Genomic DNA, 56,844 nt, shown 5'->3' on the forward strand with positions numbered 1-56,844 from the left:
GAGTGAGGTGCGCAAGCGATGCCGTGGTGGTCATGGCGCCCCGGTCACGCCGGTGGCGGCGAGCCGGAGTCCCGAGGTGGAACGTCGACGGACAGCGCTGTCCGGCCCGGGGTGGTCACCCCGCCGGCCCAGCGAGAGCCCGAAAGATCCATCCCCGCGGTCGAGCTGCCGCCCGAGGTCGCGCCGGTCACGCTGCGCCGGGTCGGCGACGCGCTCGACATGCTGGACATCCGCTACCTCGCCGACGGCGACGGCAGCCTGCTCGCCATGTGGGAGCGGCACGCCGTGCTGTTCACGCTGGAGGGGCCGGAGGACGAGATCCTGGTGATGCGCGCCCGCCCCCACTCCACCGTCCCGCCGGACTGGGCCGATCGGGCGTACCGCGTGGTCAACGAGTGGAACCACACCCGGCGCTTCTGCAAGGCCTACGTCGGCGACCCCACCGAGCGCGGCCAGCTCCCCATCTACGCCGAGCTGCAGGTCCCGCTCGGCTCCGGCGCCCACGACGCCCTGCTCGTCGAGATGCTCGACTGCGGTGCGGCCGTGGCCACCTCATTCGTCGACTGGCTCCACGACGAAGGTGCTCTGCTGTGATGGTCGTCGCTCCGCTCCTCCGGGCTCGCCGCCACTCCCGGCGATGACAGACGACATCCAGACGAAGAGCGTGTCTGGATGTCGCCCGCCATCTCTGGTCGCCTGCGTCTCACGACGTGGCCGAGCCCGTGGCGGGTTACGAGAAACTTCCGAGGGCCCCGGCGGCCGGGTTTCCCGCGATGCTCGCTACCGGCGGGGGAGAAGTGAGATTCGGCCGTGGTACTCGCCGCCGATGCGGGTGGTGTCGGAGCCGACGAGCAGGCCGGCGCTGGTCGAGACGAAGGAGCGGACGCCGACGCCGCGGTCCCGGCCCGGGTTGAACGGCAGCGCGCGCCCGGTGCGGGTGTCCAGCGCCGCGATGCCCTCGCGCTTGACCGCGCCGGGGCCGGCCGACTCGTGGCCGTCCGGGTTGTTCATCCAGCGCTGGTGCCCGCCGACGTAGACCGCGCTGCCGGTGACCGCGACCGCGTAGAGCGAGTCGCCGCCGGTGTGGTTGCGCCAGGTGGGCAGGTGCCGCCCGGTCCCGCCGGTCTCCCAGCGGCTCGCGGTGTCGCACAGCTTCTGACGGTGGTTCTCCCGGCCGGTGGTGACGACCACGAAGTAGCTCCCGTCCGGCGAGAATTTCACCTGACGCATGTAGGTCTGGAAGCCGTCCCGGCAGGCCGGCTTGAACGAGTCCGTGTACCAGTCGCTGACCACCGCGGACGACCCGGCGATGTCCAGCATCACCAGCTGCGCGCGGTCCTTGACGCCGGCCCGCAGGATCACGCCGACCGCGACCATCTTCCGGCCGTCCGGCGAGATGTCGAAGTGCTCCACCCGCGTGCGCTCCTTGCCGGGCGCGGAGAGCTTCGCGTCGAAGCCCGCGTCGACCGTGCCGGTGGCCGGGTTCATCCGGGCCAGCGCGGTGCGCGGCACGCCGTTGATCGCGGAGAACGTGCCGCCCGCGTAGAGCCGCCCACCGGCCAGCCCGAGCGTGCGTACGTCGCCCCAGTTGATGGCCGCCCTGAAGCCCGCCACGTTGCGCCCGGTGGCCAGCGAGACCTTGCCCAGACCGCGGGTGGCCGTGCCGTTGACGGTCTTGAACGCGCCGCCCAGGTAGATGCTGCCGTCCGCGCCGGCCGCGACCGCGTAGACCGGGCCGTCGACCTCCGGCGCGAAGTCGCGCACCACGCCGTCGCGCAGGCCGAACGCGAAGATGTGCCGCCGCGGATAGGTCCGGCGCCCGGCGCTGTCCGTGACCGAGGTGAAGTTGCCGCTCACCACCGCGGTGTCGCCCACCACCACGGCGGACCAGACCGTGCCGTCCTTGATGTGCGGTGTGTAGTCGACCGGGTCGGCGGAGACCACGGCAGGCTGGGCCATGTCCGCGCTCGCCGGCATCATGCCGGCGGCCACGGTGAGCGCGCCCAGGGCGATCGCGGCGAGCAGACGGCGTCGCATGTGGGAGTACCTCTCGAGGGTGGAGTGAGTCACCCGATCAACGAGAGGGCCTGAGCCCGGAAGTGCGTTTTGCCGCCAAACCAACCGATCGGCCGAATTGCCCTAGTCCATCGAGTTGACCATGAAGTACGCGGCCCGCTCCAGGTACTCCCAGAGCTGCTCCTCCCGCTCCTTCGGCAACCCGACCGACTCCACCGCCGCCCGCATGTGCGTCAGCCACGCATCCCGCGCCGCCGCGTCCACCACGAACGGTGCGTGCCGCATGCGCAGCCGGGGATGCCCGCGCTCCTCCGAATACGTCGTCGGACCGCCCCAGTACTGCATCAGGAACAGCCGCATGCGATCGGAGGCCGGACCGAGGTCACCCTCCGGATACATCGGCCGGAGCAGCGGATCCGTCGCCACGCCCTCGTAGAACTTGTCCACCAGCTTCCGGAAGGTCGGCTCGCCACCGACCGCCTCGAAGAAGCTTGTTTCTTCACCCGTAGCCACCGCTCAATCCTGCCACTGCGCCCGCTCCCGCCCCCACACCGCAACCGCTCTCCTGTCAGAACGGTCACCAACTTCAAGATCTAATTCATGTCCCGCTTCCGGCGTGGTCGCGGTCCGCATGCTCCCGCGGGCACCGGTCGTCGCTGGCGCTCCTCCCTGCCGGTCCCGCCGTGGTCCGGAAACCCGCCCGGCGGTCCCGGAGCTTGCGGTACTCCTGGCACGGCAGCGGCCAGTCTTGCGGCCCGCTATTTACCGATATTTCGGGCGCAGGGCGCCCGTTGGTGACACGCCGGGCCGGCTCTCGGGGGAGTCGCCGGGCCGGCTCTTGGCGGAGTCGCCGGGCCGGTTCGGGACGTGTTGGGGCGGCTCTCGGGGAAGTAGCCGGGCCGGTTCGGGACGTGTTGGGGCGGCTCTGGGTGGCCTCAGTCCCGCCCTCTGTGTCGCCGGGGCTGGTTTTCGGCGTCATCGCACTGTCTCGCTGCGGCCATCCGGGCACTCCGTGCCCGAAATTTCACGAAATAGCGTCCCGGCGGCCTCCTCGCCCTGAGACAGAAAGCTCAGTAAATGCCGAAATTTCGGGCGCGGAGTGCTCGGATGCCCAGATCGAAGCCGCCCACGCGGCCGGCGCGGAGTGGACGGGAGTGGCTGGTCGCCGTGACCCGCGTGGGTTTGCCGGTGCACGGCGAGACCGGCTCCTCGCGTCGTGCGGAGCGCCAGCGGAGCCCGGCGCGAGGTTTGCCCGCGGGAGCAACGCTGCCGGACCACGCCGGAAGCGGGCAAAGGAATTTGAGGGTTTGATCTGGATTTTGAGGGCTTGCCTTGGCCGTAGGCGGCAGGCCGCAGGCCGCCGGGTGAGGGTGGGCCGTGGTGCTGTCAGACGTGGCCGGGCTGGTGCTGGGGGGCCGGGTCGGGGGTCTTCTCGGAGGCGGCGGCGATGGCGGCCTCGAAGCGGCCGGGGTGGGGCCAGCCGAGGCTGACGACGACCATGACCAGCGCGCCGGTGAGGCTCCAGGACGTGATGACGCCCGGGAGGGGGAAACGCTCGGCGAGCAGGCCGGTGAGGCCGACGCCGGCGCCCTGCATGAGCGTCACGCCGGTCTGCATCACGCCGTAGGCGCGGGCGCGGTAACCGTCCGGGACGACGACGGAGAACAGCCCCTGGGCGACCGGGAGGACGCCGCCGACCGCGAAGCCGCAGGCGGCGACCATCAGCAGGATGACCGGGACCGAGGGCTCCAGCACGGCGGGGACCAGCGTCAGCGGGGCCGCGATCGCGAACGGGCGGATCAGCGCGCGACGGCGGGACGGGCGGATCAGCCGGCCGACGATGAGGCTGCCGGTGATGAAGCCGATCGGCGGGGCCGCCATGATCACGCCCTGGATCAGGCCGCGTTCGTCGCCGGCGGCCAGGTCGTCGGCCCAGGCGGCGGCGAGGCCCTCGGGCATCGCCACGAAGAACATCGCGCAGAAGACCAGGATCGCGATCGAGCGGAGCTCCACGCGGCCGAAGACCAGCGCGAAGCCCTGGCCCATGCCGTGCGGGCCGCGGCGCTGGGCCGCGCCGGCGCCGGACCAGCCGCGCAGGCCGATCAGCACGATCGCGGACGCGCCGGTGTAGAACGCCGCGGTCATCAGCAGCACCAGCTGCACGTTGATCGCGGCCAGGCCGGCGCCGGCCACGTAACCCACTATCTGGGTGACCTGGTTCAGCCCACCGAGCAGGGACAGGCCGACGACCAGCCGGTCCTTGGGCAGGATGCGGGGCAGCAGCGCGGACCGGGCGGCCTGCTCCGGCGCGGCCGCGAGCGTGCTGAGGAACAGCACCGCGGCCAGCACCGCGCCGGGCCAGTGGAAGAGCGCGGCGACCAGGAACAGTGACGCCCGGAACGCGAGCGTGACGCCGATGACCGTCCGATACGGATAACGGTCGGCGAGCTGGCTCAGCAGCGGGCCGCCGATCAGCCAGGGCAGGAAGCTGACCGCGAACGCGAGCGCGGACAGCGCCACCGACCCGGTCCGCTCGAACACGACGAGCGTGATGACGGCCTTGGCGACCGGGTCGGCGAGGTTGGACAGCGTGACCGCGCCGTAGACGACACGGAACTCGGGGTGCGAGAAGACCTCACGGTATGTTGCGGGGCGATCCTGCTCAGCCGTGCTCACCGGACGACCCCCATGACCGGTCCCTCACGGATGTTGCTCCCCCACGACGCTGCGCCGCCGATGATCCGGTCAACGCCATTCCCGAGAATTCGGATGAATGAATTCTGCCCGATCGTCTGAGATGTGGCTAGGGTGATCGGCGGATGTCTTTCTCCCGTTCGTCTATGTCGCCCCGCCCCGGCTCGCGTCCGGGCCGCCCGGCGCGCCCGGCCGGGGGAACAGCCGGCCCGCCGCGATCCGGTCCGCGATGCCCGAGGTCTCCAGCGACTCGGTCAGCCGGCGCCGCAGCTCCCGCGAGACCGTGAGCTGGGCGTCCGAGGTGGTCTTCGCGACCGTGCGGATGACCGCGCCGTCCACGGTGACCTGCTCCACGCCGATCACGTCCGGCGGCTCCAGCAGGCCGGTGGCCAGCTCCGGGTCCGCGGCGACGGCCTGGGCCGCCTCGCGCAGCACGGCCGTGGCCTCCTCACTGTTCACGAACCCGATCGGCATGTCGATCACGACCATCGCCCAGCCCTGGGACTTGTTGCCGACGCGGATGACCTCGCCGTTGCGGATGTACCAGAGCACGCCCCGGCCGTCACGCACGGTGGTGACGCGCAGGCCCACCGACTCGACCACGCCGATCGCCTCGCCGAGGTCGACCGTGTCGCCCACGCCGTACTGATCCTCGATCAGCATGAACAGGCCGGCCAGGATGTCCTTGACCAGGCTCTGCGCGCCGAAACCGAGCGCGACGCCGACGATGCCGGCGCTGGCCAGCAGCGGCCCCAGGTTGAAGCCCAGCTCCGCCAGCACCATCAGCGTGGCGATGCCCATCACGATCGCGGTCACGAAGCTGCGCAACACCGAGCCGATCGCCTCGGCCCGCTGGCGCCGCCGCTCCGGGAACACCGCGGTCGCGTCCAGCAGCGCGGTCGGCACTCTTTCGTGCAGCGGCTTCAGGATCGCGGGCATCGCCGTGTTCGACGTGGTGCTGACCAGCTTGGTGATCGTGCGCACGATCAGGAAGCGGATCAGCACGGCGATCGCGATGATCGCCAGGATCCGCAGCGGCTTGATCACCACCCAGAAGCCGCCCTCGGCTATCCAGGGGTTCACGCCCAGGTCGAGCAGCTGCCGGCACAGCGTGTCACTGTCGCAGCTGGCCTGGGTCGGCGAGATCAGGTCGGAGGGAGAGGGGCTGGGTGTCGGTGCGACTATCACGGCGGTACTCGGACTCCACAGGGTGCGGGAACGGTGTCAGAACGTTCGTATCGCATCGACCTGTGCGCACCCCCGCCGGGGTCACGGCCTGCGGTATCGAACCGCGCATCTTCGCACGGGACACCAAACCTTCACACGGGGGCCCTGATTAGGGCGTGCAATTCCGTCACCTATCAGGGACTATTGGCGCACGGACGTTGGTGATCCGCCAGCGTGGGGCCGGGCGGTGACGCGCGGCCCGACCCCGGCCGGACCCGACGAGGAGTGCCGACAGAGCTGGTTTCAAGTGCTGGTCCGATCGGAAGGGTGACCACGATGCCTGACATACGACCCACGGTGGGCTCCGGAGCGTTGGTGCTCAACGTGACCTACGAGCCGCTGTGCGTCGTCTCAGTGCGTCGAGCCGCGATCCTGGTGCTGACGGACAAGGCCGCCCTGGTCACCGACGGGGACGGCATGCTCCACTCCGCACGGAACGAGATCCCGGTGCCGTCCGTGATCCGTCTCACCCGCTACGTCCGTGTGCCGTACCGCACGCACATCGGCCTCTCCCGCCGCGCGATCTTCGCGCGGGACGGCTGGCGCTGCGCCTACTGCCGCGGCCCCGCGCAGACCATCGACCACGTGTTCCCCCGCAGCCGCGGCGGCATGCACGCCTGGGAGAACGTGGTCGCCGCGTGCGCCAAGTGCAACCACACGAAGAGCGACAAGACGCCGGCCGAGCTCGGCTGGCGTCTGCACGGCGGCGCGCCCACCGCGCCCAAGGGCCAGGCCTGGCGCGTGCTCGGCCACCGGCTGCCGGACCCGCGCTGGGCCGACTGGCTGGACATCCCGATGCCGGACGCGGACGTCGCCGCCTAGGTTTCAGCTTTTCGCGCCGCTCAGCGTGGCGAAGACCACCACGTTGTCCCGGTAGCCGACGTCGCCACCCGCCCACCGCCCGCCGCACGTGATGAGGCGCAGGTGGGGGCGGGTGAAGTCGGCGTAGACGCGGTCGGCCGGGAGGCCCGTCCTGTCGAACAGTTCCACGGAGCTGACCTCGAACACGGCGGTCTCCCGGTCCTCGCGCGCGATCTCTATCGTGTCGCCCCTGCGCAGGTCGTGCAGGCGGTAGAACACGGACGGGCCGGTGTAGTTGTCCACGTGGCCGACGATCACGGCGGAGCCGAACTCGCCGGGGGTGGGGCCGTCCTCGTACCAGCCGGTCACGTCGTGCTCGCTCGCCGGCGGCACGTCGATCGAGCCGTCCGCGGCCAGGCCCACCTGCCGTACCGGCGCCTCCACCCGGATCGCCGGGATCGTCACCCGGGTCGGCCGGCTCGGTTCCAGCACCGGGAACGCGCGCGGCGGGGCCTCGCCGGGGCGGTCGAACAGGCTCGCCAGGCTCGGCAGGCGGACGTCGGTGAGCTGTCCCAGGCCGGCGCTCGCGGCGAACAGGCCGATGACCAGCAGCGCGGCGGCCAGGAGGCCGATCGAGTTGCCGCCGGGGCGTTGACGATCAACAGCGTTGCGGGGGTACGGCGTACCGTGCGCGGATTTTGGGTTTTGTGGTGGTTCGGGGGCTTGGGGGGTTTCCGGTGCGCGGTGTCGGCCGGGCGGGCCGGACGGGGTGAAACGCACGCCCGCGTGCCGGGCCAGCGGTGAGTATCTGACCGTGTGCCGGGCCGGGGTCGAGTGCTCGCCCGTGTGCCGGGCCGACGGCGAGTAGCGGTGCGCGGCCACGGATCAGCTCAGCCGGCGTCGGCGCAGCCACAGGACGGCCAGCGCCCCGCCCGCCGCCAGCGCGGTGACGCCGCCGCCGAGCAGGACCAGCGCACCCGCGTCCGGATCGCGGCCGGCCATGCCGCCGAAGCCGGTCGCCGGGCCCTGGGAGGGGCGGGAGTCCGCCACGACGTTCAGCGTGCCGACCGCGCGGCCGCCGTCGGGGCAGGTCAGCTCGACCTGGTAGTCGTCCGCGTCCACGTCCGCGCCGATCTCGGCGGAGCCGGTGAGGAAGCCGTACTCGGGCTTCACGCGCAGCTCGCCGAACGCGTCCGAGCGGACGACGGCCTCGGCGCCGTTCTCCACACAGCTGGCACGGACGCTCACGGTGCCGCCGGCGGCGATCGTGCTCGGGTTGACCTCGACGAACACGTCGGCCTTGGCCGCTTTCACCCGGGCGACGCCGATCGCGGCGGTGCCGGCGGAGGTGGCGTCGGCCTCGGCGAGATCGGCTGAGGCGGCGTTCGTCGCGGCGGTGACGGTCGTGACGGGGGTGGTTTCTGCGGTGGCGGCGCCGGGCATGATCACCAGCGCGGCGGCGCTCAGCGCGAGCACCGCGGCGAATCTGCGCATGGTCCTCCCATCGGCCGTGGGGGAATGCCTGCCGTTGATTTTCGCACGCCACGGCCGAAATTTCGCGAGACGGACTCATTACGCCGGAGTGCGCCCCGATGATCCTCGGGGACCCCGGTTCCGCTACCGTGAAAGAAGCATCAGCACCTATCAGACCGCCCAGACACCGAGTGTCTTGCCACGTTGGGGGCGTTCACCGTGGAACCACTAGAAGTCGCGCTCGTCTTCGTCGTCCTGCCGCTCGCGGTCATCGGAGTACTGGCAGCACTGACGCTGCCCGGAAACCGCCGCAAGGAGAAGCGCTACCGGCCAGGCCGCCCGTTCGAATTCACGCCGGTCTGGTTCCTGTCGTCGCCCGGTCAGCTGGCCGGCCGGCTTGCGATCTCCGCCTCTGACACCACAGGCTCCGCGGGCGAGGCGCCCGCGAACCCGCACGGCCCCACGGGAGGCGCAAGTGACCGCTGGTGAGCAGCCTCTGACGCACCTCGACCACGCCGGCGGCGAGACGCCCGAGGTGCACGCCGCCCAAGGTCAGGGTGACGTGCTCGACGGCCCGTTCTCCACCCGTCAGCTCCTGCACATCGACGAGGCGTTGCGCATCGCCGACCGCGAGACCGGCCTGACGTTCAGCGTCTACGCCGGCGACCTGGCCGAGCCCCAGCGCGCCGCCGCCGAGAAGCTGCACGGCCAGCTCGCGGACCCGGACAAGTCCGTGCTCATCGCGTTCTCGCCGAACCAGCGCGTGCTCGAGGTCGTCACCGGCGCCGACGCCCGCCGCCGCATCCCGGACCGCGACGTCAAACTCGCCTGCCTGTCCATGGCCGCGGCCTTCGCCGGCGGCGACCTGGCCGGCGGCGTGATCCACGGCCTGGACCAGCTGGCAACGCACGCCGGCCGCGCCTGACCCCTTCTCCGCAGTTCTCTTCCTGAAGGCCGGCCCCGCCGCGGGGCCGGCCTTCAGCGTCAGTTGCCCTTTTCGCCTTTCTTCCCGCACACAGCGACTTTTCCTTAGCCCTCTCCCACATCCCGGCGGCTTCAGATGCGGACGGCACCCGACTCCTGAGCATTCGGCGTCAGGGTGAGTCGATGGCCGGCCCGAGGTGGCTATGTGCCGAAATTTCGGGCGCGGAGCGCCCGGTGACTGCTTTCGGCTTGGCCCTGCCGCGGAAGCCCGGCAGTACCTCGGTGGGTGACGCTCGCGTCTCGATGTCCAGGTGCGCCGGGGCCTTCTGGCGGTCAGGCCGCCGTCGTGCCCTTCAGCAACGGGGCGAGATGTCCTGATCATGGTGGCTGGCTCGGTGGGCGCAGGCAGGCATCGCGATAGGTGGCCACGAGCGGCGGCCGGGGGCGGCGGCCGGGACGGTGGCCGGGCGGTGGCCAGGGACGGCGGCCGGGACGGTGGCCAGGGGCGGCGGCTGGGGGCGGCGGCCAGGGCGGTGGTCCGGACGGGTGGCCAGAGGCTGAGGCCAGAGATGGTGGCCAGGAATGGTGACGAGGCGCGGCGGCCCGGCGCTCCTCGCCCGAAATTTCGGGATAAAGGGTGCGGGTGGCGATGACGGCTCGCGGATGGGCGGGCGCGCAAGGCTGAGTGGATCAATGAGTGCTGCGAAGAAGGCGTCAACCGGCGAGTTTGGCGCCTTCTTCGCAGCACTCATTGATCCACTCGCCGACTCGCCCTGGTTGAGAGCTGCCTCGGGGTGATCTTGTTTCGCGCGTCGGCTGTGTAGGCGGTCGTGGTGACGCGCCGGCATCATGTCGAACCGGGTGCGTGGCACCGCGAGGGCGGCTGCGCGGTGGTGCTGTGCGGGGCCGCGTGGTGGAGCTGCGCCGGCTGCGAGGTGGTGCTGCGCGGTCTGCGAGGTGGTGCTGGGGGCTGCTGGAGCTGCGCGGGCTGCGTGGTGGAGCTGCACGGGCTGCGTGGTGGGGCGCCGGTGGGGTCTCGTCTCGCGGGGCTGCGTGGGTGGTCGTGTCACGGGGGTCGGTGTGTCCGCGAGCCCGTCCCCGTGCTGCGTGGTTTGTCCTTGGGGCGCGGAACCGGCTCCGACGGCGGACGGCAAGCGGAGCGCCAGCGGAGTCTTGGTGTCCGGCGAGGTTTGCCCGCGGGAGCATGCGGGCCGGACCCCGGCGGAAGCGGGAAGATCAAGAATTTGATCTTGATCTTTGGTGTTCGCCTATCGGATTTCAGGCGTTTATGCCGGGTTTTTCCGGAAATTTCGCTGTGCTGACACAAAATTGCTGATGAAACAGTCCAACGTTGTTGGCTTAATACCAAAACTGGTAAGAGCTAACGCAAAAATTAGTACAAACAGCGTACAAACGAGGTTTGTATAGGCATTGTGTGCTTTATGTGCTGATACAGCAGGGAGGCACAAAAAAAGCGCCCCACCGGCTGGGCAAGCCGGTGGGGCGCGAAGGAGAGGCGGGACGAAAGGTCAGCCGCGGTCCTTGAGACGGGCGGCGATGGCGCGGACTACGCCGTCGCGGCCCTCGGCGACCAGGCGGCGGAGGCCGACGGGCTGGCCGGTGCCGGTGAGCCAGGACTCGGTGGCGGTGACGGTGGCGTCGGTGACCTGGTAGGAGGGGTAGGCGAAGAGCGCGAAGTCCTGGGCGGACTCGCTGTCCCGGCCGGCCCACACGGTGGCGGCCTCGGCGAAGAAGCGCTCCGCGTAGGGCGCGGTGAGCGCGACCTGGGCGGGGTGCTGGAAGCCCTGGAGGAGTGCGCGGTTGCGCCAGTTCGGCAGGGCGGTGGGGGCGGTGAGCTCGGACCAGACGCGGGCCTTGGACTCGGGCGTGGGGAGGAGCGCGCGGGCCAGCGCGGCCTCGCGCTCGCCACCGGCGGTACGGTCGCCGGCCAGCTCGGCGTCGATCTCGGCCTCGGTGGCCGCGCCCTTGGCGACGAGCGTCTGGAGCAGGCTCCAGCGGAGCTCGGTGTCGACGGTGAGGCCGGCCGGCACGTCGGAGCCGGTGAGCCAGCCGCGCAGCGTGGCCAGGTCCTCGTCGGAGCGGGACGCGGAGGCGTAGGCGCGGGCCCAGGCGAGCTGGAAACCGCTGCCGGGCTCGGTGACCGCGAGCGCGTCCGCGGCGGTACGCGACAGCAGCGCCCAGCCGGTCGGCGCCCACTCCGGGTCGGCGTAGGTGGCGATCGCGGTCGCGGCCTGCCGGAGCGTGGCCGTGATCAGGTTGATGTCCTGCTCGTTGGGCAGGCCGGAGGCGACCAGCGCGATGTAGTCGCGCGTGGCCAGCTCGGCGTCGCGGACCATGTCCCACGCGGCGGCCCAGACCAGCGCGCGGGCCAGCGACGAGTCCAGGCTGCTGATGTGCGTGACGACCGTGGCCATCGAGCGCTCGTCGAGGCGCAGTTTGGCGTAGCTGTGGTCGTCGTCGTTGAGCAGCAGCACGTCGGCGGCGGGGACGCCGGCCAGCTCGGCCAGCTCGGTGCGCTCGCCGGCGATGTCGACCTCGATGATCTGCCGGCGGCTGAGCTTGCCGTCGCGGATGTCGTAGAGGCCGACGCCGATGTGGTGCGTGCGCAGCGTCGGGTAGTCGGCCGGGGCCTCCTGCAGTACGGCGACCGAGGTGTAGGTGCCGTCCGCGGCGATGGTCACCTCCGGGCGGAGCGTGTTGACCTGCGCGGTCTCCAGCCACTGGGCGGCGAACTTGCGCAGCTCGCGGCCGGACGACGCCTCCAGCTCGGAGAGCAGGTCGTCGAAGGTGGCGTTGCCCCACGCGTGCGCCTGGAAGTAGGAGCGGAGGCCGGCCAGGAACGGGTCGAGCCCGACATACGCCACGAGCTGCTTGATGACGCTGGCGCCCTTGGCGTACGTGATGCCGTCGAAGTTGACCTCGACGGCCTCCAGGTCCGGCATCTCGCAGTAGACCGGGTGCGTGGAGGAGAGCTGGTCCTGCCGGTAGCCCCAGTTCTTGCGCACGGACAGGAACGTGGTCCAGGCGTCGGCGAAGCGGGTGGCCTCGGCGTTGCACCAGTGGCTGGCCCACTCGGCGAACGACTCGTTCAGCCAGAGGTCGTTCCACCAGCGCATGGTGACCAGGTCGCCGAACCACATGTGGGCCAGCTCGTGGAGGATCGTGTTGGCGCGCTGCTCGTACTCGAAGTCGGTGACCTGGGAGCGGAAGATGTAGTGGTCCTCGGCGTGGACGACACAGCCGAAGTTCTCCATCGCGCCGGCGTTGAACTCGGGCACCCACACCTGGTCGTACTTGGGCAGCGGGTAGCGGATGCCGAACTGCTCGTGGAAGAAGTCGAAGCCCTGCACGGTGACCTTGTGCAGGTCGTCGACGTCGAAGTACGGCGCCATGCTGGCCCGGCAGAAGTAGCCCATGCCGATGCCGTCGTGGGTGAACTGCACCTCGTGGAACGGGCCCGCGCAGAGCGCCGTGATGTACGTGCTCATGCGCGCCGACCGCTGGAAGTGGATCGTCTTCAGGTCGTCGCCGGCCGGCTCGTCGCGGTCGACCGGCATGTTCGACACCACGCGCCAGTGGGCCGGGACGGTGGCGTGCCAGGTGTAGACGCTCTTCAGGTCGGGCTGGTCGAAGCAGGCGTAGACCCGCTGCGCGTCCGCGGTCTCGAACTGGCTGTAGAGGTAGGTCTCGCCGTCCACCGGGTCGACGCTGCGGTGCAGGCCCTGGCCGCTGTGCGAGAACGGGAACTCGGCGACGACGACCAGCGTGTTCGTCTCGGCCAGGCCGGACAGCGTGAGCCCGCGCTCGGCGGACCACCCGTCCGTGTCGACCGGCGCGCCGTTGAGCGTCACCGCGTGCAGGCGCTCGGCGGCCACCTCGATGAACGTGGTGGCGCCGGGCTCGCGAGAGGTGAACTCGACGGTGGTCGTCGACCGGAACGAGACGTCGCCCGTCAGGTCGAGCCCGATGTCGTACGAGGTCACATCGAGCACGCGGGCACGCTCGGCCGCCTCGACCTGGGTGAGATTGCGCACTCCGGCCACGATCACTCTCCATCCGGTGCCCAGCCCGCACGGCCGGGCGCCGGTGGGGCGGAAAAGTCCGGAGCAAGTGTTTCACGTCGACGTGGATCGCGGGTGGGCTGGTCCGGCGCGCCCGGGGGGTTACGTCCGGGTTGTGGCCGTGGTCCGAATTTCGCGGCGTTTCCGCGGTGTCAGCAACCCGTTAACTCTTCTTTCGGCAACCGTTCCGCAACCGGTTATGACCGAGTATGAGTGGGTCGGCGTGACCGGTCACCGACAGTGTCGTTGCGGTAGAGGGCGGCATTGCGTTATGGCTGGTAGGAGCGTCCGATCCCCGTCAAAGGAGTGACAATGGATCAGCAGACTATGACCCTCAGTAACGATGTTGAGGAGAGCGGCTACTGGGCCGTGAACGAGGACAGCTGGGCGACCGTGTGCCCCGGCCTCTCCGAGGAGGATGCCGCGATGCTGGCGCCGGTGGTCGTCGTCGGCGCGGTCCCGATCACGACGGGCAGCTGATCTCGGGAGGTTACCCGTACCACCGCCTGGAACCACTCTGGGGTGCGCAAACAAGACCTGGACAACGTCGGTACCGTGGGTGCACATGACGATCGTGCACCCGATCAACCGGGCCTGGATCACGACCGGCGGTACCGGCGCGCAGAACTATGACGAGTTCGCGGACGACGCCGAGATCACCGCAATCATCGCCGACAACCCACGCAGCGCTCTCGCCGTCGAGATGCCGCACCTCGCTCCCGATACCCTCGGCCGCTCCTTCGCGGACTCACTGGCCGCCGCTGCCGAGCGGCTGGCGGACGCGAAGACGGCCGGCAGCTACACCCCCGCGGAGCAGGTGATCGTCCTCTACCGCATCGCGGACCCGGACGGTGACAACGCCGCGTACGGGATGTACTGCATGGTCGACACGGACCAGATCTCCACCAGCCCGGAAGAGCCGGGCCTGGTGATCCGCAACGAGGACGTCTTCATCGAGAAGGTCCGCGAGCGGGTGGCGCTGGCCTCCACGCTCGGGAACCTGCTCTCCCCGGTGCTGCTGCTGCAGACCGGCACCGGCGACGCGCTGCACGACGCGCTGGAGCGCGCGGTCGCGGACGCGGGTGAGCCGGCCGCCACGGACGTGGACGGCGCCGGGCGCACCCACGCGATCTGGACGGTCCGGGGCGGCGAGGAGCTGTGCCGGATCGCCGGCGGCGGCGAACTGGTCGTCGCGGACGGAAACCACCGCAGCCTCGCGGCGCAGACCGGCGGCTACCCGCGCTTCCTCGCCGTGATCACCACGCCGGAGTCGCTGGTGATCGCGCCGTACAACCGGCTGATCAAGCTGTCGATCGGCGTGACCGAGCTGGGTGACCGGCTGCGCGCGGCCGGCATGCAGCCCGAGCCGGTCGCCGGCGGCCCGTCCGTGCCGCCCGCGGGCGGCACGATCCAGCTCTACCTGGGCGGCGAGACCTACAGCGTCAAGCTCCCGGTGGAGAACTCGGCGGACCTGGTCGACACCATGGACCACGCGCTCGTCGAGCGGGTGCTGGTCGGCGACGTGCTCGGCCTGGACGCCGGGGACAAGCGCATCGTCTACGTCGGCGGCGACTACCCGGCCGAGTGGCTGCGCGACCAGGTCGACGCCGGACACGCGGACCTGGCCGTGCTGATCGCGCCGGTCACCGTGGACGAGTTCGTCGCGGTCAACCTGGCGCGCCAGAAGATGCCCCGGAAGAGCACCTGGTTCACCCCGAAGGCGCGCGGCGGGCTCGTCGTCGCGGAGATCTAGCACCCCGAGGTCGTGGCGGCGCGCTCAAACTTGGCAGCCGCCGCCACGGCCGCACCGGCGGGCTGACAGACTGCGCGTTATGCGCGTTTATCTGGGAGCCGACCACGCCGGCTACGAGCTGAAGGTGCACCTCGTCAACTACCTGTCGAAGCAGGGGTACGAGGTGACGGACGTCGGTCCGCACGTCTTCGATCCGGAGGACGACTACCCGGCGTACTGCCTGCACACGGCCTCTCGCGTGGTGGCGGACCCGGGCAGCCTCGGCGTCGTCATCGGCGGATCCGGCAACGGCGAGCAGATCGCCGCGAACAAGGTCCGGGGCACCCGCGTGGGCCTGGCCTGGAACGTCGAGACCGCCCGCCTGACCCGCGAGCACAACGACGCCAACCTGGTCGGCGTCGGCGCCCGTCAGCACACGCTGGACGAGGCCACCGCGATCGTCGAGGCGTTCCTCACCACGCCGTTCTCCGGCAACGAGCGGCACGCGCGACGCATCGCGCAGGTCGCGGCGTACGAGGAGTCCGGCGCGCTTCCAGACCTGCCCTAACGGCCCATCGGCCCGCCACGCGCGGGCAGCTCCTCGCGCGGGACCCAGTTGCGGCGCACGATCACCAGCCGCTCCTGGGCCTCCGCCAGGTCCGCGTCGGTCGGGCGCGACGCGTCCCTGGCCCGCATCGCGGCACGCACGCTGACCTGTGAGGATCCGGAGCCGACCAGGCCGCGCAGGCCGCGCTCCGCCTCGCGCTCCTCAGGCGAGACCTTTTCGCGGGTACGGGGTGCGGGCTCGGCCGGCGGCCGGGCGGCCTCCTCGGGGTCGTGCACGGGCGCGGTCTCGGCGATCGGGGGCTGCGGTCTCGGCGCGGCCGGCCGGGGCGCGGGTGAGACCGGCACCGGCGGCATCGGCGACGGGCCCGGAGCGGGCACCGGGATGGCGGACGGTTTGGCCAGGTCGGCCGGGGTCGGCTTTCCCATGGCGGGCCGGGGGAGATCCGCGGGCGTGGGCTTGGCGGCCGGACGAGGACCGGCGGGCGGGGGGCCGGGCCGGGGGACCGGGCCGGGCGCGGGAACCGTCGAAGAAGCGGGCGCGGGAACCGTGGAGGGACCGGACGCCGGAACCGCTGAGGGACCGGGCGCGGGGGCCGCCGGCGGCGGTCCGGGCACGGCGGTGGGCGCACGGCGGGCCGAGGGCGGCGGCGACGGCACCGGCTTGGCCACGGGCGCCTCCGAAACCTCGGAAGCGCGGGAAGCCTCGGAAGCCGTCGAAGCCTCCTCCCGTACCCCCGGAACCGCCTGTGGCTCTTCGGAGATCGCCGTGAGGGCACCCTCCCCGGGCGTGTGATCGCCCTCGGCAGACCCCTGTGCGGTCTCCGTCTCCTCCGGCCCCGTCCCCTCCGGTACGGCCGAGTCGGCGGAGCGGTGGCGGCGAAGTCGGCGGCGGCGACGCTCGGGCTGTCCCATCCGCCGACCGTACCCCGGCCCGAGGATCGCTCAGAAGACCTCGACCGCGCCCGGCGCCCGGTGCCAGCCGAACGCCGCGTGCGCGGCCGCCAGCGCCCCCGGCACCAGCTCCCGCACCAGCCCGGCCCCGGCCAGCGCGCCCAGCGCCGTCCCGCCGAGGTAGACCGCGCCCAGCTCCCGCACGTCCAGCGCCAGCGCGGCTGGCTCTGCCGCAGGCGTGCAGGATGCGCCGTCCGGGCCGCCGCGCAGCCGCCAGCGGCCCTGGTTCGCCGGGAGCAGCGCGTCCGTGACCTCCAGCACCACGTCGACCGGCGTCGCGTAGCGGCGTGCGGCCAGCGCGGCCGGCACGTCCACGACCCGGACCCAGAGCGCGTGGTCCCAGCGCGCGTGCAGCCAGCCCGGATCGTCCGCCCAGTGCAGCAGCGGCTCGTCGGTGGGCAGGAAGTCGTGCCGCACCTTCGCGATCAGGTCGACGCCGAACAGGAAGCGCCACAGGTCGAGCCGCGCGCCGGGCGATTCGGCCACCAGCTCCTTCACCGTCAGGACGGACGAGATGCGCTCGTTGTCCGGGTTGCTGCCGGGCCGGACACGCCAGACCGCGTAGCCGTCCGGACGGCCGTGCGCGTCCTCGTGCACCACGGCCCGCAGCGGCGTGCCACCGTGCCGGGACCGCTCGGTGTCGGCCAGCACGTAGTCCCACCACGTGCCGGGGCGGCTCGACCAGCCGGGACGGTCCGGGCGCGCGGCCTCGTAGACCTCGGCCAGCTCGGTGCGCAGCTCCGCCGGGGTGCCCGCACGCAGCCGGCCGGAGACGTCGGCGGGCAGCCGGACCTCGCGCGCGGTCGCGTTCACCACCAGCCGTGGCGCGGCCAGGCCGTAGCCGTACCGCGGATAGATGCGCCCCTCGCTGGCCCACAGCACCGCGATCGGCTCCGGCGCCTCCGTCAGGTGCCGGCCCATCATCCGGGTGAGCGCGCCGCGCCGCCGATGGGTCGGCGCGACCGCCACCTGCGTCACGTGCGCGGCCGGCACGATCGCGCCCGGCACGGTCAGGTCCCGCCGGAACGAGCCCAGATGGCCGACCACGAGATCGCCGTCCGTGACCAGAACCGACCGTTCCGGCTCGGTGATCGCCCGTTCCGCGGCGTCGTGCGCGGAGTCCGGGCCGTCGTGGAAGGCGGCGAGCGTCAGCGAGAGGATCGCGTCGAGGTCGGCCTCGGTGCCGGGACGGACGGCGAGATCGGGAAGGATGGGCGACATGTCTTGTGTGTAACGGACATGCCTCGATGAGGGCCAGCTATTTGCGGGCTCGCTACGCTCGATGGTGCAAGGCCCGACAGGGGGAGGAGCTATGGCAGATCAGACGCAGTCATGGGCGGAGCGGACCGTCCCGGTCCCGCCGGAGATGTACCCGCCGGCGTCGGACCCGTTCGTGGACGCGCCGGATCACCACGGGGACCCCACGCAGCTGAACTTCCAGCGTGGGCGCGCCTCCGTGGCGGCTCGGCAGACGCGGCAGCACGACGACCACACCCAGCACGAGTTGTCGCCGCACGAGCCGACCGGCACGGGCTGGCCCGACGCGCCGCCTCCGCCGCCCTCGGTGCCGTTCCGCGAGCAGCTGCGGCGTGGCCGTGAGTGGGCCGGTCTCGGCGTGGTGTTCTCGTTCGTGTGCTGGGGCATCTGGGCGATCTGGGACGGCGGCCAGTTCGCCGGCTCGGCCCTGATCTACGCGATGACGCTGCTGGTGGCCGTCGGCCTGTTCGCGCTCGCCCGTCTGGTCGGCCGCCTGGTGTGGGAGCGTCAGCTGGGCCGGGTCCGGCGCAGCGCCCGCGGGGCGTACCTGGTGGTGGGTGTGTTCCTGATCGGTGTCGGCTTCTCGTTCCTGCGCCAGACCGAGTGGGTCATGGACGTCTGGGGCTGGATCAAGCAGCTGTTCTACTGAGTCGTGAGGGGGCGCCGGGGGGCGCCCCCTTTGCCGTCTCTACCGCTGTTCCAGCGTGAACGTGCCGACGCCCGCCGCGATGTCCACGTCGTAGCGCTTCTTCGCGCCGTCCCACGCCTTCGGTGTGAACCGCGAGTTCGGCGCGACCCGCCCGCGGCCGTCACCCAGCAGCGTGACGCTGTCCGCGCCCGCACCGAACCGCAGCCGTGACGGGGTGTCCGCCGGCGTCCGCAGCACGAACTGGCTGAGCCCGGAGCTGATCTTCAGCCGCACGGACGCGTCCGGATCCGGCAGCGTCAGCTCCAGCCGCGTCGCGCCGCCCACCACGTCGAAACCGGACATCCTGCCCTTGCTGAAGTCGACCACGTGCTCGGTGGCACCACCGGTCAGCCGCAGGTCCCAGGTCACCTCGGAGCTGAGCCGGATCTCCACCAGGCTCGGCCCGCTGTCCCCGGTCTCGGCCATCTGCAGCTGCACCCGCTCGCCCTGATCGATCACCTCGGGGCGCATGCTCGAATCGTCCGGCGTCGCGATCCGGTAGAGGTCGCCCTGCAGGTCGTCGCTGGTCACGGTCACCGAGGTGACGCCGGAGACCAGGTCGAACGCCAGCTTCTCCCGCCCGTCCAGCGGCGCGGAGATCGCGTGCGGGCCGTTGCCGGCCGCGGTCAGGTTCAGCCCGGTCACGTTCCGCAGCGCGGCCAGCCCGCCGCCGACCACGGCCACCGCGACCACCACGATCCCGAGCGTCACCAGCAGCTTTCCCTTACCGCCACGGCGGCTCTCAGAACCGATGACATCGACCCGAGGGTACGACTCGGAACTCCGATCGCCGTGCCGAGGACCGTCGTCCCGCCGTCGGCGGTCGGCCGCGCGCCGTCCGGGCGGGGCCGGACGGTCGGGGCCGGGGGAGGGCTGCGTCGCCAGGTGCGGCGGCGGCGCGGGAACGGCGGTCCAGGTGTCCTCAGTCCGGGACCGGTCGTGACCCGGGACCTGGTCACGACCGGTGGTCTGGGCGGCTTTCTGTGCGGCGCCGGGCGTGCTGTGGTGCGGGCGGTCGTCGTGGCCGGCGATCTCCTCGCCGACGCGCGCGGCACGCCCGTCCCAGCCGGGCGGGGTCTCCCGCGTGCCGTTGCCGCGCTGTTCCGCGTCCTCCGCGGGCTTTCCGGTGCCGTCGGCGGCCCAGGACGGGCGGCTGTCCCAGGACGCGGTGGCGGGCTGGTCGCTCCACGACGGGCGCGGAATCTCCTGCCAGCCCTTGTCGCCGTCGTCCGCGTGCCGGCTGCGCCCGTCCTCGTTCCCGGCGCCGGGCCGGCGATACATGGCATAGGGATCGTCGGCGTCCCGCGTGCCGGGCTCGTCCCAGCCGGGCGCGGCGGCGGGCTCGACCCGGCGGGATCCGGCGGCGTCGGTGCCGCGCGGGTCGGTGGTGACCGATGCGTCCCAGCGGTCGGTCGGCTCGTCCCAGCGCGCGGTGGCCGGCTCGTCCCGGGGGGTGGTGGCCGGCTCGTTCTCGCGCGTGCCCGCGGCGGCCGGGGTGTCCCACCGCGGTGCGGCCGCGGTGGGGGTGGCCGTGGATCCGGCCGGGCTGTCGTGCACCGGGGGCGCCGCCGGAGTTTCGGCCGCGGCGGACTTCGGGGTCTTCCCGGGCTTCGCGGACTTCGCGGCCTTCGAGGTCGGCACCTTCCGTGCGGAGACCTCGGGGACCGACGACTCCGACGTCTCCGCGCCGGCCGGTTTCGTGGTGGTCCAGGACTTGCCGTCCGCATCGGCCCAGAGGTCGACGACCGGGGGGCGTTCCGCCCAGCCGTTCTGGCTCTGCGCCTCGGTCCAGGGCTGCGGCTCCGCCACCGGGGACGGCGCGGCGTCGGACGTCCAGATCGGGCCGTTGCGCGTGGGCTCGTTCCAGGTGACCGGCTTGCCCGCCTGGCCCGGAGCGGGCAGGTCCGGCACGTCCGGAGCGGTCGTCGGCGCGGCCGGGGCAGCGGAGGCCGCCTGTGCGACCGGGCCCGCCGGGGACGTCGGCGGTGAGAGCGTGAGCTCGGTCCAGTTCTGCGAGGTCTCGCCGGTGTTCTTCGGCGTCTCGACCCAGGCCGGTCCGGAGGGCGCGGAGGGGTCCGACAGCCGCGGCTCGACGTGCGTGAACCACTCCGACGCCGAGCCGGAGTCCGCGGGCTTCCCCGTGTCACCGGCGAGCGCGGCGGTACCCCACATCGGGTCGGTCGTTCCCACGGCCGGGATTCCCGTGCCGGACGTCGTGCCGGACGTCGTGCCGGACGCCGACCCGGCGTCGAACGGCGGCGGCTCCGGCGCGAAGACCGGCTGCGGCGGGACCAGGGCCGGCGTCACCGGGGCGGCCGCGACCGGCGGTTCCGGGGTGCGGGCGTCGGGCCAGGAGACCGGTGCGGGCGCGGGCATGCCGGTGGCCGGCGTGTACGGCGTCGGCGTCGACGGCCAGGAGGCCGGACTGCCCCAGCTACGGGTGCCGCCGCTGCTCTCCGGGTTGTCGACGGCCGGCACGGGACCGGGAGCCGGGGCGTCCAACGTGCCGGGCAGGTCCGGCGCGGGCGCCGTCGGGCTGCCGAAGGCCGAGAAGCCGGAGCCGTCCGATCCACCGAAGGCCGCGAAGCCGCCGGAAGCGCCCGGCGAGGCGACTGCCCCGCCGAACGAGGCAGGACCGGAGCCGTCGGAAATGCCCGGCGAACCGGCGTCCCCGCCGAACGCGGTCGGGCCGGAGCCGCCGGAAGTGCCCGGCGAACCGGCCATCCCGCCGAACGAGACGGCGTCCCCGCCGGACGAGACGGCGTCCCCGCCGAACGAGGCCGCGCCGGAGCTGCCGGAAGCGCCTGCTCCGCCGTTGAGGCCGGCACCATCCGGTCCGCTGAACGCCGCAGGACCGGAGGAACCCGCGGGCCACGCCGTTTCCGCGCTGCTCACGGTCGGCTCGTCCGTGTCCCCGAAGGCCGGCGCGCTCTGCGGCACCGGCGCCGGCCACGACTGCTCCCGCCCGCCAGCAGCAGCACCAACGCCACCAGCAGCACCAACGCCACCAGCGCCGCCCGCATCGGTCGCGCTCGCGCCGTCGCCGCCCGGCACGCCGCCGATCCACGGCTCCTCGTCCGTCTCCGCCCGCCCCTTCTTCCGGGACTGCTTCGGCGGCTTCGGGGTGCCGGGCTTCTTCGACCGCCCGGTCAGCCCGGCGAACAGCGCGCGCAGCCCACGCGGCTCCGCGCTCACGCCGGACGGCGTACCCAGGTCGATCAGCACCGGCTCGTCCTCGCGGGGCGCGCCGGATTCCGCGGGCTTGAGCAGCGTCGACACGCTGCCCGGGGTCTCGATGCCACGCCAGGCGTCCCGGTTGGTCCGCGGCGCCTGCGGGAACCGGTCCTCCAGGTCCGCCTCCGGGTCGAACGCCGGCTCGGGAGCGGGCGGTGGGGGCGTGGCCGACGGTGGCGCGGCGGCCGGGCCAGCGGGGGCCGGGCCCCCGAAGATCGCGGCCCGTTGCTCGCCGGGCCGGTCCGGGACCTCCCACATCGGTGCCGCCGAGTCCGCCGCGAAAGCCTGGCCCGCCTCGAAATCGGTGGCCGTGGCCCGTTCCATGCCGCCCTCCGTCCGTCGCCGGGCCGGGCCCGGCTGAAGGGGTGTGCCGGGCGGCCCGCATCGAGGCCGCGAACGGCCTCAACCCGCAGTACGCAGCAGACGGCGGGACGGATCGACGCAGCGGAGTGATTTGGGAATGCCCGGCGGAACTTAATGAAAGCCTAAGAAACGCCCGCCCGGAATGTCACGTAGGGTGAAGTTCCGGGCGGGTAAAAGCGAGAACTTTACAGGTTTCCGCGGCGTTCCTGCTCGCGCTCGATCGCCTGGAACAGCGCCTTGAAGTTGCCCTTGCCGAAGCCGAGCGATCCGTGCCGCTCGATCAGCTCGAAGAACACGGTCGGCCGGTCGCCGATCGGCGCGGTGAAGATCTGCAGCAGGTAGCCGTCCTCGTCGCGGTCGACCAGGATGCCCCGGGACTGCAGCTCCTCGACCGGCACGCGCACCTCGCCGATGCGCGCCCGCAGCGCCGGGTCCTCGTAGTACGAGTCCGGCGTGGCCAGGAACTCCACGCCCTCGGCGCGCATGACGTCGACCGTGCGCAGGATGTCGTTCGTGGCCAGCGCCAGGTGCTGCGCGCCCGGCCCGCCGTAGAACTCCAGGAACTCGTCGATCTGCGACTTCTTCCGCGCCACGGCCGGCTCGTTCAGCGGGAACTTGACCCGGTGGTTGCCGTTCGCCACCACCTTGCTCATCAGCGCGGAGTAGTCGGTGGCGATGTCGTCGCCGATGAACTCCGCCATGTTCACGAAGCCCATGACCTTGCGGTAGAAGTCCACCCACTCGTCCATCCGGCCCAGCTCCACGTTGCCGACCACGTGGTCCAGCGCCTGGAAGAGCCGCTTCGGTGCGCCGTCGCGCTTCACGAACGAGGAGGTGCGCGCCACGTAGCCGGGCAGGTAGGGCCCGGTGTACCCGGACCGGTCGACCAGCGTGTGCCGGGTGTCGCCGTACGCCGCGATCGCCGCGATTCGCACCGTGCCGAACTCGTCCGTGACGTCCTCCGGCTCGGAGAGCACGGTCGCACCGGCCGCGCGGGCCTGCGCGATGCACCGGTCCACGTCCGGCACCTCGAGCGCGATGTCCGCGACGCCGTCGCCGTGCGCGCGGTGATGGTCGAGCAGTGGGCTGGCCGGGTCCACGCCGCCCTTGATCACGAACCGGCAGGAGCCGCTCTTCAGCACGTACGCCTTGTGGTCGCGGTTGCCGGTCTCCGGCCCGGAGTAGGCGACGAGCTCCATGCCGAACGCGGACTGGTAGAAGTGCGCGGTCTGGGTGGCGTTCCCGGCCACGAACACGACCGCGTCCCACCCGGTCACGGGGAACGGGTCGCGGCTGGCGTCGTACTCCACCAGGCCGACGAGCTGGCGGAGCGTGTCGGCGTCGAGCTGTGCCTGACGTTCCTGATCGGTGAGCGGTGCGCTGGTCACGGCGGGCCTCCAACCGAGGAGAAAAAGGGGTGACCCCATCGCACCGGCATCCGCGGGCCGGCGCAAATGAACGTCGAAAGACCGCACAACCTGCCCACCGAAGCAGAAGATTGCTATACAGAGTGCGTGATCGACGACCTCGATGTCCGGATTCTGGAGCTGCTCGCGGAGGCGCCGCGGATCGGCGTGCTGGAGACGTCCCGGCGGCTCGGCGTGGCCCGCGGCACCGTGCAGGCGCGGCTCGACCGGCTGGAGAAGCAGGGCGTGATCACGTCGTTCGCGCCGTCCGTGGCGCCGTCCGCGCTCGGCTTCGAGGTGACCGCGTTCGTGACGCTGGAGATCCGGCAGGACGAGGGCCACGACGCGGTGGCCGCGCACCTGGCCGGGATCCCGGAGGTGCTGGAGGCGCACACCGTCACCGGCACCGCTGACCTGTTCCTGCGCGTGGTCGCGCGCAGCAACGCGGACCTGCAGCGGGTCATCGACCGGATCGTGGCGGTGCCGGCGATCGAGCGTTCCGCCAGCGTGATCGCGCTGAAGACGCAGATCCCGTACCGTGTGATGCCCTTGATCAGGGCTTCAACAGCACCTTGATGGTGCCGTCGGTCTTCCGCTGGAACGCCTCGTAGGCGGCGGGCGCGTCGTCCAGCGGCATCCGGTGGGTGGCGAAGTCGTCCACCCCGAGCACGTCGTCCGACGAGGTCAGCAGCGGCATGATCTCCGGGACCCAGCGCTTCACGTTGGCCTGGCCCATCCGCAGCTGGATCTGCTTGTCGAACAGGGTGAGCATCGGCATCGGGTCGGCCATCCCGCCGTAGACGCCGACCAGCGAGATCGTGCCGCCGCGCCGGACCACGTCGATCGCGGTGTGCAGCGCCACCAGGCGGTCCACGCCGGCTTTCTCCATCACCTTCGCCGCGATCGCGTCCGGCAGCAGGCCGGCCGCACGCTGCGCGAACTTGCCCAGCGGCGCGCCGTGCGCCTCCATGCCGACCGCGTCGATCACCGAGTCCGGGCCACGGCCGTCCGTCAGGTCGCGGATCACGTCGCCGAGCTTGTCCTCGTGGTCGTCGAAGTCGAGCACCTCGGCGCCGTGCGCGGCCGCGCGGGCCAGCCGCTCCGGGACCATGTCCACCGCGATCACCCGGCCCGCGCCCAGGTGCCGCGCCACGCGCACGCACATGTCGCCGATCGGCCCGAGCCCGAGCACCGCGACCGTGCCGCCGCGCGGGATCGCGGCGTAGCGCACCGCCTGCCACGCGGTCGGGAGCACGTCGGAGAGGTAGACGAACCGGTCGTCGGGCGGGCCGGGCGGCACGATGATCGGGCCGTAGTGGGCGTGCGGCACACGCAGGAACTCGGCCTGCCCGCCCGGGATCTCGCCGTAGAGCTTCGTGTAGCCGAACAGCGCCGCGCCCATGCCGTGCGTACGCACCTGGGTGATCTCGCACTGCGTCTGCAAGCCCTGCCGGCACATGAAGCAGTCGCCGCAGGAGATCTGGAACGGGATGACCACCCGGTCGCCCGGCTTGAGGTTCGTGACCTCGCGGCCGACCTCCTCGACGATGCCCATCGGCTCGTGCCCGAGGATGTCGCCGTCGCCCATGAACGGGCCCATCACCTCGTAGAGATGCAGGTCCGAGCCGCAGATGCCGGTCGAGGTGACCCGGATGACCGCGTCCGTCGGGTAGTAGATCTCCGGGTCCGGGACCGACTCCACGCGCACGTCCCGCCGGCCGTGCCAGGTAACCGCCTTCATGTCCCCAGGCTGACCCGTGGGACCGCACGGCGCCGGACTAATGCGGTTCCCGGCATATGTCAGCGCAAACGGCCCGGGGAGATCCCCCGGGCCGTTCAGAAAAATTACGCCGGCGACTCGGACTTGTCGCCCGCCCACTGCGTGTGGAACGAGCCGTCCTTGTCCACGCGGCGGTACGTGTGCGCACCGAAGTTGTCCCGCAGGCCCTGGATCAGCGCGGCCGGCAGCCGGTCGCGGCGCAGCGCGTCGTAGTAGGCCAGCGAGGACGAGAACGCCGGCGCCGGGATTCCCGCGCGCGCCGAGTCGGCCACGACCCGCCGCCAGGAGTCCACGCCGCTCTGCACGGCCTCCGCGAAATACGGCGCGACCAGCAGCGACGGCAGCTTCGGGTCGGCGTCGTACGCCTCACGGATGCGGTTCAGGAAGCGGGCCCGGATGATGCAGCCACCACGCCAGATCGTCGCCATCGCGCCCGGGTCGATGCCCCAGGAGAACTCCTCGGAACCGGCCTGGATCTGATCGAAGCCCTGCGCGTACGCGACGACCTTCGACGCGTACAGCGCGCGGCGCACGTCCTCGATGAACTGCTCGCGGTCGGTGACCTCCAGCGACGACGTGGCGCTGCCGAACGCGCGCACCGCGGCAGCCCGCTGCTCCGCGTGGCCGGAGATCGACCGGGCGAACGTGGCCTCCGCGATGCCGGTGATCGGCACGCCCAGGTCCAGCGCGGACTGCACGGTCCAGCGGCCGGTGCCCTTCTGCTCCGCCTGGTCCTGCACGACGTCGACGAAGCCCTTGCCGGTCTCCGCGTCCGTGTGCTTGAGAACCTGCGCGGTGATCTCGATCAGGAACGACTCCAGGTCACCCTGGTTCCACTGCTCGAAGATCTCGCCGATCTCGGCCGGAGTCGCGTTCAGACCCTCGCGGAGCAGGTCGTACGCCTCCGCGATCAGCTGCATGTCCGCGTACTCGATACCGTTGTGGACCATCTTCACGAAGTGGCCGGCACCGTCCGGGCCGACGTGCACGCAGCACGCCACACCGTCCACCTTGGCCGAGATCGCCTCGAACATCGGGCCGAGCTTCGTGTACGACTCCGGCGAGCCACCGGGCATGATGCTCGGGCCGAGCAGCGCGCCCTCCTCGCCGCCGGACACACCCGTACCCACGAAGTGCAGGCCCTGGGCGCGCAGCGCCTCCTCACGGCGACGGGTGTCCGCGAAGTGCGCGTTACCGCAGTCGATGACGATGTCACCCTCTTCCAGCAGCGGCACCAGATCGTCGATCACCGCGTCGGTCGGGCCGCCGGCCTTGACCATGATGATCACGGCGCGCGGACGCTCCAGCGACGCGACGAACTCCTCCAGCGACTCGCCGGGGATGAACGTACCCTCGTCGCCGTGGTCCGCGACCAGCGTGCGGGTGCGCTCGGGCGAACGGTTGTGCACGGCGACCGTGAAGCCGTTACGGGCGAGGTTGCGGGCCAGGTTGCGCCCCATGACGGCAAGGCCGGTGACACCGATCTGCGCCTTGCCGGTCTTCTCTTCGCTCATCGGTTCTCGCTTTTCTCGTGTGTGTGCCCCGGTCTTCGGGTCCGACTTTGCCACGAATGCGGCCCGCCGTCCGTGTCTCACATCGCATGTGGGACACCTGCCGTGCGATACGGGGCTCACCGGCCCCACGGTTCAGTTTTGCTACTCCACGTCGCCAGGTGACGCTAAGGTGGCTAGATCGTGACTTCCGCGGAAACCTGCCGCGGCGATCTCGGAGGGGAGCATCACATGGCGAAGAAGTCGAAGAAGGACAAGAAGAAGAAGGACAAGAAGAACAAGAAGAAGAAGTAACTTCTCGCTCGCCGGCCGGACGACGCTCCGGCGACATTGCTCCGGCCGGCCGCGTGGTCTTGGCTAGGGTGGCCGCGTGACCGCACCACCTCGCCCCGGACCCGCGCTGAGAATCGCCACCCCTCAACTCAACCCCGCCCTGCGCTCGTTCCTGAGTAACGAGGCCGGCAGCGGCGCCGCCCTCCTCATCGGCACCGTGCTCGCCATCGCCTGGGCGAACTCCCCCTGGTGGGAGTCGTACTTCGCGCTCTGGCACACCCACGTCTCGCTGCACGTCGGTGGCTGGGCTTTGGAGATGGACCTCCACCACGTCATCAACGACGCGCTGATGGCCGTGTTCTTCCTGGTCCTCGGCTTGGAGATCAGCCGCGAGGCCGTCTCCGGCGAGCTGCGCGACCGCCGCACGATGCTCGTGCCCACGCTCGGCGCCATCGGCGGCATGATCCTGCCGATCGCCATCTTCCTGGCCGTCAACCCGTCCGGCGACGCCGCCCGCGGGTGGGGCGTGGTGATGTCCACGGACACCGCGTTCGTGCTCGGCGTGCTCGCGCTCTTCGGACCGCGCTGCCCCGACCAGCTGCGTGTCTTCCTGCTCACACTCGCGGTGGTCGACGACATCGGCGCGATCGGCGTGCTGGCCGTCTTCTACACCGACTCCGTCGACGTCGGACCGCTGATCTTCGCCGCGGTGCTGCTCGGCGCGGTGCTGCTGCTGCGCTGGCTGGGGGTGTGGCGGCTCGCGCCGTACGTGTTCCTCACCATCGCGATGTGGATAGCGGTCTACGAGTCCGGCGTCCACCCGACGCTCGCCGGCGTCCTGATCGGCCTGTCCATCTCCGCGAAGCCCGCGTCCCCGGAACAGATCCGTCGCGTGCCGCTCTACGGGCGCGCGTTGATGGAGTCGCAAAGTGCGGAACGGGCCCAGCTCGCGGTCCTCCAGGCCGCCGCGACCGTCAGCGCCAGCGAACGCATGGAACGCCGGCTGCACCCCTGGTCCGCGTACCTGGTCATCCCCGCGTTCGGCCTGGCCAACGCGGGCGTGCGGCTCACCGGCGACGTGGTCGCGGACGCACTGGTCTCGCCGCTCACCATCGGCGTGATCATCGCGCTCGTGGCCGGCAACACCCTCGGCATCTTCGGCGCGTCCTGGATCGCGCTGCGTACCGGCCTCGGCGTACTGCCCGGCCGCGTCCGCTACAGCCACCTGCTCGGCGGCTCGATCCTGGCCGGCATGGGCTTCACCATCTCGCTGTTCATCACGGACCTCGCGTTCGAGGACCAGCAGCTCCGCGACCAGGCCAAGATCGGCATCCTGGCCGGCTCGTTCATCGCGGCCGCGATCGGCGCCTGGGTGATCCGCTGGATGGGCGAACGCTCCCCGCTCTGCTCCCCGGCCGGCGACTCGCCGCCCGCGCTGCCGCCGCTGCCGTGGGTCGCGCCCGCATCTCCGGCGCCGCCCGCGTTCGGGATGCCACCGCTGCCGGACCAGATCGCGTCCACGCTGCCGTCCGCCTCCGGCGTGCCGTCCTCGGACAACACGCCGGCCTTGTCTTTTTCGTCCGCCTCGTCCGCTTCGTTCACGTCGGACGAGGTTCGGGAGGTCGATCCGGGCGTTGCCTCGCCGGAGCGGTGTGAGCCGGGCGATCCGGAAGGGACAAAATCGCCTCAAGAGGCGAAAGAGCATTAAGAACTGGATTTCCCGCTTCCAGCGTGGTCCGGTTCCGCGAGCTCCCGCGGGCACCGGTCGTCGCTGGCGCTCCTCCCTGCGGGGTCCGTGGGCGCAAGGTCAAAGGCCCGTCGTCGATGCCGACGGCGGGCCTGACCGCGCCGGGCTTTGCTGCGCCGGGCTGTGATGCTCCGGGTTAACTGCGGCGGGCTTTGCTGCGCCGGGCCTGACCGCACCGGGCCTGACCGCACCGGGCCTGACCGCACCGGGCCTGACCGCACCGGGCCTGACCGCACCGGGCCTGACCGTGTCGGGCCTCACCGCGCCGGGAGCGGGGCCGGGGTCTGGTTCTGCATCTGTTGGAAGATCATCGAGGTGCGGAAGCCGGTGATCTCCCGGCGCTTGCTCAACCGGTCCAGCAGGAACGCGTGCAGGTGATCCAGGTCCGGCACGGCCACGTGCAGCAGGAAGTCGTCGCCGCCGGCCAGCACGAACACGCTCAGCACCTCCGTCATCTCGCTGGCCGCGGCCTTGAACGCCTCGATCACGTCCCGGTTCAACGGCCGTACCTGCACGGACACCATCGCCTGCACGCTGCGCCCGAGCGCGATCGGGTCGATGTCCGCGTGATAGCCGCGGATCACGCCGCGCCGGGTGAGCGCGCGGACCCGCTCCAGACACGTGGACGGCGCGATGCCGAGCTGCCGGGCCAGCTCCCGGTTGGAGAGCCGCGCATCCGACTGGAGGAGACGGATCAACGCCGAATCTAGTTCGTCCATGACCCGACTATGGCAGTAGATCCCGATCAAACGTTCGGTGAGCCCGCGTACCACCGCCCGGAGTGCCTAACTTCTGGCGCATGAGACGGCTCAACATTCGGTACGGCACCGCGCTCCTCCTCGGCGGGGTGCTCGGCCCCGGCGTGCTCGTGCTGCCACAGCTCGGCGCCGCCGTCGCCGGCCCAGCCTCGATCCTGGCCTGGGCCGCACTGCTCCTGCTCAGCGTGCCGGTCGCGGTGACGTTCGCCGCGCTCGGCATGCGCTACCCCGACGGCGGCGGCGTGGCCGCGTTCACCCGCCGTGCGTTCGGCGACCGTACCGCCGCGATCGTCGGCATCTGGTTCTACGCCGTCATCCCGATCGGCACGTTCGCCGGCGCGCTGGTCGGCGCCGAACAGGCCGCCACCGCGCTCGGCCTCGGCCGCCCGGCCGCGCTGGCCGGCGCCATCCTGCTGATGGCCGCCGCTTTCGCCACCAACGCCGCCGGCCTGCGCACGTCCGGCCGCGTCCAGATGTGGCTGCTCACGCTCCTGGTCACCCTGCTGGCCACCGCCGTCCTCACCGCCGCCACCCACGCCACCCCCACCCACTTCACCCCGTTCGCCCCGCACGGCGCCGGCGGCATCGCCGCCGCCATCGGCGTTCTCCTCTTCGCCTTCGTCGGCTGGGAAGCCGCCAGCCACCTCTCCGCCGAGTTCGCCCCGGCCGTGGACGACCTCCCGGCAGCCCTCGATCCCGCTCCGGCGCCCGCCGCTTCCGTTCCGGTGCCCGCCGTTCCTGTCACCGACGTTCCCGTTCCGGCGGGCGGTGCTCCCGCCGTCGGTGATGCTGTGTCGGTGGGTGGTCGCCCCGCCGCCGGTGCTTCCGTTCCGGTGGGTGGTGGTTCTGCCGCTGGTGTTCCCGTTTCGGTGGGTGGTGGTTCTGGCCTCGGTGGTGCCGTGTCGGCTGGTGACCTCGCCGCCGTCGGCGTCGTGGAGCGGAAGGAGCCGGATGCCAGGGTGGGCACTGCCGGCGTCGACGGGCAGCGGGTGTTGCTGCGATCGACGCAGGGCGCGCTGGCGATCGTCGGCGTGCTGTACCTCGCACTGGCCCTGGCGACCGTCGGCGTGCTCGGCCCACGTGCCGCCGACCCCGGAGCGCTCGGCGCGCTGCTGGAGACCGGCATCGGCCCCGCCGCCCGCCCGATCCTGGCCGTCGCCGCCGTGCTGCTCAGCTTCGGCGCGATCAACACCTACCTGGCCGGCGCGTCCCGCCTCGGTGCCGCCCTGGCCCGGGACGGCGTGCTCCCGCACTGGTTCGCCCGCGGCGGTGAGCCCGGCGCCGTCCCTACCCGCAGCCTCGGCCTCCTCGCCACGATGACCGCACTGTCAGCCGTCCCCATCGCCGTACTCGACCTCGATCTCGACTTCCTGCTGCGCATCACCGCCGCCTGCCTCGCCGCCGTAACGGTCCTGGGCGCCGCCTCCGCCGTCCGTCTCCTCCCACCCGGCCGCGAGCGCCGCACCGCCATCGCCGCCACCCTCCTGTCCACCGCCGCCCTGACCTGCTGCGGCACCTACCTCGTAGTCCCCGCCGCGCTGGCCGCCGCCACGCTGCTCACCGTCCGCCCCCGCGCCACCGTTCCCGCCGCCACACCGAAGCTGCCCGCACGCCTCTGACCACCCGGCCCATCGCGGTACCCGCGCCACCCTTCCGCCGCCGGGCCGAATGAGGGCCACCGGAGACGCAAGGATCTCGGAACCAGGTGCGTTCGACCTCGGCCAGGTGCCGGACCAGGCCGAGCAGCGTGAGCGTGGACGGTGGGGACGCGGGCCGGCGCAGTTGCGCGTCGGTCAGGCCGGCACACTTGAGCGCGAGCGTCGACCGGTGGAAGTCGAGCATCGCCCGGACCGTCGTGCGTTCGTCGGCCTGGACCGGCGGTGAGGGACGGGTCACGCGCGGCGCAGGGTGAGGCTGGTGGCGCGGCGGAGTTCGGCCAGTTCGATGCGGCCCTCGTAGGGGGTGTCGTTGATCAGCAGGCTGGGGGTGCCCGCGATGCCGCAGGCGACGCCGGCCGCGTAGTCCTCCTGGACCTTCGGCGCGAACTGCTGGGCGGCCTCGCCGGTGGCCAGCGCCGGGTCCGCGCCGACCGCCTCCGCGTAGTGGCGCAGGAACGCGTCCTCCAGGCGGTCCTGCTTCTTGAACAGCACGTGGTGCATGTCCCAGAAGACGCCGGCGGACGCGGTGGACTCGGCGGCCAGCGCGGCGGTCAGCGCGTACGGGTGGATCTCGAACAGCGGGAAGTTCCGGAAGATCAGGCGGACCTGGCCGTCCGACTCCTCCACCAGCGTGCGCAGCACGGGAGCGGCGCCGGCGCAGTAGGGGCACTGGTAGTCGCCGTACTCCGTCACGGTCACGGGGGCGTCGGCGTTGCCGAACACATGGTCCATGGCCACCATCTTGGTCACTCCACGGCCACCTCGACAACCGAGTCCTCGCTCACCCTGACCGGGTAGACCGGCAGCGACACGTCCGCGACGTCCAGGCAGGTGCCGGTGCGCAGGTCGTAGACCTGTTTGTGCAGCGGTGACGCGACGGTGGGGACGTCGGCGCGGCTGCCGACGATGCCGCGGGACATGACGTACGCGTGCGAGATCGGGTCCCGGTTGCCGACCGCGAAGAGTTCGCCGTCGGACGTGCGGAACAGTGCGATCTGGACGCCGTTGACCAGCGCGGCCACGCCACGGTCGGGTTCGAGGCGGTCCAGCGGGCAGACGGGCTGGAAGGCGACGTCGATGATCATGCGGGGCTCCCTTCGGTGACGGCCGGCATGCCGAGCAGCACCGGCTGACGTCCTTCTGCAGAAGACGACACCGGCACCGGCTGGCCGCGCTCGACCGTGAAGCTGATCGACGGGTCGGGTGCGTCCGGCGCGTTGACGAACGAGACGAAGCGGGACAGCCGGTCCGGATCGTCGAGCGTCGCCGCCCACTCATCCGCATAATTCGTAATATGTCCGGCCATAGCGGCGTCGAGTTCGGCGCACAGGCCCAGGGAGTCGTGGACGATGACGTCGCGCAGGTGGTCCAGGCCGCCGTCCAGCGACTCTATCCAGGCTGCGGTGCGCTGCAGGCGGTCCGCGCTGCGGATGTAGAAGATCAGGAAGCGGTCGATCGTGCGGACCAGCTCCTCCGTGCTCAGGTCCGTGGCGAACAGGTCCGCGTGCCGGGGGCGGAAGCCGCCGTTCCCGCCGACGTACAGGTTCCAGCCGTTGTCGGTCGCGATGATGCCGAAGTCCTTGCTGCGCGCCTCCGCGCACTCGCGGGCACAGCCGGACACCGCGGACTTCAGCTTGTGCGGCGAGCGCAGCCCGCGATAGCGCAGCTCCAGCGCCACGGCCAGCCCGACCGAGTCCTGCACGCCGTACCGGCACCAGGTCGACCCGACACATGATTTGACCGTGCGCAGCGACTTCCCGTAGGCGTGCCCGCTCTCGAACCCGGCGTCCACCAGCCGCTTCCAGATCAGCGGCAGCTGCTCCACGCGCGCGCCGAACAGGTCGATCCGCTGCCCGCCGGTGATCTTCGTGTAGAGGTGGAAGTCGCGCGCCACCTCGCCGATCACGATCAGCTTCTCCGGCGTGATCTCTCCGCCGGGGATGCGCGGCACCACCGAGTAGGTGCCGTTGCGCTGGATGTTCGCCAGGAAGTGGTCGTTGGTGTCCTGCAGTGAGGCCTGCTCACCCTCCAGGACATATCCGGTGTGCAGCGACGCCAGGATCGACGCCACCACCGGCTTGCAGATGTCGCAGCCCTTCCCGCGCCCGGCCTCCGCGATCAGCGCGGAGAAGGACCGGATGTTGCGGACCCGCACGATGTCGAACAGCTCCTGGCGGGAGTGGTCGAAGTGCTCGCACAGCGCCTTCGACTGGGTCACGCCCTCCAGGGTCAAAAGCTGTTTCAGCATGGGTACGCAGGAGCCGCAGCTCGTCCCGGCGCGCGTACAGGCCTTGAGCGCGGGCACGTCCGCGCAGCCCTGCGCGTGGATCGCGTCCACGATCGTGTCCTTGGTGACCGCGTTGCACGAGCACACCTGCGCGGAACCGGGCAGCGCGGCCAGTCCGGCGCCCGCGTCCGCCTCCGCGCCGGCCGGCGCCAGCAGCGTCAGCGGGGGAGCGGAGAGCGCCAGTCCCACGCCGGCCCGCAGCGCCGGGTAGCCGGTGGCGTCGCCGACCAGCACGCCGCCGAGCAGCGTCTTCGCGTCGTCGGAGAGCACCAGCTTGGCGTAGACGCGGGTGGCCGGGTCGGTGAACGTCACGTCCAGGCAGCCCTCGGCCGTGCCGTGCGCGTCGCCGAACGAGGCCACGTCCACGCCGAGCAGCTTCAGCTTCGTGGAGAGGTCCGCGCCGGGGAACGTGGCCGCGCCGCCCATCAGCCGGTCCGCGACCACCTCGGCCTGCGCGTATCCGGGCGCGACGAGGCCGTAGCAGACGCCGTCGACGGCGGCGCACTCACCGACCGCGTAGACGTCTTCGGCGCTGGTCCTACCGGTCCCGTCCACGAGAATCCCGCCGCGCGGGCCGACCGCCAGGCCGGCCGCGCGGGCCACGTCGTCGCGCGGGCGGATGCCGGCCGCCACGATCACCATGTCGGCCTTGACGACCGCACCGTTGGAGAGGCTCAACGTCGCCACCGCGCCGTCGGGTCCGGCATTGAGCGCGGTCGTGCCGGTGCCGGTGTGGACGGTCACGCCGAGATCCTCGACGTAGCGCCGGAGCATCGCGCCGCCGGCCTCGTCGATCTGTACCGGCATCAGGCGCGGCGCGAACTCGATCACGTGTGTGGACAGGCCGAGCAGGCGCATCGCGTTCGCGGCCTCGAGGCCGAGCAGCCCGCCGCCGATCACGGCGCCGATGTGCCGGCCCCGGGCGTACTCGCGGATGGCCTCGAGATCGTCCAGCGTGCGGTAGACGAAGACGCCGGGCAGGTCCTTCCCGTCGACCGGCGGGACGAAGGGGTACGAACCGGTCGCGAACACCAGCGCGTCGTAGCGATAGGCGCCCGCTGCCGTCGTCACGACCCGGTCAGCGAGGTCGACTGATGCGGCCGGCTCGCCCAGCCGCAGGTCCACGCCCGCATCCGGGGTGTGCAGGTTCAGATCCTCGGCCGATGAGCCGTCGAAGAACGCGGACAGCTTCACCCGGTCGTACGCCGGCCGCCCTTCCTCCGCCAGCACGGTGACGGACCACTCGCCGCCGTCGTCGCGTGCGCGGACCGCCTCGATGAGCCGCTGCCCGACCATCCCGTTGCCGATGATCACTAGCCGCTTCATGCCGGAACCTCCGAGGAAGAAGGGGCGTCGACGGCGGACAGCCAGTCGACGATGCCGCGGACCGCGTCCCCGCAGGTCCCGCAGCCGGTGGTGGCGCGCGTCGCGGCGACCACGTCACCGATCGAGCGCGCGCCCGCACGCCAGCAGCGCACCAGCGCGCCCTTGCTGACGGTGTTGCACTGGCAGATGGTGGTCGCGTCCGGCATCAGCGCGGGCGACTCCACGGCCGCGACCGGCGCCGACCCGAGCGCGCGGCCGAGCAGCAGTGCCCGGCGGTCGCCCGGCACCGGCGTACCCCGGTCGAAGAGCTGGATGACGGTGCCGACCGCCGGGTTGTCGCCCAGCATGACCGCGCCGGCCAGCCGGTCACCGTCGATGCACAGCCGCGCGTACGTGCCGCGCGCCGGATCCGAGAACGTCAGCTCCTCGTCCCCGCGCAGCGTGCCCATCGCGGCCAGGTCGATCCCGGCCGCCTTCAGCCGGGTGACCACGGCCCGCGGCCGGTAGACCGCGTCCTCGCCGGTCAGCCGCGCCGCGACCACGCGCGCCTGCTCCCAGGCCGGCGCGACCAGTCCGCCGGTCACGCCGTCGTGCTCCGCGCAGTCGCCGATCGCGGACACGTGCGGGTCGGAGGTGCGCAGCGCGTCGTCGACCAGCACGCCACGTCGCACGTCCAGGCCGGCGGTGCGGGCAAGGCTCGTTTCGGCACGCACGCCGCACGCGATCACCAGCAGGCCGGCGTGTAGCGCGCGGCCGTCGGCCAGCCGGACCGTGACGTGGTCCGGGGCGCTCTCGACCGCCTCGGTGGCCGCGTCGAGCACGCATTCAATGCCCAGATCCGCGAGGGTACGGGTGAGGACGCCGCTCGCCCCGGCGTCGATCTGCCGGTTCATCAGCCGGTCGACGGCGTGCACGACGCTGACCTTCAGGCCCCGCGCGGTCAGGCCCCGGGCGGCCTCCAGGCCGAGCAGGCCGCCGCCGAGCACGATCGCGGTCCGCGCGGTCCCGGCCACGGCGAGGATCCGCCGGCAGTCGTCGAGCGTGCGGAAGACGGCGACGCGGTCCGGCAGCGGATCCAGGCCCGGGACGTCCGGGAGGACCGCCTCGCCGCCGGTGGCCAGCACCAGGTGGTCGTAGGGGAGCACGTCGCCGCACGCGGTGGTGACGGTCCGGGCCGCCCGGTCGATCGCGGTGACCGCGGTGCCGGGCCGCACGTCCACGCCGTGCCCGGCCGCCTCGGTGATCTCCACGTCCGACTCGTCGATCTTGCCGGCCAGCAGGTTGGACAGCATGATCCGGTTGTAGGCGCGGTGCGGTTCCGCGCCCAGCACGGTGACCTTCACGTCGGCCCGGCGCGCCCGCAGCTCCGCGGCCAGGCGGGAGCCGGCCATGCCGTACCCGATGATCGCGACCTTCACCCGGCGGTCCTCTCCAGGCGCACGGCGCACACCTTGAACTCCGGCATGCGGGACACCGGATCGAGCGCGTCGTTGGTGAGCGTGTTCGCCCGCCCCTTCCCGGCCCAGTGGAACGGCATGAACACGGTGTCCTCCCTGATCGCGTCGCTGAGCCGGGCCGGTGCGGTGACCTCGCCGCGCCGCGAGGTGACGGTCAGCGCCTCCCCGTCCGTCACGCCGAGGCGCGCGGCCAGGTCCGGGTGCAGCTCGACGAACGCGCGCGGCGCGGCCCTGCGCAGCGCGTCCACCCGCCGGGTCTGCGTGCCGGACTGGTACTGCGCCAGCACCCGGCCCGTGGTCAGGTAGTACGGGTAGTCCGCGCACGGCTCCTCGGCCGCGGGCCGGTGCTCGACCGGCGTCATCCGCGCGCGCCCGTCCGGCGTGCCGAAGCGCTCGGTGAACATCCGCGGCGTGTCCGGCCCGTCCTCGTCCGGGCACGGCCAGAACACGCCGTCGCGCGCGTCGATCCGCTCCCAGGTGACGCCCTGGTAGTCCGCGATGCCGCCCGCGCTGGCCCGCCGCAGCTCCGCGAACACCTCCGCGGGATCCTCCGGGAAGCCGTGCGCGACGCCGAGCCGTTCCGCCAGCGCGTGCAGGATCTGCAGGTCGGTGCGGGCCTGGCCGGGCGGGCGGCGTACCGCGTGGCGGCGCAGCACCCGGCCCTCCAGGTTCGTCATGGTGCCGTCCTCCTCCGCCCACATCGCGGTCGGCAGCACCACGTCCGCCAGCGCCGCGGTCTCCGACAGCAGGAAGTCGGCCACGACCAGGAACTCCAGGCTCCTGATCCGCTCGGTGACCCGGCCGGCGCGCGGCGCGGAGACCACCGGGTTCGAGCCGAACAGCAGCATCGCCTTCGGCCCGGCCTCGGTGCCGAGCGCGTCCAGCAGCTCGTAGGCGGACACGCCGGGTCCGGGCAGCATGCCGGGATCGACGCCCCAGACGCCCGCGACGTGCCGGCGCGCCTCCGGGTCGTCGATCTTGCGGTAGCCGGGCAGCTGATCCGCCTTCTGCCCGTGCTCGCGGCCGCCCTGCCCGTTGCCCTGCCCGGTCAGGCAGCCGTACCCGGAGCCGGGCCGTCCGGGCAGCCCGAGCGCGAGCGCCAGGTTGATGAACGCGGAGACCGTGTCCACACCCTTCGCGTGCTGCTCGGCGCCGCGCGCGGTCAGGATGATCGCCCGCTCCGCCCCGGCCAGCGCACGGGCCGCACTTTCAAGATCCTGCACGGGTACGCCGGTGAGCCGCTCCACCCGGGCCGGCCAGTAGTTCGCGACCGTGCGCCGCACCTCGTCGAAGCCGGTCGTGCGCTCGGCCAGGTAGTCCTTGTCCAGCAGGCCCTCGGTGAGCGCGATGTGCAGCAGCGCGTTCGCGATCGCCAGGTCGGTGCCGGGCGTCGGCTGCAGGTGCAGCGTGGCCTGCTTCGCGGTCGGCGTGGCCCGTGGGTCGATCACGATCAGCGTGCCGCCGCGTGCCTTCTGGTCCGCGAGCCAGCGGCCGAACGGCGGCATGGTCTCGGCCACGTTCGCGCCGACCAGCAGCAGCGTGTCCGCGCTGCCCACGTCCGCGAGCGGGAACGGCAGGCCGCGGTCGATGCCGAACGCGCGGATGCCGGCCGCGGCCGCGGAGGACATGCAGAACCGGCCGTTGTAGTCGATGTTGCGGGTGCGCAGCGCGACGCGGGCGAACTTGCCGAGCGCGTACGACTTCTCGTTCGTCAGCCCGCCTCCGCCGAACACGGCTACGGCGTTCTCGTCGTACCGCCGCTGGATGCTTGTGATCCTGCTTGCGATCAGCGTGAGCGCGTCCTCCCACGATGCCGGCCGCAGCTCGCCGTCCTGCCTGATCAGCGGCGTGGTGATCCGCTCCGGGTGGTCCAGGAGGTCGGCCGCGGTCCAGCCCTTCTGGCAGAGGCCGCCGCGGTTCGTCGGGAAGTCCCGCGGCTCGATCGAGATAAGATCGCCGGTGGCGCGCAGGGTCATCCCGCACTGCAATGCGCAGTACGGGCAGTGTGTGTCCACGCGGTCGCCATCGGTCATGACGAGAGCGTCGCCAGACGGGATTTCCCGTCCGCGTCCCGTCGGTGTCGGTCGTGTCAACTGGATCTCACCTCGTCCGGGGCGACGACGTGAGCTCACTTTCCCAGGTCAGGCACGGTTAGCTGCCCGTTGCAGGGTCGACTCACGACTCGAACTCCGCAGAAACCGGCTCTCCCTACGTTTCGTGGTGTTGCTGATCTCTCACTGCGGAAACCGGAGTCGATCATGAGCACCGCGACGACGATTGCCCCGACCGACACCATCGCCGCAGCGGCGCGGCGGCACGGACACTGGATCGACGACTGGCGGCCGGAGGACCCGGACTTCTGGGCGAACGGCGGCGCGAGGATCGCCCGCCGGAACCTCATCTTCTCGATCTTCTCCGAGCACATCGGCTTCTCGATCTGGACGCTCTGGTCCGTGCTCGTCCTCTTCCTCGGCCCCGCCTACGGCATCGACCCGGCGCAGAAGTTCCTGCTCACGGCCGCACCCGCGGCACTCGGGTCGGTGGTGCGGCTGCCGTACACGTTCGCGGTCGCCACGTTCGGCGGGCGGAACTGGACCATCATCAGCGCGCTGCTGCTGCTCATCCCGGCCGGTCTCGCCGCGTTCCTGATCCAGCCCGGCGTCTCCTACACGACGCTGCTGATCATCGCGTGCGTGGCCGGCGTCGGCGGCGGCAACTTCGCGTCCTCGATGGCGAACATCAACGCGTTCTACCCGCAGCGCCTCAAGGGCTGGGCGCTCGGCCTGAACGCGGGCGGCGGCAACCTCGGCGTGGCCGTGGTCCAGCTGGTCGGCCTCACGGTCCTGGCCACGGTCGGCGCCGGCCACCCCGGCCTGATCGCCGGCATCTACATCCCGCTGATCGTGATCGCGGCCGTGGTGTCCGCGCGCTACATGGACAACCTCACCCAGGCCTCGAACGAGAAGGGCGCGCTGCGCGAGGTCAGCCGCGACCCGCACACCTGGATCATGTCGATCCTCTACATCGGCACGTTCGGCTCGTTCATCGGCTTCGGGTTCGCGTTCGGCCAGGTGCTCCAGGTCCAGTTCAAGGACTCGTTCGCCACCCCGGTCGACGCCGCCTACCTGACGTTCCTCGGCCCGCTGCTCGGCTCGCTCATCCGCCCGGTCGGCGGCGCGCTCGCGGACCGCCTCGGCGGCGCCCGGGTCACCATGGTCAACTTCGCGCTGATGGCCGCCGGCGCCTCCGTCGTCCTCTACGCGTCCACGGTCCGCTCGCTGCCGCTCTACCTGCTCGGCTTCGTCCTGCTCTTCGTCTTCTCCGGCGTCGGGAACGGCTCCACGTACAAGATGATCCCCGCCATCTTCAAGGCCAAGAGCGCCCTCGCCGACCTGCCGCCCGAGCTGGCCGAGCCCCGCGCCCGCCGCCTCTCCGGCGCCCTGATCGGGATCGCCGGCGCGATCGGCGCGTTCGGCGGCGTCCTGGTCAACGTCGCCTTCCGCCAGTCCTTCCTCACCACCGGCTCCGCCGACGCGGCCTACATCGCCTTCATCGCCTACTACGCCCTCTGCCTCGCGATCACCTGGTTCATCTACCTCCGCCCCGCCGCCACCCGCCTGCCCGGCGTCTGATCGCCGTACGGTGCAGCGGCCTTGCCTGGCGGAGTGACGCCTGTCATCATTGAATAACGCGGGGAGGGTTATTCAGATGGACGCAGGCAAGCACGTAGACATGGACCTTCGGACCGACACGGACATGAGAGATCTCGGCCGTCGCGTGCGTGAAGCGCGCGAAGCGGCGGAGGTCTCACAGGACGAGGCTCGCAGGGTCATCGGCGTCTCCCAACCGACCTACTCCCGGATCGAGAGCGGCGATCGCCTGCTGAAGGGCGATGAGCTCGTCCAGCTGGCGGATCGCTTCGGTGTGCGTGCCTCGGTGATCACCGGGCTGCCGGCGGTGCGTGCGCGCGCCCGATTCGCCGCGCGGACCGACGGCGGACATTCGCCGATGGACGAGATGAAGGAGCGGTTGTTCGCCTACCTGGAGCTCGATTCGTACCTGACGAGTCAGGGGATCCCGGGGAGCCCGAGGTGAGCGGCACCGAGCAACGCGGGCAGCTCCTCGCGGAGGCATTCCGCGAGGAGTACGGGCTCGACGACGTCCCGCTCAAGGACATGCATGCACTGGTGCACGCCGCCTTGGGCGTGGATGTTCTGAGCATGAAGGCGTCGGAGAGCGAGCACGGCCTGTCGATGCGCGATCCGGTCACCGGCCGGGTGGTGATCGCCGTCGCCACGACCCCGCATCCAATGCGGCATCGGTCGTCGATCGCTCACGAGATCGGGCATGTCGTCGCCGGTGACCTCGACCGCGACGTGCCGCTGGTGCCGGGCGAGCGTTCGCACGAGGAGAAGCGTGCGGACGCGTTCGCCCGCCACCTCCTCCTTCCGCTGGAGGCGATCCGGCGCAGGTTCCCCGCGGCGAAGAGGCCGTCGCTCACAGACCTGTCCGATCTCGTGCAGGAGTTCGAGGTGTCGCCGATGATCGCATCGATTCAGCTGCGCACCCTCGACCTGATCGACGCCGGCACCTGCCGGTCCTGGGGCGCCCGATCCGCGTCGAACCTGGCGATCACGTTCGGCTGGGGCAGTCAGTACCACGTGCTCGCCGCGGACTCGTCCACGCCTCGAGCCCCGCAGTCATTGATGGCACGCGCGGTCGTCGGCTACCAGCGCGGGGTCCTCGGTCTCAACGAGCTGGCCGGTTGGTACGGGCGGAGGCGCGCCGAACTCGAGGAGGAGCTGGGCGTGCCGGAGCCCGCCGACGTCGACTCCTGGAGCGACGAGTGGGACGACGACGCGCCGCTGTTCACGAGTGACACGCGGGAGGGCCTGGCTTCGTGAGCGTGCTGCTGGATGCGGGCCCCTCTCTCAACTTTCTCGCCGCCGGTCAGCAGAACATTCTGATCAAGATCGCTGAGGCGGGGAGACTGCAACTCGCGGCACCGGAGCGTGTCGACGCCGAGATCCTCGGGATGAGCAACGACCAGCGTTTCCGGGGCACTGCGGTGCGAAGGACCTGGACGGCGTTGAAGGCCTCTCGGCGTGTCGAGATCCTGCCCGACAGTCTCGCCAGTAGGCAGTTCGCCGACGCGGTCACCCGGATCGCCGGGATGCCCGCTCAGGACCGGGTCCGGAGCAGGAAGAGTCTCGGAGAGATCATGGTCCTGGCGCACGCGTCGACCTTCGTGCAGCAGGGACACGACGTCTATGTCCTGCTCGACGACGGGGACGGTCGCCGGCGCGCCGCACGGGAGATGCAGTGGCTGCGAAGCCAAGGGCACCACAGCGGGTTTGATCTCTGGGCGACACGTCGTGTTCTGCAGGAGGCAGGCCGCCACGAGGGCTGGATCAAGGGCGACCAGACCTGGGAACAGGTCTACGACCAGATGACCGCCTTTGACGACGGTCTCCTTCCACGTTCGGCATGGCAGAAGAGGCTCTGACCGTGCGCCATGGGGGTGGGCCTGTGTTCTGCCACGGCGAAACCGGCAGGGAGGAGCGCCAGCGACGACCGGTGCCCGCGGGAGCATGCGGACCGCAGCCACGCTGGAAGCGGGAACATGAATTTGATCTTGGGGTTCAGTCGACCTCGGCGGAGCCGTTGACGCGGAGTTTGCGGCGGGCGCGTTCGTAGAAGGTGGTGCGGCCGAGGCGGACGACGTTGGCGGCGGCGCGGCGGGCGCGGACGCAGATCTGGTCGTCGGGGCGGAGGCGGGCGGCGATGATGCCGTCGACCTCGAGCGCGAGTTCGCCGCTGGTGGGGAGGATGTCGAGGACGACCTCCTCGTCGGCGGAGAGGACCAGCGCGCGGTTGAAGCTGGAGTGGGCGGAGGACGGGACGACCAGGAAGCCCTCGACGCGCGGGGAGACGATCGGGCCGCCGGCGGCGAAGCTGTACGCGGTGGAGCCGGTCGAGGTGGCCACGATGACGGCGTCGGCGGCGTAGCGGACGAACGAGTGGCCCTGCACGGAGATCGCCACGCCGGCCATGCCGTCGCCGGGGATGCGGGCCAGCGCGATGTCGTTGAACGCGGTGACCTCGGCGCCGTCCGGCAGCACGGTGGAGATCGCCATGCGCGGCTCGACCGTGAACGAGTGGCTGTTGATCAGCGACAGCGTCTCCGGCAGGTCGTCGACGTCGATCTCGGCGAGGAAGCCGAGCCGCCCCACGTTGACGCCCAGCACCGGCGTGTTCCGGCCGGACGACAGCCGCATGGTGCGCAGCATCGTGCCGTCGCCGCCCAGGCTGACCAGCAGGTCGGAGCGTTCCAGCAGTTCGTCCTCGCCGGCCGGGACCGCGCTGCAGTCGATGCGCGCGATCTCGTCCGGCAGGCCGAGCACGGTCACACCGCGCGTGCGTGCCCACTCGACGATCGTGTCTATGGCGACCTTCGAGTCCCGTTTCGGGTGAAGCACCAGCCCGACGGTGTGAACCATGCCCATGCGGATGATGGTATTTACTTCCCGACCTTCACGGCGTCGTAGGCCACGGTCTCGTTGCGCGTGCCGGTTCCGGGGACGACCGCTTTCCAGGTGCCGGACGTCTTCGCGGTGAACGTCTTCGACCAGGCGCCCTTCGCGTCCGTCTTCGCGGTGCCGGCCTTCGTGTACGCGCTTGCGCCGTCCGCCTTGAACCAGATCTGCACGGGCGTGTTCGCCAGCTTCTTGCCGTCCGAGGTCAGCGTGCCGTTGGCGGTGAGCTTCCCGCCCTTCTTCACCGGCTCCGGCGTGGCGTTGAGCGTGACCGTGGCCGGGCGCTTCACGGTGAACGTGGTGGTCGCCACGTTGGTGCGGTAGACCGCGAAGTCCGGGTCGTCGAGGCCGGTGCCGGTGGCGTAGGCACCGTAGAGCTCCATCCGGTAGGTGCCGGCCGCGTCCGAGCCGCACACGGTCACGTCGCCGGACCAGGTGTTGCCGCCGGTGCTGGCCAGCACGGTGTAGCCGGTGATCTCGCCGCCGAGGTAGAAGTCCGCGCCGACCGCGGAGGCGAACACGTTCTCGGTCGGCATCGGGCCGCTGAGCACGGCGGAGACTTTCGCGCGGACCGCGCAGCCGTCGGAAGATTTCACCGTGTACGCGTTCTTGGTGAGCTTCCACGAGGTGAGGCTGATGGCCGCCGGATTCCACTCGATGTCCGCGGCGCGGCTTCCGGAGGCCGACGCGAAAGCCGACTCGAAAGCCGGCGCGGAAGCAGGCGCGGAAGCCGCTGCCGGGGCCGCGAACGACAGGGTGGCGACGGCGGCGGAAAGGACGGAGACGAGCGTCCGGTTCTGCATGCGGGTTTCCCAGGGTTCTCAACGGGTTGCTGTCGGAGCGCTATCGGCCCGCCGGCCCGTGGAGATGAGGAAAGCCGGGGCCCTCGTGAGGCCCCGGCTCCCGTCAGGCCGCCGCCACCGTGACCGATTCCGGCCGCAGCGCGATCTTCAGCACGTCCGCCACGTCGGCGAGCGCGTGGATGGTCAGCTGCTCCCGGATCTCGGCCGGCAGGTCGTCGAGGTCCGGCTCGTTGCGCGCCGGGATGATCACCTCGGTGAGACCGGCCCGGTGCGCGGCCAGCAGCTTCTGCTTCACGCCGCCGATCGGCAGCACCCGGCCCGCCAGCGTGACCTCGCCGGTCATGCCGACCTCCGGGCGCACCGGACGGCCGGACGCCAGCGACGCCAGCGCCGTGACCATGGTGATGCCCGCGCTCGGCCCGTCCTTCGGGACCGCGCCGGCCGGTACGTGCAGGTGCAGCCGCTTGTCGTCCAGCGGCGTGGCCTGCCCGTGCGAGCGCAGGTAGGAGAGCGCGATCTGCGCCGACTCCTTCATCACGTCGCCGAGTTGGCCGGTGAGCGCCAGCCCGCCCTCGCCCGGCATGGCGGTGGCCTCGATGAACAGCACGTCACCGCCGGCACCGGTCACGGCGAGACCGGTGGCCACGCCGGGGACGGCCGTGCGCTCGGCCGACTCGAAGAAGAAGCGGGGGCGGCCGAGGAAATCCTTCAGATTCTCGAGCCCGACGTCGACCCGGTCGTTGCGCACGGCCACCTTGCGCAGCACCTTGGCCAGCGCGCGCTCCAGTTGACGGACGCCCGCCTCGCGGGTGTACTCGACCGCGATCTTGGCGAGGACGTCGTCGTCGATCGTGACATCGTCAGGCGTGAGCCCCGCCCGCTCCAGCTGCCGCGGCCACAGGTGGTCACGCGCGATCGACACCTTCTCGCTCTCCGTGTAGCCGTCCAGCGCGACCAGTTCCATCCGGTCCAGCAGCGGGCCGGGGACGGTCTCCACCACGTTCGCGGTGGCGAGGAACAGCACGTCGGAGAGGTCCAGGTCGACCTCCAGGTAGTGGTCCCGGAACGTGTGGTTCTGCGCCGGGTCCAGCACCTCCAGCAGCGCCGCGGCCGGGTCGCCCGCGTACCCGGCGGAGATCTTGTCGATCTCGTCGAGCAGCACGACCGGGTTCATCGAGCCGGCCTCGCGGATCGCCCGCACGATGCGTCCGGGCAGCGCGCCCACGTAGGTGCGCCGGTGGCCGCGGATCTCCGCCTCGTCCCGGATGCCGCCCAGCGAGACGCGGACGAACTTCCGGCCGAGCGCGCGGGCCACGGACTCGCCGAGCGAGGTCTTGCCGACCCCGGGCGGCCCGGCCAGTGCGAGCACGGCGCCGGAGCCGCGACCGCCGACCGCGTGCAGGCCACGGGCCGCGCGCCGGTTGCGTACCGCCAGGTATTCGAGGATCCGGTCCTTCACGTCGTCCAGGCCGGCGTGGTCCGCGTCGAGCACGGCGCGGGCCTCGGTCAGGTCCGTGTTGTCGTCCGTGGTGACGTTCCACGGCATCTCCAGCACGGTGTCCAGCCAGGTGCGGATCCAACCGGACTCCGGGGACGCGTCGCTGGCGCGCTCCAGACGGCCGACCTCGCGCAGCGCGGCCTCCCGGACATTGTCCGGAAGATCCGCTTCCTGCACCCGGGCCCGATAGTCGTTCGCCCCGGAAGGCTCGTCCTCGCCCAGCTCCTTGCGGATCGCGGCGAGCTGCTGGCGGAGCAGGAAGTCGCGCTGCGTCTTCTCCAGACCCTCGCGTACCTCCGAATTGATCTTCTCGCTGACCTCCTCCTCGGCCTGGTGCTCCTTGATCCAGGTGACCAGGAGCTCCAGCCGGGCGGTCAGGTCGGTCTCGTCGAGCAGGTTGCGCTTCTGCTCCAGCGACATCCACGGGGAGTACCCGGAGGAGTCGGCGATCTCGGACAGGTCCGTCATCCGCTCGACCGCGTCGATGACCTGCCACGCGCCGCGCTTCTGCAGCTGCGCGCGGACCAGCGCCTTGTACTCACGGGCCAGCTCCCGGGTCTTCCCGGTCACCGGCGACTCCGCGATCTCGGTGGACTCCACCCAGAGCGCCGCGCCCGGCCCGGACACGCCGGACCCGATGCGCGCCCGGTGCAGGCCGCGGACCACGACCACCGGCTCGCCGCTGGGCAGCCGGCCGACCTGCTCGATCACGGCCACGGTGCCCACCGGACCGTAGACGCCGTCGATCCTCGGAACGGCCAGCACCCTCTTGTCGCCGCTGGTCCGGGCCGCGTCCACGGCGGCCTGGGTGGCGGAGTCGAGCTCCACCGGAGTAACCATGCGGGGGAGCAGCACGTCGTCGGTCAACGGCAGTACGGGAAACGTTGCCATCGGACACCCCAATCTTGAGCCTGATCGACTCAACCTCGCCCACGGTGTCCGTCTTCCCGAGCGTGACGCGCGACACGAGCCGTGACGAGCACCCTGCACCCGGTCCGGGTCCCTACAGTGGGCGGGTGCCGAACTCGTCGCTGCGTCCGGTCGTGCCCACGAACGACCAATCCTTCGCGCGTGGCCGCTGGGTGGTCCAGCCTGACCGGCGGATCAGCCAGCTGGTCCAGCGCCGGCCGGAGGGGGTCAGCCCGCACCAGTGGAACACCGCGCTGCGTGCCCGGGGTGACTTCGTCGCGCTCGACGCGGGCACGCTGCTGCCGGTCTTCGCGACCGAGTTCGCCGACCCCGCGGCCGCGGACGAGCGGCTGGACCGGATGGTCGCGGTGGTCTGCGACGCGGTCGGGCTGGAGTGGCTGCGCATCACGTCCCCGATCCTCGGCGCGACCGCGCAGGGCCGGCGCACGGTCGAGTACCTGATCGACGCGCGCGCGTTCCGCGACGCCACGTCCTCCTCCGACGACGCGTCGGCGCCCGGTTTCCGGGACATCATCGGGCGGCTCCCGGACGGCCGGGACGGGTTCGTCAACGATCTGAGCACGCTGGCCCGCGCGGCCGCGGTCGACGCGTACATCTCCCGCGAGCTGGCCGACCCGATCATCCGTGGCCTGCACGTGCGCGGCCCGCACAACATTGCCGAGGGGTGGGCCTGGGTCGAGCTGCCCGAGGGGCGCCACCTGCTCGAACGCGTCCGTCTCACCACGCACGGCTTCACCTGCGGCGTCGATCCGGCGCGCCTGGCGGAGGATCTGGCCGCGCTGGCGATCGGCGAGCGCCTCAAACGCCTGGAGATCGCCCCGCCGGTCTGGCTGACCCGCGACGACCTCTTCCGCGCCTACGACCGTCTCCAGACGCACCACCCGGATCTGAATTCACCATTTTTCGCCCAGATCTAGAAATTTCATATTCCCGCTTCCGGCGTGGTCCGGCAGCGCTGCTCCCGCGGGCAAACCTCCGGCGGGCTCCACCTCCGCTTCGCTCCGTTACGCACGCCGATTCGGAGCCGGTTCCGCCGTGGCCGGGAAAGACCCGTCCGGGGGCCGGAAACGAGGAATTGGCTCTCTGCGCGGCGTCCGGGCGGGCGCAGGATCGGGGGATGAGACCCGAGACCCGAGCCGTGCATCCCCGCCTGCCCGCGCAGGCCGGCAGCGAGCCGATCGCACTGCCGCTCTATGCGGCGTCAACCTGGGCGTTCGACGATCCGGACGTGCTCGCGGACGCGTTCCACAGCCCGCACGGCCCGTTCCTCTACTCGCGGATGACGAACCCGACCGTGCGCGCGCTGGAGAACGCGGTCGCGGATCTGGAGGGCGGCGCGGCCTCGATCGCGACCGCGTCCGGGATGGCCGCGATCAACCTGGTGCTCCAGGCCTCGCTGCGGACCGGCGACCACGTGGTGGCACAGCGGCGGCTCTACGGCGGCGCCGCGACCACGCTGCGGGACCTGAGCGAGCGGTTCGGGATCGTGGTCGACTACCTGGACGACGCGACGCCGGACGCGCTGACGGCGGCGCTGCGGCCGGACACCCGCATCGTGTACCTGGAGACGATCTCCAACCCGACCGGCCACGTCGCCGACCTGCCCGCGCTCTCCGCGATCGCCCGCGCGGCCGGCGCGCTCACGGTCGTCGACAACACGTTCGCGACGCCGATGCTGTGCCGGCCGATCGCGTTCGGCGCGGACGTCGTGGTCCACTCCGTGACGAAGTACCTGGGCGGCCACCACGACGTGGTCGGCGGCATCGCGGTCTTCGCGGACCCGGCCCTGCACGAGAAGGTCTGGCACTACAACGTCGAGTTCGGCGTGGCGGCGGACCCGTTCGCGGCGTGGCTGACCGCGCGGTCGCTGCAGACGCTGCCGCTGCGGATGGAACGGCACTGTGCGAACGCGGCCGTGATCGCTGAGCGGATCGAGGACCATCCGGTCGTGATGGGCACCTGGTACCCGGGACTCGCGCAGAATCCGACGCACGAGATCGCGCGGCGTGTGCTGAGCGGCGGGTTCGGCGGCACGTTCGCGTTCGACCTGGCCGGCGGCCGGGCCGCGGGCACGGAGCTGAGCAAGCGGGTGCGGCTGGCCCGGCTCGCGCCGTCGCTCGGCGGCACCGGCACCACGCTGATGCACCCGGCCAGCACCTCCCACCGCCAGCTGGACGAGGCCCAGCTGGCGGCGGTCGGCATCGGTGAGGGCACGATCCGGATCTCGGTCGGGATCGAGCACGTCGAGGACATCTGGGACGACCTCGACCAGGCGCTGAGTTAGGGGAGTGCCTTCAGGAACGGCGAGTGCGAGTTCCGGAACTCCCACGAGTAATAACGGTCCCAGTTGATCGACCAGGTCATCAGGCCGCGGAAGTTCGGGTTCGTACCGCTGCGGGGTGTGTAGGAACCGCAGGAAACGCCCTTGACCAGGCAGTTGACTGCCTCCTGGACGGCGGCCGGTCCCACGTGGCCGTTACCGGCGCTGACCGAGGACGGCGCGCCGAACGCCACCTGGTCCTCCCGGAGCGCGGGGAACATGTTCGCGGTGTTCCCCGCGACCGGGAAGCCCGCCAGCAGCATGTCCGTCATCGCGATGTGGAAGTCCGCACCGCCCATCGTGTGGTACGCCCCGTCCAGCCCCACGATCGGCCCGGAGTTGTAGTCCTGCACGTGCAGCACGGTCAGGTCGTTGCGAAGGGCATAGATCACCGGGAGGTACGCGCCGGAGCGCGGATCCTGCCCGCCCCACGGACCCGAGCCGTAGTACTGGTAGCCCAGCTGCACGAAGAACGTCTCCGGCGCCATGGTCAGCACGAAGTTCGCGCCGTAACGGGCCTTCAGCGTCCGCACCGCGGAGATCAGGTTGACGATCGCGGGCGTGGTCGGGTTCTTGAAATCGGTGTCCCCGGTGTTCAGCGACAGCGAGTGGCCCTCGAAGTCGATGTCCAGCCCGTCCAGGCCGTACCGGTCGATGATCGCCGCGACCGAGGTGACGAACGCGTCCCGGGCCGCGGTCGTGGTCAGCTGGACCTGGCCGTTCTGGCCGCCGATCGAGATCAGCACCTTCTTGCCGGCCGCGCGCTTCGCCGCGATCGCGGCCTTGAACTCCGCCTCCGACTCCACGTTCGGGCACTCCGCGGCCGGGCAGAGGCTGAACCGGATGTCGCCGGACGTCGCGGTGGTCGGCTCGCCGAACGCGAGGTTGATGATGTCCCACTCGGCCGGCACGTCCGCCATCCGCACGTACCCGGACCCGTTCGCGAAGCTGGAGTGCAGGTAGCCGATGAGCGCGTGCTTCGGCAGGATGCCCGGGTTCGGGTTGGACGGCGTCGGGCTCGGCGGTGTCGGGCTGGGCGTGGTCGGCCGGGGCGTCGGCGTGGCCGTGGCGGTCGGCGTGGGCGTCGGCCCGGAGGTCGTCGGGCCGGTGGTCGGCGTCGCGCCGCCGCAGGCCGCGCCGTTGAGCGTGCAGTTCACCGGCGACCCGGACCCGTTGGCCAGGAACCCGAACGAGACGGACGCGCCCGGCGCCACCGTGCCGTTCCAGGACCGGTTCGTGAACGTGTGCCGCTGCCCGGACGAGGTCAGCAGCGCGTCCCAGTAGCTGCCCATCGTGGTGCCGGCCGGCAGGTCGAACGCGACGGACCAGGACGTGATCGCGGCGCCGGTGCCGTTGGTGATCGTGTATTTGCCCTCCCACCCGGAGCCCCAGTCCGAGGTCTTGGCGAACGTGGCGGTGACCGCCGCGGCCGAGGCGGGAAGCGCGAAGAGGACCGCCGACGCGGACGCGGTGAGCAGGGCGAGCAGAGTCAGAAGAATAGACCGAGACCGTTTCACGGCAGCCTCCAGGGATCGGCGGCGGTGTACGTCACCGCGGCCGTTGGAGAATTATTAAGACTCTTAACTGTTGATGTCCATGGCTCCGGACGATATTTAGGACAGCATTGACGTTTCGGAACGAGCCGACCCGTACCCTGCGGATTTGAGACCCTGATCTTGTGAGCCAGTTGACGGTCGGGGTGCTGTCGCCGTTCGTGGGCGGCGACTACTACGGCGCCCTGATCGCGGGCGTGACCGCGGCCGTTGCAGATCTCGGCGGCCGGGTGGTCGCCGTGCAGACGCTCACGCCCGGCGCGCGCCGGGCCGACGACGAGGGGATTCCCGACTTCCGCACGCCGGTCGGCTGGGCGCACGCGGACGGCTTTATCGTGATCATCGGCGCGGTCCGCGAGGAACACCTCGCCCGCCTGCACGCCACCGGCAAGCCGGTCGTCCTGATCAGCCACCGCGCCGAGACGGTGCCGCTGCCCTCGGTGGTGCCGGACAACCGCGCGGGCGTACGCGACGCGGTCACCCACCTGATCGGCCACGGCCACACCCGGATCGCGTTCGCCGGCACGCTCGCCGTGCCGGACATCCGCGAGCGCCACGCCGGCTACCTTGAGGCGCTCGCCGCCCACGACCTGCCCGAACTGCTCTTCGAAGCGCCGGACAACCACGAGCACGGCGGCGCGCTCGCGGCCGCGGACCTGCTCGCGGCCGGGCTGCCGTCGACCGCGCTGATCTGCGGCACCGACCGCAACGCCGTCGGCGCGCTGGAGACGCTGCTCGCCGCCGGCCGCCGCGTGCCGGAGGACCAGGCCCTGGTCGGCTTCGACAACATTCCCGCCGCGCTCTACACGACCCCCACGCTGGCCAGCATCTCGCAGCCCCTGGACCGCATCGGCGCGGCCGCGGTGGCGACGCTCATCGGCGGCCTGCCCGGGTTGCCGACCTTGCCGCCGATGCCCGGGTCACCGGCCGGGACCGCGCTCCCGACCCTGCCGGCCGAGACCGTGCTCCCGACCCTGCCGGCCGTGGCCGGGGCGCCGGCCGTGATCGAGGTGCCCACCGTCTTCGTACCGCGGGAGAGCTGTGGGTGTGATCGGCCCGTGGCGCCGCCGCTCGACGCCGGGCTCGCCGCGCGACTCGCCGACCCGTCCGTCCCGGACGCCGTGCTCGCGGACGAGCTCCACCGCTACACGCTCGCCGAACTGGACCAGATGCTCGCGCCCGCGCCCGAACAGCGCGCCCGGCAGATCCTGCTGCGCGTGGCGCACATCCAGGCCCGCGACCGCTTCGGCGACATCCTCTACCTGCAGGACACGCTGAACGCGCAGTACCAGCTCGGCGCCGAGGTCCTCCGCACGGACGAGCAGGACCCGCGCAAACTCGGCTGGATGCGCCGACTGCCGGTCTCCGCCGGCTGCCTCGGCCTGTGGCGCCCCGGCTTCCCCGACTTCCTCGACCTGGCCGGATCGTTCCGCAGCCGCCCCGGCCCGGCCACGCTGCCGGTCGAGCAGTTCCCACCGGACTCGATCCTCGACGCCGCACATCCCGACACCGGCGAGATCGTCTTCGTCATCTCGGTCCGCAGCAGCGCACACGACTGGGGCCTGCTCGCCACCGTCGCCCACATCCAGTCCAAGACCCCGCCCGGCCGCGAGCCGATGAACCAGTCCGGCGCGCTGCTCGCCGTCGCGCTGGACGGCGAGTTCATGCTCCGCTCCCTCCGCGACCAGGAGGAACGCCTCCGCCGTACCGCCCTCTACGACCTCCTCACCGGTCTCCCCAACCGCGGCCTGTTCCTGGACCGGCTCCGTCGTGCCGTGGAGCGTGCCCAGCGCGAGCCCGCCTACATGTTCGCCGTCCTCTTCCTCGACCTGGACGGCTTCAAGGCCGTCAACGACACGCTCGGCCACGCCGCCGGCGACCAGCTCCTGGTCGAGACCGCCAACCGCGTCACCGCCCTGCTCCGTGACACCGACACCCCCGCCCGCTTCGGCGGCGACGAGTTCCTGGTCCTCCTGGACGACATCGACGGCCCCGCCAGCGCCTCCGCCGTCGCCGAACGCGCCCGCGCCGCCCTGTCCCGCCCCTTCGACCTCGACGAGGGCACGGCCCGCGTCTCCGCCAGCATCGGCACCGCCCTCTCCACCGAGGGCCACACCTCCGCCGAGGCTCTCCTCCGCGTCGCCGACGCCGCCATGTACCACGCCAAATCCGTCCGCCGCGGCACCGCCGGCCGCCACTCCCGCCTGTAGCGGGCGAGTCACTGCCGCTCGGCGACTGGACCTGACGTATCTGAACTAGTTCAGATACGTTCGACGTATGTCGGTGCAAAGCTTCCCCTACAGCGCGTTCCTGCGAGGTCCCTCCCAGATCCTGCCGTCCCTCACCGACGCCGATGTCATTCTCGAGCGGCGGGACGAGGAGAACCTCATCCTCAGCCGGGCCGAGCGGTTCGAGGCCGCCGCTACCGGGCTCCGCTTCGCGGCGCGGTCGCTGGCCATTCTCGCCCGTCGTCACCGCGCGCTGGCCGAGGAAGCGCTGGCCGAGGAACTGCCCTGGCTCACCTGGCTGCCGGCGGAGGAGCGCATCACCTGTGTACGGGAGCTGCTCGCCGATCTCATGGCAGGCGCCGACACCGGGCTGCTCGTCCCCTTCGCCCGGAATCTCGCCTCCTGGCGCTCGACCGCCGAAGCGTGGTCGGACCCGCAGGTCGCCCGCGAGCTGCAGGGCCCGTTCAGCGGCGACGGCCCTGCCATCGGCCGACCGAGCGAGGACCTGGCGTGAGCGGGCGCGGCGCCGAGCTTCCCCGGCCCAATCCGTGGACCGTCCGCGCGGCCGACCGGCAGGCATTTCAGGGCTGGCAGCGACTGCTGACAGCGGTGCCTGACAATCTCGACCGGGCATGGCTGGTGCTGACTGCCGATCCTCGCCATGTCGATCAGCGCCAGCACCCCCTGAAAGGGCAGCTCGGTGTCGTGAAGGTCGGCGGAGCAGCGCTCGAGCAGTGGCAGTACGAGGTGACCGGCGCGGGACGCATCTGGTACGCGATCGACGACGACGCACGCACGCACATTGTGGATCACACGAGCTGGTGCGGGGCACCCGAAGCAGACGGACTGAATTCAATACCCGTTCGGGCAGTGACGGACAACGAGGGCGACACCGCACCGGCTGAAGCTCGTTAACGTCGGCGGATGTCTCCCTCTGGCACCCTTCTGCGGCGGTACGAACGGTCCCTCACCCGGCTGCTCGCCGCCTTCGACTATGCGCAGGTCGTCTACAACCGGCGGCATGAGGGGCGGCTCAGCGGCGCCCCGCGGCACGTCCAGGTGATGATCTACGGGGCGGTCGCGGACCTGCCGGTCACGGTCGCGGTCGAGTGCCGGCAGCAGCACCGCCCGGTCGGGATCTCCTGCGTCGACTACTTCGTGGCCAAGCTGGAGGACGTCGGCGCGGACCGCGGCATCCTCTACTCCTGTGCCGGTTTCACCGGCCCGGCCGTCCAGCGTGCGGCCCGCTCCCACGACCCGGCCGTCTTCGCGATCTCGTTCGGCGAAGCCGGGCAGGCAAGGGCAATCCCGATCCCCCGCCAGCGCCGCCCGCACGGCGAGCCCGCCCCGCTCAGCATGGCGGACCGGATCGACGAGCTCGCCTACGCCTCGTTCCTGCGCTATCCCGGCGCCTGCGACCGCCGCCATTGACCGAAACCGGCCGTGCCATTGACGGAAAACGGACAACGAGGGTGGCATCGCATGGCCGGTCTGGTCGTAGCGTCGGCCCATGCATGTCAACGATGAGCAGTGCCGGGGCAGTCTCTTCGTAGCGGAACCGGACTTCGGGAGCCCGTACGAGCCGGACCCCATCCCCACGCCGCGCCAGCCGGTCGACCAGGCCGTCCGAGACGTGGACGACGTGACCGTCGAGGACTTCGCGCGCTTCCTCAGAGGGCGCTAGGCAGCCCCAGCCGCCGCCGCTGGGCCGGCACGTTCGCCAGCAGGTCGGCCTGCGCGCCCAGCTCGTCCTCCGCCAGTCGCCGCCGCCAGTGGTCGGCCTCCGCGGCCAGGCCGCTCAGCCGCGCCGGTCCCAGCCCGGCCGGCCGCGTCCGGTCGTACAAACGGGGCACGACCATGCTGGTGATCGTGTCCAGCGAGGCGCGCGCGTCGTCGAACCGTTCGAGCACGATCTCGGTCAGCGCCTGCGCGTGCAGGCGGTAGGGATCGGACGCGCCCGCGCGGCAGTACTCCACGTATCCGGAGAGCGTGCCGTGCGTGGCGAAGTGCGGGAGCGCCCGCGCCCGGATCGCCGCGGCCAGGTGGCGCATGGCGGGCTCGGCCTCCTCGCGGGTGGCGAGGCTGGTGCGTGGCAGTCGCAGGTCGAGCGCGTCGTGGACCCGCCAGCCGGGAAAGCCGGTCGGCAGGTAGAGCGGGTGCAGCACGGCCTGGCCCTGCACGATCGCGCGCGCTATCAGGCCGACCGGCTCCGCCACCAGTTCCTCGTCGAAGACGAGCCAGCGTCCGGGCAGCGACGGCAGCGCATACTTCACCACGGCCTCGCGCCAGACCGGGCCGGGACGCAGCTTGATCGGCCGCCCGCCGGTGCTCGCGGTCCAGGCGATCGCGAGCGCGTCCAGCCAGGGCGCGAACGGGCCGCCGGTGACGCCGAGCAGCCGGCCCGGCCGCCGGGTGCGCCGCCGCGCACGTTTCAGATCTTCCGGGGGTACGCCGTAGAGGTCCGCGAGCGCGGCCACGGATTCCGGCCCGTTGAGCACCTGCCCGCGTCCCCAGGTCCGGCCGGGCGCGACCGCGGCCGGGACGTCGAGCAGCACCGGCGGTTCGGTGGCCGCGGCGGCCAGGCCGAACGGGTGGATCCGCACGTGCTGGACCCGGGTCACCGTGGCGGCGCGGCCGTCGAGCACGATCTGCTCCGCGCCGCTCTCGTCGTAGTCGTAGGCGAGGAACGCGCGTACCGCGTGCTCCGAGGTCTGCAGCAGCGTCACGAGCAGGTCGCCGAGCTCCGGGCCGACGTCGCCGGTGGAGAGCTCGATGCGCTGCCAGCCGTCGTCCAGCGGTACGACGCGGGCGTAGAGCACGCCGGGCCCGTCCGCGCGGAGCACGTCGAGGGCGGCGTCCACGTCCGCGCCCGGCCTGAGGTCGATCCAGGCCGCCCCCATGTAAGTCGGCATTCTCGTGCGGTTCCCGTTCAGCTCGGCAGGAACTGCATGGTAGACGCCCTGTCGCCACGGTCAGCGGCGACGCATCCACATGACGGCGCCGACGACCGCGGCGACCACGACCAGGCCGAGCTTCAGGCCGGTCTTGCCGAGCAGCAGCACGCCGGCGCCGCGCAGCACGCCGCCGAGCCAGTAGTCGGAGGAGAACAGGCGGTCCCAGCTGTAGTCGGTGCCGGTGATCAGCCAGCCGGCCCAGATGAGCCCCACCGCGATCACGCCGGTCACCACCGCGCCCGCGATCAGCGTCTTCCGCCCGGCCACCGGCACCACCTCGTTCGTCGTCATGCGAATGAATCTATGGGCGCCGGACGTGCGATGAATCGCCCCTGAGGCGGGCACCGGCCTCTATCGGAAGGTAGAGAGGTACGGTGCGGCCATGACCGGGAACGTGACAGTGATCGTCTGCGGGGCGCCGCTCACCACGCGTACCCCCGATCTGTTGAAGGCTTTGATCGTCGAGGGCTGGACGCCGATCGTGATCGGCACGCCGTCCTCACGCGCGTGGCTCTCCACGGAGGCGGTGCGGGACGTGCTGGGTGCGCCGCCGCAGTTCGACTTCCGGTCGCCGGAGCAGCCGAAGCAGGGCGGCCCGCCGGACGCGGTGGTGGTGTGCCCGGCCACGTTCAACACGCTCAACAAGGCCGCGTCCGGGGCCGCGGACACGTATGCGCTGGCCCGGCTCTGCGAGGCGCTCGGCGAGGGCGTGCCGGTGGTGGCCGTGCCGACCGTGAACGAGAAGCTGTGGGGCCATCCGGCGTGGCGGCGCAACCTGGCGCTGCTCGAGTCCGCCGGGACCGTGCTGCTGGACGTGCACTCCGGCCGTCCCGGCGCCCGGCCGGTCGCGCCCGAGCTGGGCGGCGATCCGGGCAAGGTCTTCGAGCCGGCGTGGGTGACCGAGGCGCTGCGCCCGTTCAGCCGTTCCTGACGTAATTCCCCGCGAGCTGCAGGAACGTGCGCGTCGCCGCGGTCGGGCGGCGGCGCACCGCGGTCGCGACGGACAGTGACCACCACAGCTCCGGCCCGTCGATCGGCAGGCTCTTCACCCCACGATCATCCAGGGGTACGGAGAAGAGCGGCATGATCGAGACGCCGAGCCCGTTCCGCACGTACTCGGGTGCCGTGCCGATCTCCACCACCTCCAGCGCGACGCGTCGTTGCAGGCCGGCGGCCGCATAGGCCCGGTCGACGACGACCCGGTTGCCGAAGCCGGCCGGCGAGTCGATGAACGGCCGCTCCGCCAGCCGCTCCAGCGTGACCGATTCTCCGGGAAACCCGCTCGGGACGATCGCGACCATCCGGATCTGTGCCAGGGTGTGGACGGAGAGACCGGTGTGCGGCCGGTCGATGTCGGAGAGGAACGCCAGGTCGAATTCGCCGTCGAGCAGTGCTTGAGCCAGCCCCGCCGACCCGCTCGGCGCGGCCCGCATGCGCACGGTCACGCCCGGGTGGTCGGCCGTGAACCGTCCGAGCAGCCCCGGCAGGTCCAGGATCGTGACGGACGTCATCGCGCCCACGTTGACGGTCCCGCGCAGGCCGCCGCGCACCTGGGCGACCGCGTCCCGGGCGCCCTGTGCCGCGTCCAGCGTCGCGCGCGCCTCGGGCAGCAGCGCGCAGCCCGCGTCCGTCAGCGAGATCCGCTGCGGCCCGCGGGCGAACAGCTCAGCCTGGAGATGCTGCTCGAGCGCGCGGATCGTGGCGGACACGCCGGACTGGACCACGTGCAGGCGCGCGGCCGCGCGGGTGAAGCTCAGCTCCTCCGCGACGGCCACGAAGTACTCAAGGTGTCGCAGCTCCATCACCGTTG

The 56,844-nt window shown here is 71.6% G+C and carries 50 protein-coding genes; 23 read left to right on the forward strand and 27 right to left on the reverse strand.

Features of this window, described 5'->3' with window-relative positions:
- Positions 1–18 precede the first annotated feature (18 nt).
- Positions 19–594, forward strand: coding sequence for a type III secretion system chaperone family protein (locus OP04_RS36580; RefSeq protein ID WP_033344506.1), 576 nt, complete (start codon positions 19–21; stop codon positions 592–594).
- Positions 595–780: 186 nt separating this feature from the next.
- Here the strand turns inward: OP04_RS36580 and OP04_RS36585 are convergent, their stop codons facing one another.
- The 4 genes from OP04_RS36585 to OP04_RS36600 all read right to left on the reverse strand — a co-directional run bounded on the left by OP04_RS36585 (position 781) and on the right by OP04_RS36600 (position 5,898).
- Positions 781–2,037, reverse strand: a complete 1,257-nt coding sequence (locus OP04_RS36585) for a delta-60 repeat domain-containing protein (RefSeq protein ID WP_033344507.1) — start codon at positions 2,035–2,037, stop codon at positions 781–783.
- A gap of 102 nt (positions 2,038–2,139) precedes the next feature.
- Entirely contained in the window at positions 2,140–2,529 is a 390-nt protein-coding gene (locus tag OP04_RS36590) for a globin (RefSeq protein ID WP_033344508.1), read from the reverse strand.
- A gap of 873 nt (positions 2,530–3,402) precedes the next feature.
- Positions 3,403–4,692, reverse strand: coding sequence for an MFS transporter (locus tag OP04_RS36595; protein ID WP_051799637.1), 1,290 nt, complete (start codon positions 4,690–4,692; stop codon positions 3,403–3,405).
- Positions 4,693–4,854: 162 nt separating this feature from the next.
- The gene (locus OP04_RS36600; protein ID WP_033344509.1) at positions 4,855–5,898 is read right to left on the reverse strand and encodes a mechanosensitive ion channel family protein; all 1,044 of its coding nucleotides are present in this window, start codon (positions 5,896–5,898) and stop codon (positions 4,855–4,857) included.
- Between the two features lie 315 nt (positions 5,899–6,213).
- Here OP04_RS36600 and OP04_RS36605 point away from each other — a divergent pair, with 315 nt between their 5' ends.
- Positions 6,214–6,759, forward strand: coding sequence for an HNH endonuclease (locus OP04_RS36605; RefSeq protein ID WP_033344596.1), 546 nt, complete (start codon positions 6,214–6,216; stop codon positions 6,757–6,759).
- Positions 6,760–6,762: 3 nt separating this feature from the next.
- Here the strand turns inward: OP04_RS36605 and OP04_RS48745 are convergent, their stop codons facing one another.
- Positions 6,763–7,620 (reverse strand): class F sortase, encoded by an 858-nt coding sequence (locus OP04_RS48745; protein ID WP_051799638.1) that lies wholly within the window; start codon positions 7,618–7,620, stop codon positions 6,763–6,765.
- A gap of 3 nt (positions 7,621–7,623) precedes the next feature.
- A complete protein-coding gene (locus OP04_RS36615) occupies positions 7,624–8,232 on the reverse strand; it encodes a hypothetical protein (protein WP_051799639.1) in 609 nt (202 codons plus the stop codon).
- 198 nt (positions 8,233–8,430) lie between these two features.
- On the opposite strand from OP04_RS36615, the gene ctaJ reads away from it, so the two are divergent.
- Positions 8,431–8,700, forward strand: a complete 270-nt coding sequence (ctaJ, locus tag OP04_RS36620) for an aa3-type cytochrome oxidase subunit CtaJ (protein WP_033344598.1) — start codon at positions 8,431–8,433, stop codon at positions 8,698–8,700.
- 46 nt (positions 8,701–8,746) lie between these two features.
- Positions 8,747–9,136, forward strand: coding sequence for a DUF5130 family protein (locus tag OP04_RS36625; RefSeq protein WP_033344599.1), 390 nt, complete (start codon positions 8,747–8,749; stop codon positions 9,134–9,136).
- A gap of 1,528 nt (positions 9,137–10,664) precedes the next feature.
- Here OP04_RS36625 and pepN read toward each other — a convergent pair.
- Positions 10,665–13,190 (reverse strand): aminopeptidase N, encoded by a 2,526-nt coding sequence (pepN, locus tag OP04_RS36630; RefSeq protein WP_033344600.1) that lies wholly within the window; start codon positions 13,188–13,190, stop codon positions 10,665–10,667.
- A 339-nt stretch (positions 13,191–13,529) separates the two neighbouring features.
- On the opposite strand from pepN, the gene OP04_RS53940 reads away from it, so the two are divergent.
- From OP04_RS53940 to OP04_RS36640, 3 genes are all read left to right on the forward strand, one after another.
- Entirely contained in the window at positions 13,530–13,697 is a 168-nt protein-coding gene (locus OP04_RS53940) for a hypothetical protein (RefSeq protein ID WP_157240842.1), read from the forward strand.
- Between the two features lie 85 nt (positions 13,698–13,782).
- A complete protein-coding gene (locus OP04_RS36635) occupies positions 13,783–14,970 on the forward strand; it encodes a DUF1015 family protein (protein WP_033344510.1) in 1,188 nt (395 codons plus the stop codon).
- 79 nt (positions 14,971–15,049) lie between these two features.
- Positions 15,050–15,517: a ribose-5-phosphate isomerase gene (locus tag OP04_RS36640; RefSeq protein ID WP_033344511.1), complete on the forward strand. Its 468-nt coding sequence runs from the start codon at positions 15,050–15,052 to the stop codon at positions 15,515–15,517.
- Here OP04_RS36640 and OP04_RS56025 read toward each other — a convergent pair.
- Both OP04_RS56025 and OP04_RS36650 read right to left on the reverse strand, forming a co-directional pair.
- A complete protein-coding gene (locus OP04_RS56025) occupies positions 15,514–15,870 on the reverse strand; it encodes a hypothetical protein (protein ID WP_408606824.1) in 357 nt (118 codons plus the stop codon). The two genes, OP04_RS36640 and OP04_RS56025, sit on opposite strands and share 4 nt — an antisense overlap.
- A 588-nt stretch (positions 15,871–16,458) precedes the next feature.
- Positions 16,459–17,688, reverse strand: a complete 1,230-nt coding sequence (locus OP04_RS36650; RefSeq protein WP_051799641.1) for a GNAT family N-acetyltransferase — start codon at positions 17,686–17,688, stop codon at positions 16,459–16,461.
- Between the two features lie 91 nt (positions 17,689–17,779).
- Here OP04_RS36650 and OP04_RS36655 point away from each other — a divergent pair, with 91 nt between their 5' ends.
- Positions 17,780–18,373: a hypothetical protein gene (locus OP04_RS36655; RefSeq protein WP_033344513.1), complete on the forward strand. Its 594-nt coding sequence runs from the start codon at positions 17,780–17,782 to the stop codon at positions 18,371–18,373.
- A gap of 39 nt (positions 18,374–18,412) precedes the next feature.
- On the opposite strand, the gene OP04_RS50505 is transcribed toward OP04_RS36655, so the two are convergent.
- Both OP04_RS50505 and hppD read right to left on the reverse strand, forming a co-directional pair.
- The gene (locus tag OP04_RS50505) at positions 18,413–21,970 is read right to left on the reverse strand and encodes a hypothetical protein (protein ID WP_051799642.1); all 3,558 of its coding nucleotides are present in this window, start codon (positions 21,968–21,970) and stop codon (positions 18,413–18,415) included.
- 224 nt (positions 21,971–22,194) lie between these two features.
- Positions 22,195–23,397, reverse strand: coding sequence for a 4-hydroxyphenylpyruvate dioxygenase (gene hppD, locus OP04_RS36665; protein ID WP_033344514.1), 1,203 nt, complete (start codon positions 23,395–23,397; stop codon positions 22,195–22,197).
- A gap of 129 nt (positions 23,398–23,526) precedes the next feature.
- Here hppD and OP04_RS36670 point away from each other — a divergent pair, with 129 nt between their 5' ends.
- Entirely contained in the window at positions 23,527–23,991 is a 465-nt protein-coding gene (locus OP04_RS36670; RefSeq protein ID WP_232323877.1) for an Lrp/AsnC family transcriptional regulator, read from the forward strand.
- On the opposite strand, the gene OP04_RS36675 is transcribed toward OP04_RS36670, so the two are convergent.
- Entirely contained in the window at positions 23,969–25,156 is a 1,188-nt protein-coding gene (locus OP04_RS36675) for a zinc-dependent alcohol dehydrogenase (RefSeq protein WP_033344516.1), read from the reverse strand. The two genes, OP04_RS36670 and OP04_RS36675, sit on opposite strands and share 23 nt — an antisense overlap.
- A 104-nt stretch (positions 25,157–25,260) precedes the next feature.
- Entirely contained in the window at positions 25,261–26,709 is a 1,449-nt protein-coding gene (gene gndA / locus OP04_RS36680; protein WP_033344517.1) for an NADP-dependent phosphogluconate dehydrogenase, read from the reverse strand.
- A 367-nt stretch (positions 26,710–27,076) separates the two neighbouring features.
- Between gndA and nhaA the strand changes: the two genes are divergently transcribed.
- Positions 27,077–28,687 (forward strand): Na+/H+ antiporter NhaA, encoded by a 1,611-nt coding sequence (gene nhaA / locus OP04_RS36685; protein ID WP_085067057.1) that lies wholly within the window; start codon positions 27,077–27,079, stop codon positions 28,685–28,687.
- 296 nt (positions 28,688–28,983) lie between these two features.
- Here the strand turns inward: nhaA and OP04_RS36690 are convergent, their stop codons facing one another.
- Positions 28,984–29,445 carry an Lrp/AsnC family transcriptional regulator gene (locus OP04_RS36690; RefSeq protein WP_033344518.1) on the reverse strand — a complete coding sequence of 154 codons (462 nt, stop codon included), beginning with the start codon at positions 29,443–29,445 and terminating at the stop codon, positions 28,984–28,986.
- A gap of 80 nt (positions 29,446–29,525) precedes the next feature.
- On the opposite strand from OP04_RS36690, the gene OP04_RS36695 reads away from it, so the two are divergent.
- Complete coding sequence (locus OP04_RS36695; protein WP_051799644.1) at positions 29,526–31,103, forward strand: APC family permease; 1,578 nt, start codon at positions 29,526–29,528, stop codon at positions 31,101–31,103.
- On the opposite strand, the gene OP04_RS56865 is transcribed toward OP04_RS36695, so the two are convergent.
- The 6 genes from OP04_RS56865 to OP04_RS36720 are packed head-to-tail and all read right to left on the reverse strand — an operon-like array spanning position 31,042 to position 38,188.
- Complete coding sequence (locus OP04_RS56865) at positions 31,042–31,380, reverse strand: mycothiol transferase (RefSeq protein WP_408606820.1); 339 nt, start codon at positions 31,378–31,380, stop codon at positions 31,042–31,044. The genes OP04_RS36695 and OP04_RS56865 overlap by 62 nt on opposite strands.
- Positions 31,377–31,883 (reverse strand): DsbA family protein, encoded by a 507-nt coding sequence (locus tag OP04_RS36700; RefSeq protein ID WP_051799660.1) that lies wholly within the window; start codon positions 31,881–31,883, stop codon positions 31,377–31,379. The genes OP04_RS56865 and OP04_RS36700 overlap by 4 nt, the downstream gene beginning before the upstream one ends.
- 5 nt (positions 31,884–31,888) lie before the next feature.
- Positions 31,889–32,227, reverse strand: a complete 339-nt coding sequence (gene nirD, locus OP04_RS36705) for a nitrite reductase small subunit NirD (RefSeq protein WP_033344519.1) — start codon at positions 32,225–32,227, stop codon at positions 31,889–31,891.
- Positions 32,224–34,755: a nitrite reductase large subunit NirB gene (nirB, locus tag OP04_RS36710; protein WP_033344520.1), complete on the reverse strand. Its 2,532-nt coding sequence runs from the start codon at positions 34,753–34,755 to the stop codon at positions 32,224–32,226. Before nirB ends, nirD begins: the two co-directional genes overlap by 4 nt.
- Positions 34,752–36,173, reverse strand: coding sequence for an FAD-dependent oxidoreductase (locus OP04_RS36715; protein WP_269746727.1), 1,422 nt, complete (start codon positions 36,171–36,173; stop codon positions 34,752–34,754). Before OP04_RS36715 ends, nirB begins: the two co-directional genes overlap by 4 nt.
- The gene (locus OP04_RS36720; protein WP_033344521.1) at positions 36,170–38,188 is read right to left on the reverse strand and encodes a molybdopterin oxidoreductase family protein; all 2,019 of its coding nucleotides are present in this window, start codon (positions 38,186–38,188) and stop codon (positions 36,170–36,172) included. Before OP04_RS36720 ends, OP04_RS36715 begins: the two co-directional genes overlap by 4 nt.
- A 282-nt stretch (positions 38,189–38,470) precedes the next feature.
- On the opposite strand from OP04_RS36720, the gene OP04_RS36725 reads away from it, so the two are divergent.
- The 4 genes from OP04_RS36725 (at position 38,471) to OP04_RS36740 (ending at position 41,718) form a co-directional block, all read left to right on the forward strand.
- The gene (locus tag OP04_RS36725) at positions 38,471–39,844 is read left to right on the forward strand and encodes a nitrate/nitrite transporter (protein ID WP_033344522.1); all 1,374 of its coding nucleotides are present in this window, start codon (positions 38,471–38,473) and stop codon (positions 39,842–39,844) included.
- 76 nt (positions 39,845–39,920) lie between these two features.
- A complete protein-coding gene (locus tag OP04_RS36730) occupies positions 39,921–40,307 on the forward strand; it encodes a helix-turn-helix domain-containing protein (RefSeq protein WP_051799645.1) in 387 nt (128 codons plus the stop codon).
- Positions 40,304–41,116 carry an ImmA/IrrE family metallo-endopeptidase gene (locus tag OP04_RS36735; protein WP_051799646.1) on the forward strand — a complete coding sequence of 271 codons (813 nt, stop codon included), beginning with the start codon at positions 40,304–40,306 and terminating at the stop codon, positions 41,114–41,116. Before OP04_RS36730 ends, OP04_RS36735 begins: the two co-directional genes overlap by 4 nt.
- Positions 41,113–41,718, forward strand: coding sequence for a PIN domain-containing protein (locus tag OP04_RS36740; protein WP_157240844.1), 606 nt, complete (start codon positions 41,113–41,115; stop codon positions 41,716–41,718). The genes OP04_RS36735 and OP04_RS36740 overlap by 4 nt, the downstream gene beginning before the upstream one ends.
- Positions 41,719–41,854: 136 nt before the next feature.
- Here the strand turns inward: OP04_RS36740 and OP04_RS36745 are convergent, their stop codons facing one another.
- The 3 genes from OP04_RS36745 to lon form a co-directional block, all read right to left on the reverse strand.
- Positions 41,855–42,718, reverse strand: coding sequence for an NAD(+)/NADH kinase (locus OP04_RS36745; protein ID WP_085067059.1), 864 nt, complete (start codon positions 42,716–42,718; stop codon positions 41,855–41,857).
- A 14-nt stretch (positions 42,719–42,732) separates the two neighbouring features.
- Positions 42,733–43,551 carry a hypothetical protein gene (locus tag OP04_RS36750; protein WP_033344523.1) on the reverse strand — a complete coding sequence of 273 codons (819 nt, stop codon included), beginning with the start codon at positions 43,549–43,551 and terminating at the stop codon, positions 42,733–42,735.
- Positions 43,552–43,654: 103 nt separating this feature from the next.
- Positions 43,655–45,940: an endopeptidase La gene (gene lon / locus OP04_RS36755; protein WP_033344524.1), complete on the reverse strand. Its 2,286-nt coding sequence runs from the start codon at positions 45,938–45,940 to the stop codon at positions 43,655–43,657.
- 125 nt (positions 45,941–46,065) lie between these two features.
- On the opposite strand from lon, the gene OP04_RS36760 reads away from it, so the two are divergent.
- Positions 46,066–46,896, forward strand: a complete 831-nt coding sequence (locus OP04_RS36760; RefSeq protein ID WP_051799648.1) for a PDDEXK family nuclease — start codon at positions 46,066–46,068, stop codon at positions 46,894–46,896.
- Positions 46,897–47,096: 200 nt separating this feature from the next.
- Positions 47,097–48,263 carry a trans-sulfuration enzyme family protein gene (locus tag OP04_RS36765; RefSeq protein ID WP_033344525.1) on the forward strand — a complete coding sequence of 389 codons (1,167 nt, stop codon included), beginning with the start codon at positions 47,097–47,099 and terminating at the stop codon, positions 48,261–48,263.
- Here OP04_RS36765 and OP04_RS36770 read toward each other — a convergent pair.
- Positions 48,260–49,798, reverse strand: a complete 1,539-nt coding sequence (locus OP04_RS36770; RefSeq protein ID WP_033344612.1) for a chitinase — start codon at positions 49,796–49,798, stop codon at positions 48,260–48,262. The two genes, OP04_RS36765 and OP04_RS36770, sit on opposite strands and share 4 nt — an antisense overlap.
- A 179-nt stretch (positions 49,799–49,977) precedes the next feature.
- Between OP04_RS36770 and OP04_RS36775 the strand changes: the two genes are divergently transcribed.
- The 5 genes from OP04_RS36775 (at position 49,978) to OP04_RS53945 (ending at position 53,764) form a co-directional block, all read left to right on the forward strand.
- The gene (locus OP04_RS36775; protein WP_033344526.1) at positions 49,978–52,062 is read left to right on the forward strand and encodes a substrate-binding and GGDEF domain-containing protein; all 2,085 of its coding nucleotides are present in this window, start codon (positions 49,978–49,980) and stop codon (positions 52,060–52,062) included.
- A 67-nt stretch (positions 52,063–52,129) separates the two neighbouring features.
- A complete protein-coding gene (locus OP04_RS36780) occupies positions 52,130–52,594 on the forward strand; it encodes a hypothetical protein (RefSeq protein ID WP_033344527.1) in 465 nt (154 codons plus the stop codon).
- Positions 52,591–52,995 (forward strand): hypothetical protein, encoded by a 405-nt coding sequence (locus OP04_RS52390; protein ID WP_198154110.1) that lies wholly within the window; start codon positions 52,591–52,593, stop codon positions 52,993–52,995. Before OP04_RS36780 ends, OP04_RS52390 begins: the two co-directional genes overlap by 4 nt.
- Positions 52,996–53,004: 9 nt before the next feature.
- Positions 53,005–53,511: a restriction endonuclease gene (locus OP04_RS36785; RefSeq protein ID WP_033344528.1), complete on the forward strand. Its 507-nt coding sequence runs from the start codon at positions 53,005–53,007 to the stop codon at positions 53,509–53,511.
- Positions 53,512–53,590: 79 nt separating this feature from the next.
- The gene (locus tag OP04_RS53945; protein ID WP_157240846.1) at positions 53,591–53,764 is read left to right on the forward strand and encodes a hypothetical protein; all 174 of its coding nucleotides are present in this window, start codon (positions 53,591–53,593) and stop codon (positions 53,762–53,764) included.
- Here the strand turns inward: OP04_RS53945 and OP04_RS36790 are convergent.
- A complete protein-coding gene (locus OP04_RS36790; RefSeq protein WP_033344529.1) occupies positions 53,751–54,980 on the reverse strand; it encodes a hypothetical protein in 1,230 nt (409 codons plus the stop codon). The genes OP04_RS53945 and OP04_RS36790 overlap by 14 nt on opposite strands.
- Before the next feature lie 72 nt (positions 54,981–55,052).
- The gene (locus tag OP04_RS36795; protein WP_033344530.1) at positions 55,053–55,325 is read right to left on the reverse strand and encodes a hypothetical protein; all 273 of its coding nucleotides are present in this window, start codon (positions 55,323–55,325) and stop codon (positions 55,053–55,055) included.
- 91 nt (positions 55,326–55,416) lie between these two features.
- On the opposite strand from OP04_RS36795, the gene OP04_RS36800 reads away from it, so the two are divergent.
- A complete protein-coding gene (locus tag OP04_RS36800) occupies positions 55,417–55,965 on the forward strand; it encodes a flavoprotein (RefSeq protein WP_051799649.1) in 549 nt (182 codons plus the stop codon).
- Here the strand turns inward: OP04_RS36800 and OP04_RS36805 are convergent.
- On the reverse strand, positions 55,952–56,836 hold the full coding sequence (locus OP04_RS36805) for a LysR family transcriptional regulator (RefSeq protein WP_033344531.1): 885 nt from the start codon (positions 56,834–56,836) through the stop codon (positions 55,952–55,954). The two genes, OP04_RS36800 and OP04_RS36805, sit on opposite strands and share 14 nt — an antisense overlap.
- Positions 56,837–56,844: the final 8 nt, after the last annotated feature.

The organism is Catenuloplanes japonicus, from assembly GCF_000717135.1.
Classification (GTDB): domain Bacteria; phylum Actinomycetota; class Actinomycetes; order Mycobacteriales; family Micromonosporaceae; genus Catenuloplanes; species Catenuloplanes japonicus.

Excerpts from the sequence above, each read along its gene's own strand:
- OP04_RS36580 (WP_033344506.1), top strand. The coding sequence starts at position 19 with ATGCCGTGGTGGTCATGGCGCCCCGGTCACGCCGGTGGCGGCGAGCCG.
- OP04_RS36585 (WP_033344507.1), bottom strand. The coding sequence starts at position 2,037 with ATGCGACGCCGTCTGCTCGCCGCGATCGCCCTGGGCGCGCTCACCGTG.
- OP04_RS36605 (WP_033344596.1), top strand. The coding sequence starts at position 6,214 with ATGCCTGACATACGACCCACGGTGGGCTCCGGAGCGTTGGTGCTCAAC.
- OP04_RS36615 (WP_051799639.1), bottom strand. The coding sequence starts at position 8,232 with ATGCGCAGATTCGCCGCGGTGCTCGCGCTGAGCGCCGCCGCGCTGGTG.
- OP04_RS53940 (WP_157240842.1), top strand. The coding sequence starts at position 13,530 with ATGGATCAGCAGACTATGACCCTCAGTAACGATGTTGAGGAGAGCGGC.
- OP04_RS36635 (WP_033344510.1), top strand. The coding sequence starts at position 13,783 with ATGACGATCGTGCACCCGATCAACCGGGCCTGGATCACGACCGGCGGT.
- OP04_RS36640 (WP_033344511.1), top strand. The coding sequence starts at position 15,050 with ATGCGCGTTTATCTGGGAGCCGACCACGCCGGCTACGAGCTGAAGGTG.
- OP04_RS56025 (WP_408606824.1), bottom strand. The coding sequence starts at position 15,870 with ATGCCGCCGGTGCCGGTCTCACCCGCGCCCCGGCCGGCCGCGCCGAGA.
- OP04_RS36650 (WP_051799641.1), bottom strand. The coding sequence starts at position 17,688 with ATGTCGCCCATCCTTCCCGATCTCGCCGTCCGTCCCGGCACCGAGGCC.
- OP04_RS36655 (WP_033344513.1), top strand. The coding sequence starts at position 17,780 with ATGGCAGATCAGACGCAGTCATGGGCGGAGCGGACCGTCCCGGTCCCG.
- OP04_RS50505 (WP_051799642.1), bottom strand. The coding sequence starts at position 21,970 with ATGGAACGGGCCACGGCCACCGATTTCGAGGCGGGCCAGGCTTTCGCG.
- OP04_RS36675 (WP_033344516.1), bottom strand. The coding sequence starts at position 25,156 with ATGAAGGCGGTTACCTGGCACGGCCGGCGGGACGTGCGCGTGGAGTCG.
- gndA (WP_033344517.1), bottom strand. The coding sequence starts at position 26,709 with ATGAGCGAAGAGAAGACCGGCAAGGCGCAGATCGGTGTCACCGGCCTT.
- OP04_RS36690 (WP_033344518.1), bottom strand. The coding sequence starts at position 29,445 with ATGGACGAACTAGATTCGGCGTTGATCCGTCTCCTCCAGTCGGATGCG.
- OP04_RS36695 (WP_051799644.1), top strand. The coding sequence starts at position 29,526 with ATGAGACGGCTCAACATTCGGTACGGCACCGCGCTCCTCCTCGGCGGG.
- OP04_RS36700 (WP_051799660.1), bottom strand. The coding sequence starts at position 31,883 with ATGGTGGCCATGGACCATGTGTTCGGCAACGCCGACGCCCCCGTGACC.
- nirD (WP_033344519.1), bottom strand. The coding sequence starts at position 32,227 with ATGATCATCGACGTCGCCTTCCAGCCCGTCTGCCCGCTGGACCGCCTC.
- nirB (WP_033344520.1), bottom strand. The coding sequence starts at position 34,755 with ATGAAGCGGCTAGTGATCATCGGCAACGGGATGGTCGGGCAGCGGCTC.
- OP04_RS36720 (WP_033344521.1), bottom strand. The coding sequence starts at position 38,188 with ATGACCCTGCGCGCCACCGGCGATCTTATCTCGATCGAGCCGCGGGAC.
- OP04_RS36725 (WP_033344522.1), top strand. The coding sequence starts at position 38,471 with ATGAGCACCGCGACGACGATTGCCCCGACCGACACCATCGCCGCAGCG.
- OP04_RS36730 (WP_051799645.1), top strand. The coding sequence starts at position 39,921 with ATGGACGCAGGCAAGCACGTAGACATGGACCTTCGGACCGACACGGAC.
- OP04_RS36745 (WP_085067059.1), bottom strand. The coding sequence starts at position 42,718 with ATGGGCATGGTTCACACCGTCGGGCTGGTGCTTCACCCGAAACGGGAC.
- OP04_RS36750 (WP_033344523.1), bottom strand. The coding sequence starts at position 43,551 with ATGCAGAACCGGACGCTCGTCTCCGTCCTTTCCGCCGCCGTCGCCACC.
- lon (WP_033344524.1), bottom strand. The coding sequence starts at position 45,940 with ATGGCAACGTTTCCCGTACTGCCGTTGACCGACGACGTGCTGCTCCCC.
- OP04_RS36765 (WP_033344525.1), top strand. The coding sequence starts at position 47,097 with ATGAGACCCGAGACCCGAGCCGTGCATCCCCGCCTGCCCGCGCAGGCC.
- OP04_RS36780 (WP_033344527.1), top strand. The coding sequence starts at position 52,130 with ATGTCGGTGCAAAGCTTCCCCTACAGCGCGTTCCTGCGAGGTCCCTCC.
- OP04_RS36785 (WP_033344528.1), top strand. The coding sequence starts at position 53,005 with ATGTCTCCCTCTGGCACCCTTCTGCGGCGGTACGAACGGTCCCTCACC.
- OP04_RS53945 (WP_157240846.1), top strand. The coding sequence starts at position 53,591 with ATGCATGTCAACGATGAGCAGTGCCGGGGCAGTCTCTTCGTAGCGGAA.
- OP04_RS36790 (WP_033344529.1), bottom strand. The coding sequence starts at position 54,980 with ATGGGGGCGGCCTGGATCGACCTCAGGCCGGGCGCGGACGTGGACGCC.
- OP04_RS36795 (WP_033344530.1), bottom strand. The coding sequence starts at position 55,325 with ATGACGACGAACGAGGTGGTGCCGGTGGCCGGGCGGAAGACGCTGATC.
- OP04_RS36800 (WP_051799649.1), top strand. The coding sequence starts at position 55,417 with ATGACCGGGAACGTGACAGTGATCGTCTGCGGGGCGCCGCTCACCACG.
- OP04_RS36805 (WP_033344531.1), bottom strand. The coding sequence starts at position 56,836 with ATGGAGCTGCGACACCTTGAGTACTTCGTGGCCGTCGCGGAGGAGCTG.